This is a genomic window from Gottfriedia sp. NPDC058432, from assembly GCF_042721555.1.
Classification (GTDB): domain Bacteria; phylum Bacillota; class Bacilli; order Bacillales; family Bacillaceae_G; genus Gottfriedia.
In genome coordinates this window covers 339002-391326 of record NZ_JBHXLC010000002.1, presented here as the reverse complement: position 1 = coordinate 391326, position 52325 = coordinate 339002, and the positions used below count along the sequence as shown (strand labels likewise).

Here is a 52325-nt window from a genome sequence, read left to right as displayed (position 1 = left end):
TCAAACTCTCCATAAAAGTTAAGTTTAAATCTTGTATTGCTCAAAAAACTAATAATTGACGTTTACTTCATGTTTTGTTTAGTTTTCAAAGTTCACTTTGTCGCGTCATTTGCGACTTTTTCATATTAACATCTCTTTATCAGTGAGTCAACATTTTTTTATTTTTTATTACTTTGTTTCGTTTTTTGTCGAACCATCTTGGCGACGTATATAAATATAACACCCCATTTAGATTATGACAAGCCCCTTTTTTCATTTTTTTTAAAAAAAGATAAAAAAATTATATATAGTACGGAGGAAGTGTAATACGCTATGTCGAATTAGCCATAAACTATATAGAAAAGGGGTTTAGAAAATGGATCTACAACCAGATATCCTCATAAAATTACTAATATCAGCAATGTTAGGTTCCGTTATCGGGTTAGAAAGAGAGTTAAAACGAAAACCTCTTGGATTAAAGACATGCCTTGTTATTTCAATAATGAGTTGCCTATTAACAATTGTTTCTATTAGTTCAGCATTTTCATTTCATGGAAGTGATTATTTAAATATAACAATGGACCCATTACGTTTACCGGCACAAATAGTATCAGGAATCGGTTTCGTTGGGGCTGGTGTAATTCTCAGAAGAGGTAACGATACAATTGCTGGGTTAACAACAGCTGCTATGATTTGGGGTGCATCGGGTATCGGAATAATTGTTGGGGCTGGCTTTTATGTCGAAGCTTTTGCAGGCGTAGGCTTATTAATAATAAGTGTAGAATTAATTCCCTACTTAATAAACAAGCTTGGTCCTAAAAGATTAAAAGAAAGAGATATAAGTTTGAAGCTTACAGTAATAGGAAGCGAAAATATAAATATTGTCATTGATCAAATAACCGCTCAGGATATTACAGTTAAAAACATTAAAATAAAAGGATTAAATAATGATGAACATTATGTCCAAATGAAATTATTAGTATTTAATAAACGAAGAACGACAGAAATTTATTATGATATTGAACAAATAGAAAACATCCGTGGAATTGAAATAGAAAGTATATAGTAGTGATAAGTTATTGCTTATTGGTAAAAATAAGTGTTACGAAATTGCGATGGGGGTATAAGCTTGAAAGTATTTCGTAACCAACCTATCTATTTTAAATCCTATACACTATTAAAAATTACTGTACTATTATTATCGTTGATTGCTATATTCGGAACAATCATCCATTTCGCAGAACCATTTACTTTTCCGACTGTTTGGGACGGTATGTGGTGGTCAATCGTAACTACATTTACAGTAGGTTACGGTGATTATGTACCTCTCTCTCCAGTTGGACGTTTTTTTGCAGTTATTTTAATTTTACTTGGTACTGGAATTGGTTCTTTTTATATGATTTCATTCACGGCACAAACATTTAGAAACCAAGACGCGGATTTTAGGGGTACACTTACGTTTACAAAAAAGAACCATATTATAATAGTAGGTTGGAATGAACGAGTTAAAAATGTTATTAAACAACTACGTGCATCTTCAAACCAAGTCTATATCGTATTAATTGATGAAAGTTTAGAGTTATTACCTCCTGATTTAGAGAAGGTGCATTTTGTAAAAGGCTCTGCCGCTAATGACTCAGTTTTAGAAAAAGCAAATATAAAATTTGCCAATACAATCTTAATTACAGCTGATCAAAATAAAAATGAGCAAGATGCTGATATGCAAACAATTTTAACAATCATCGCAACAAAAGGTCTTAACGAATCGATTAACTGTATCGCAGAAATCTTAACGAAAAATCAAGTAATTAACGCTAATCGAGCTGGAGCCAACGAAATAATCGAAGCGCATTTGTTGACTTCTTTTGTTATGTCAGGTTCGATTATGCATAGAGGATATTCAGATGTTGTGCTTAAGTTAACAAACCAATTAGAAACCTTTACAGTAAAAATAATGGAAGTTGAACAAAAAATGGTTGGAAAATTTTATTTCGATATTGTAGTTGAAGAATTAAACAACGATAAAATGATTATTGGAATAATTCGTGATAAACAAACAATCATCAGACCCGATAAAAGTATTAAGATTGCAAAAGATGATTTCCTTATCTTACTTACTTAATAATTGTTACGATTAAAAAAGAGCCAATCTAAATGATATGGCTCTTTTTTAATCGACAAAGTTCTAAAACTTGACTCTTTTTTTATAAAAGTTCATCTTCAATTCTCTTTAGAATTTCAAACCCTTTTATTTGATATTTTCTAGGAACTTTTCCATCTTTTTCAATTGGTTCTTGGAACTGGTTTAATGATCCAGTTAAATTCCCCTCTAAACCAACATTATCATCTAGCCCCTCATTATAAATATGTGTTAATAAAAAGGGAGTATCGAATTGTATAACTGCTCCATCCATATCTAACGAACCTGAAGTAACATTAAAAGGTAATCTTAAATATTGATACCCGTCATCATCCTGCATTAATAAATCAAAACTGCCATGATCATATTCCCAGTTTGCTCCAATTACAAATCCATGATTTTTTAATTTCCCCTCAATGTCATTAAGCGGATATATTGCATTTTCTAATTTTGATTTTAAAGGATACATGCTTTCCTCCTCCTTTTTCAATAGTATTTTCTTATTAAGTAAAAACATGAATATTAATTTTAATTTCAATAAAAAAACCGTTGTTAAAGTCAATTTAACAACGGTCCTTTTATCTAATATTATTTTAAACGTTCTTCTAATTGCATTTTTAGTTCTTCAAATCCTGGTTTTCCTAATAATGCAAACATGTTTTTCTTGTAAGCTTCTACACCTGGTTGATCAAAAGGATTTACTCCAAGTAGATATCCGCTCATCGCACAAGCTAATTCAAAGAAGTATACCATGTAACCGAAAGTATACTCATCTAATTTTGGTAATGAAACAATTAGATTTGGTACTCCACCGTCAGCATGAGCTAAGATCGTACCTTCAAAAGCTTTTTTATTAACGAAATCTACAGTTTTACCAGCAAGATAATTTAATCCGTCAGAGTCGTTATCCTCAAGTTCAATTGTTAATTCATGGCGAGGATTTTCAACAGATAAAACTGTTTCAAATAAATCACGTCGACCTTCTTGTACATATTGTCCAAGAGAATGTAAATCCGTTGAGAAGTTTGCTGAAGATGGATAGATCCCTTTTTGGTCTTTCCCTTCACTTTCTCCAAATAATTGCTTCCACCATTCTCCAAAATATTGTAATGATGGTTCGTAGTTAACAAGCATCTCTATTGTTTTACCTTTGTTGTATAAAACATTTCGAACAACTGCGTATTGATATGCTTGATTATCTTCTAATTCTGAAGAGTTGTATTCTTTATATGCATCTTGTGCACCCTTCATCATTTGTTCAATATCAATACCCGCTGCAGCAATCGGTAATAAACCTACTGCAGTTAATACTGAATAGCGTCCACCTACATCGTCAGGAATAACAAATGTTTCATATCCCTTTTCATCGGCAACAGTTTTTAATGCTCCACGTGCTTTATCAGTTGTAGCATAAATACGATGTTTAGCTTCTTCAGCACCATATTTTTCTTCTAATAGCTTTCTAAAAATACGGAATGCAATCGCTGGTTCAGTAGTTGTCCCAGATTTTGAGATAACATTAATTGAAAAATCCTTATCCTTTAAAACTTGAATTAAATCGTGCATATATGTAGAACTAATATTATTTCCTACGAAGAAAACTTGCGGTGCTTTTCTTTCTTCTTTAGAAGCAATATTAAAAAATGAGTGTTGTAACATTTCAATTGCAGCACGTGCACCTAAATAAGATCCACCGATACCAATTACTAAAAGAACGTCTGAATCTGATTTAATTTTCTCTGCTGCTTTTTGAATTCGAGAAAATTCTTCTTTGTCATAGTCATTAGGTAACTCTACCCATCCTAGATAATCGCTACCTGCACCTGTTTTTTCATGAATTGTATGGTGAAATAATTTCACTGCATCCCTTAAATAAGATATTTCATGATCTTGAAAAAACATTTTTGCTTTTGAATAGTCAAATTTAATATGAGAAGTCATACATCAAACCTCCTTAAATAGTTGTAATACCTTTACAATGTACCTAATTAAATAATTGAAAGCAAGTAAATGGAATTATATTTTTGTGAAATTTTTAACAAAAATTAAAAAGACAATTCTCCTTATAATTATTTTTAGTACATAAACAAAAACAAATGAGGAAAGATATGATAGAAGGTCATAAAAAAGGAGGTTAACCTATATGAGTACATTACAACGTATTGCACTTATTTTTACAATTATTGGAGCTATTAACTGGGGTTTAATTGGGTTTTTTCAATTTGATTTAGTTGCAGCAATTTTTGGTGGTGCAGATTCTGCTTTTGCTCGAATTATTTATGGTATCGTTGGTATTTCAGGATTAATTAACCTTGGCTTATTATTCAAACCTTCAGAAGAGCTGGGAACACATCCTGAAACAAATGAAGTAAGATAACTAGCAGACGAAATTAGTCTCTTTTGTATCTGTACTTTTCCAACATTAAAAAGGAAGGGTAAATTCCCTTCCTTTTTAATTCGTCATATTTTCTTTCTTCATCTCAACGCGAAGCCATTCATTTAATTTTTTATGCAGGGTGCTAAATCCATCTGGTTTAAGCTCTCTTAATAGTCTAGCTGCATGTTTTAAGTTCTCGTCACCATTAAATCCTTGATCGATACTTGCTCCTTTTAAAGACAAACTTATTTTTCCTGTCATCTCATCAATAGACAGTACACGTACATTTACTAATTGCCCAACAGAAATATAGTCTCGAATATCTCGAACATATCCATTAATAATTTCGGAAATATGTACTAGTCCTTGTGTTTGGTGATCAAGTGAAATAAAGGCACCATACGTTTGAATCCCTGTTACTTTACCAGTGTAAACTTTTCCAATATTGTAGTTTTGTGCCATTCAAAACACTCCTAATTTTCGTTCAATTCCACTAACTAAATTTTAGCACACACAGACCAACTTTTAAAGTTTGCTTACTACTCATAAATGGCACTTCTTTTCTAAAATCCCTTTACTTATTATAGTCACTTTAAAGGTTGGGCTATTTCAATTATTTTAAATAAATACCTGTCTCTATTAGAATTGACGAAAAACTTATAATTTAAAAGTATTTTAGCCAATTGCATATCATATGGTGACATACAGAGTATTACTGAAATAAAGAATGTATTCCTTCCGTTTGGACATAATAATCCAAAAACTTAAAGGAGAGTTTGGATGATGAATCATTCTGGAACAATGCAGTCGACATATAAGGTTTCTGGACTTGATGTTTATTATGAACTTTACGGATACCATAATAGCAATAAGCAAGATTCAAAAGTATTTGTATTAATTCACGGTTTTTTATCATCTTGCTTCAGTTTCCGAAGACTAATCCCTTTTATCTCAAAAGATCATGTAGTTGTCGTAATTGACCTACCCCCGTTTGGTAAAAGTGGAAAACAGTTAAATTTTAAATATTCGTATGATAACTTTGCGAATGTTGTTATCTCTCTTGTAAATCATTTAAATTTGCAAAACATTTATTTAGTCGGACATTCTATGGGTGGGCAAATTGCTTTATATGTAACGAAAAAAGAACCGGAACTTGTTAAAAAAGTCATTTTATTATGTAGTTCAGGTTATTTAGGAAGGGCCAATCCACATTTAATTATTTCATCTTATTTCCCTTTTTTCTATCTATATATAAAAAGGCATTTAGCTAAACAAGGTATTATGAAATCCCTAATTTCTGTTGTTCATGATCAGAAGTTAATCGATGATGAGATGATAAACGGATACAAGGAACCTTTTTTGCAAGATGAAATTTTTAGAGCATTAACAAAGATGATTCGTGATCGAGAAGGAGATTTAAGTCCTTCAGATCTACAGAATATATCTGTACCTACTCTTTTAATTTGGGGAGAAAAAGATAAAGTAGTTCCACTAGAAGTAGGTGAAAGATTGCATCGTGATTTAAGGTACTCAACTTTATATACTTATCCAGAAGCAGGGCACTTAATTCCTGAAGAAATTCCTGAACATATTTATGAACGGATATCAAATTTTGTATAAGAAAAAGAGTCTCGAATCGGGACTCTTTTTCACATTTTTTATATTTCAAATATCGGTAAAGTAATAATAACCTTCAAGCCTTTACCATCAATATTCATAAATTTTAACTTACCATTGTGTTGGTCAATAATATGCTTTACGATGGCAAGTCCTAGTCCGGTTCCACCTTCGTTTCTAGATCTTGCTTTATCGACTCGATAAAATCTTTCTCCTAAATGCGGAATCTCTTCAGACGGGATCCCCTTTCCTTCGTCTAATATTTCCAATGTGACTTGTTTATCTTGAAATAGTGAAATATAAATTGTTTTACCTAAAGGCGTGTAACGGATTGAGTTATCAAGTAAATTGTGGATTACCTGTTGAAATCGATCTGGGTCAACATTTGCGATAATCGTCTCATCTAAATTTTTTTGAATTTTAATATTACGTTCAATAAGTATCTGGGAATATGTCTCGATTGTATCTTCAATTAGCTGGGCAATTACATTAGGTTCTTGATTAAGTGGAAATTGCTGACCATCTAATGTGGCCAAGTCAAGTAAATCTCTAACTAATCTTTGCATCCGACTAGCCTCTTTTTGAATGATACCAACATATTTTAGTTGTTGTTCTTGTTTTATTACACCATCTAAAATTGCTTCACTATATCCTTTAACATAACTTAATGGCGTTCTTAATTCATGAGAAACATTAGCTAAAAACTCTTTTCTATTTTCATCTTCTTTTTGTAAAGAATCAGACATTGAGTTAAACGCAGTAGCTAGTTTTCCGATTTCATCACCACTAATGTAATGTATACGTTCAGTGTAATCACCATTTGCCATTTTATAAGATATTTGCTCCATTCTTGATAATGGCTTAATCATTTGTTTTATTATACTTCTGCCAATTAAAAGAATAATGAAAGCAAATAACAATGTACTGATCATAAAAATCCATTTTGATTGTTGGATTAATTCAGTAACACTCCTTAAAGGTAAGTGTAAATAAATAATCCCTTCAAGTTTTTCTTTTTTTACAACCGGAACAACGACACCGATTATTTGATGCTTAAATCTTTTTTCAAATCCTGTCTTCGTAATCACTTTTCCTTTTAATAAAGTTTCACGATCATCTTCAGTAATGAAAGATTCGTGGCTTACATTATAGGGGATACATGCACTTAAATCTCTTGGATTACTAATAAATAAAACATTAGCATTTGAAACAGCATCAAATTTTGAAACAAATTCTGAAAAGTCATTTACATTATTCGTATTATGATAATGATTTACTAAACCTTTACCTTCTTGGATTAACGTGGAACGAACGTATGAAACATATAATTGCTTATATGCAAACTGAAACATTAAAAAGAAAAAGATCGTTGTACAGATTACGATTAAACAAATCGTTAACCAAAGCTTTTGTAAAAACGATAATGAATAGATCAACTTCTTCATCCGTTTATCCCAAATTTATACCCTACACCCCAAACGGTAGATATATAATCTGCATCCTGTCCTAATTTAATCCTTAAAGTTTTTATATGTGTATCGACTGTTCTAGCTGTACCGAAATAATCAAAACCCCAAACTTTTTCTAAAATCTGCTCACGGCTAAAAACGTGGTCTTGGTTCTTACAAAAGAAAAGAAGCAAATCATATTCTTTTAAAGTAAGCGATAAAGGTTTGTCCGATACAAAAGCATTCCTAGACTTTTCATTTATTTTAATTTGGCCAATCTGTAAAACTGAGGCATCCGTATTTTTCGTTCTTCTTAAAACCGCATCTACTCTTGCAATTAATTCACCTGGACTGAAGGGCTTTACGATATAATCGTCCGCTCCCATTTTCAATCCATTTACCTTATCCCACTCTTCACCTTTTGCTGTTAAGAAAATTACAGGTACATTTGATGTTTCTCTAATCTTTTTACAAAGGGTCCATCCATCCATTATAGGCATCATTATATCTAAAATTAATAAATCATAGTTTGATTGACTTATTTTTGATAATGCGATTTCACCATTGTTTGCTTCGTCCCAACTATATCCACTATTTTCTAAATACATTCCAACCAATTGGCAAATTTCTTGTTCATCATCAACAATCAATATCTTTCTTTCAATCATGACGAATGCCCTCTCTTAACAATAATTGAAAAGGTCCTCTTCCTACTGCAACTTCTTTTTCAATTTTCATCGTTGTCGTATTTATTTGGTACAACTTGTTTAAATCATAACTAGCTGCATAAGCAGTATGTTTAAAGCCAATAGCCGTATAAGGATTCGATCCAACTTCTATAAACTTAGTTTGATTAACTACATTCGGATTTAACTTATAAATTTGATTTGTACCATGGGCAATCGTAAACAATCCATCTTCATTTTGAAAAAACGAAATAGGCATTAAAGGCGTATGAAGGGACTTATTTTGCTTTCCAGTAGTAGTTGAATATACTTTTACGTACTCATTTTCCTCTTCTCCATTTCCATGTCCCCCTACAAATAGTTCAGATGAATCTTTGTTTAAAATTAAGCCTACCGATGTGTTGGGCACTTTAATTGTTTCAATTTTAAAACTACTTAAGTTAATACCAATCACTTTTTTTTCGTTAAACAAGCTAACATATAATTTATGATGAATCGTATCTTCAACCATAGAAATAGGATTTCTACCTATTTTAATTTTTTTAAGAACCTTACCATTATGATTAAAAAATGTAATGTTATTCTTTTTTCCATTCGTTACAGCAATCATCCGATTACTTTTTAAAGAAATTATATTAGTGATACCAGTACCAGCATTCCAACTATCAACATGGTCCCCTGTGGAAAGATGATAAATATCTATTTTTGGATTTGTTGGATCATATACCGCAATATCTTCTCCATTTTGTAATAATTCTGCTCCACTTACATCTCTATTTAAATTCCAATCTGTTACTTTATGTAAATCATCTAAATTTAGGAACGTTAAACTTCCCACTTTTTTATTTACTGAAATAAGGACATTTTCCGAATCCTTAATATGTGACATATTATTTGATACACAGCCAGCACAAAATAAGAAAAGTAAAATCGTGCTGAAGATCGAAATCTTTCTCAAAATATTCACCCCCATAAAAGCAATATCAGTCTGCCGATCTTGACTTCTAGCTTTTATATAAAAGAGGCTATCCTTCTATTCATCAAAGATAGGATAGCCTTCGTTATTATTTAATTTACGGTAACCTCTTTTTCAGTATGGTCATGTAAATCCTCTTTTTCAACATGAACCTTTACTGTATTTGTTCCTTTTTCTTTAAATGTATACTTAACTTCATATTCGCCAGGTGCAACTTCTTTTGCATCAGTATAGTCATGCTTTCCTTGCTTATCTTTCCATGTTTCAATTCGCACGTTCGCTTTTTCAAGTGGTTTACCATCATTTGTCATAAGATGAATCGTAAAGAGATTTTCTTTATTTGCAACAATCTTTTCAGTGCCCATTAAATGAATCATTACATCGCCATGATGATTATTTCCACTGTGTGTTTCATGTTCACTCTTTCCAGTATTACTATTACTAGTTGAGGTAGTAGCTTGAACTTTAAAATCCTTTTTCGGCATTGAATGTTGATCCCTAGCAGTAACATGGGCAATAACATAATAATCTCCCGGATCAGTAAATTTATATGTAGCCGAATAAATACCATCTGCACCATTTTTTGCATCAAGCATGGCAATACTATCCTCACCATTTTTACCAATTTCAAATTGAACTTCATCTGCGTCAGAAACCGCTTTATTATTTTGACTAACTTCAGCACCAATTGTAATTTCTTTATTTAAACTAATATCGGATGTCGGCAGAAGTATATTTACATCAACAGGTTTTTCAACTACAGGTTCCTTCTTCTTCTCATTAGAACATCCTGCAGTAATCATAATGCTTACAATTAATAGACTTAAAAACTTTTTCATATGTATTACCTCCTAAGATTCTGCTAAAGTAAAATGATCTTATATTTTAGATCGATAAGATTATGTTTTAAATGCGCTTTGTTAAACAGATCTGGATTAGTCTAATGTAGCTAATAAATTCACAAAAACAATCTATCACAAAAATGTGATGAAAATGTGATGTAACTCCAAAAAAAAGAGACCTTCCTTAGTAAGTCCCCATTATGAATTATTTTATTCACGTATTGATTTTTTTTCTTTTGATTCCATTAATTCTGTTATACGCTTTTCTTCTTTCAGCGATGCCTTTTTAATTAAGTAAAAAGTAATAAATGCGCCAATCATAAAAATAATTAATGAAATAACGGCAGGTATATACTCTGTTTTATCTTCAGGAAAATATAAAAACTCCATCATTGTCCCATCACTCCCACTGCCAATTATACAAAGTATTCTAAAATAATCAAAGGAAAATGAGGTATAGGTTAAAAGATTTTCCACTGATAATTAAGTATTGTGTTGTTGATTTCCACTTCGGGATGCTCGCTTTCCATGGAAAGCGAGCACCCTGTAGTGGAAATCAATAGGCACAACTTACTTATCAATGATACATCCAACAATTTAATTAACAAATTCCTCTTTCTACAAAATAAAAAACCAACTGATTTAAAATCAATTGGTTTTTAGTATGAAGATATTCTTTTCTTTAATAATGAAAAATCAATTAAGTCTCCTAAAGTTGCTGGAGCAGGTTTTTTCATATATTGCTTATCTTTTTCTACTAATTTATAAATATGATATGTCGTTAATGCATCATCTAGTGCTTTGTGGTGATTTCCAGTTCCATCTTTTCCATACTCTTTCATTGCGTTCCAAAGGCCAGTTTGATTTTGGTTACCGAAGAAGGTTTTATACTCAAGACATAAATCCCTTACTTCTCCATTAATTGGGAATGAAATATTTGCAGCCTCACAATTATGTTTTAGTACTCTCATATCCATATTGCCCCAAGTAATTACCGTAGTTCGATAGTTATTTGTCGCTTCATTTAATATTTCTCCAAGTTCTTTTAACTGTATACCATGATCAACATTCTCTTGAGAAATATTTAGAAACCTTTTGCATCTTGAGGATAACGTTGGAAACTGTAGCGGTTTAACAAATGAAGAATATGTTTGATTAATCTCATCATTAATGACACTTACAAAACCAACTTCAATGATTTCCGGAAAAAATTTAATTCCTTTTGATTTTCCATCGGGCATTGTAAATTCAAAATCAATAAACAGTAACTGCTCTTTCATTTCCTCACCTCCAGAAAAATAAATTTTCTGATTTTTACTTATTGTCTTATATGATTAACGAATATTCAAGTAAGACAATTTTCCTATTTTCAACTTTATTCCTTATTTTATTAATACAACCAATTTGTGTAAAAAATAACATAAGATACCCATCAAGATGAAAAATCGTGTTAAAATAATATCGTTCGTTTAATTTTTTCTTTAAACGAATTAATAAATAGAAAGTATATAGAGGGCTATTATGAAAAAAATTATTGGATTTATTATTATTATAATAAGCTTTCTTGTCTTTTATTTCACATCTCAGCAAGCTATGATGGCGTATGAGACCTCAAAACATATTCCCAAAAAGAAGGTAGAAGAACTACCTGTTGTTTCTTTATCACAGAACAGTGTTTTTTATGACAGAAATAATAATCCTTTTTACATTCCTGCTTCTGGTGATAATAGAATTAATTTAAAAAGCGGTGATATTCCGCAACTAGTAAAGGATATCTTTATTTCTACCGAAGATCGATATTTTTATTCACATAAGGGTATTGATTTATTTGGAGTTGCTAGGGCATTTATGGTGAATGTTTCGAATAGTGGAATAGAACAGGGAGCTAGTACAATTACACAGCAACTTGCAAGAAATTTATATTTAACTCAAGCGCGTACAGTCGAACGCAAAATAAAAGAGATTCAAATCTCTTTACAACTTGAAAAGCAATATTCTAAAGATCAAATTTTAGAAATGTACATTAATACAATATATTTTGCAAACCGAAACTATGGAATTGAAGCTGCAAGTAAAGCATATTTTAGCAAATCGGCAAAGGATTTGAGTATCGCTCAAACCGCTTTCGTATGTACAATTCCAAATAACCCAACTTTATATGATCCTTTGAAAAACTTTAATAATGCTAAAAAGCGTCAAGAAAGAATTTTAGGTATTCTTAGAGATCAGGGTAAAATCACTGAGCAACAGTATACTGCTGCCATGAAAGAAAAAATCACGCTAAAGAAAGATAGTAAAACACAGGAATATCCTGATTACTATTCTTACGTTGATTCTGAACTAAAAAGCATTTTAGCTGGTAAAAAAGGAAAATTTAATACTAGCAAACTATCAGCAGCACAACAAACTGAATTAAAAAAATTAAAAACTGTTCAAGAAAGAGCATTATATTTACAAAATCAAGGCTTAAAAGTCTATACAAGCTTAAATCCATCGGTACAACAAGTGACTGTCAGCGCAGTTAATCGAGGAACACTTTCAACAAATACGCAGGGCGCTGCAGTTGTAGTAAAAAATGATACACATGAAATTATTGCAATTTCTGGGGGAAGAAACTATGAACCTCACAATCTAAATCGAGCGTTCCAATCGTATAGACAGCCAGGTTCAACAATTAAACCATTACTAGTTTATGCGCCATATATTGAAACCTTTGGTGCTACTCCTGATACAAAAGTAAACGCAGATAACTACTGTAAGGGCACATATTGCCCTAAAAATGATAGTAAGAAAGAATACGGTGATGTAACTTTACGTACTGCTATGCAGAACTCATTCAATACGGCCGCAGTTCGATTATATGAGCAACTTACACCACGTATAGGTTATTCATACTTAGATAAGTATGGTTTTAGAACGATTACAAATGAAGACCGTATAGAGCTTGGTCGTGCACTTGGTGGCTTCAATGTCGGTATGTCACCATTAGAAATGACAGATGCATATTCTACATTCGGAAACAATGGGGTATTCTATGAAAATACCGCGATTAAAAAAATCACGTTAAGAGATGGTACTGTTTTATACGATAATGAACCAAAAGCAGTTCGAGTATACAATCCATCAACGAACGAAACAATGAGAAGCATGTTAAACTCTGTAGTAAAAGATGGTACTGCTAAACATATTTATATGCCGTTAAACTATATAGGTGGTAAAACAGGTACAACTAACGATAATACGAATCTATGGTTCATGGGATTAACTTCAAATTATACAATTGGTACATGGATTGGTAATGATAAACAAAGAATTCCAATTCCAAAAAACTATTCTTATCCACCTACACAACGAATTTGGCAAAACATCGTTGTGAATGGCCATTTATATTAATCTATAAACAAAAAAGTAGCACTTTTGATTATCAAAAGTGCTACTTTTTTTAAAATGGCATTGAAGTTTTTAATTTAGCTAAAACCGTAAATGCACCATATACTACTCCGCTACCTACTAATCCCCAAATGATTAATTGGATCATTATAAATCCAATGACCCCTACAATTGTATAGTTAGATTTTTGCTTAATTAAAAATAAAATATAAAATGCAATTACTGATACTAGTAAAACAATAGCAATATACACTAAAGATTTATTTAAAAAGATAGCGATTAATCCACCTATTAAAAAGACAAAAGAATATTTCTTAGTTGCTAATAAGTCTACTCCTTCATTATCCTTTGAAAATAGAAGTAGAGCAAATTGCCAGATCATATCAGAAATTAATTTGAATCCACTCAAAACTAAATAGAAAAGAAATGCTATACCTAGAAATGTAAGGATTCTAATTTCCTTCTCTGGAAGTAGATCTGTAAGTGGTTGTAGAATACCAGATACTGATAAAAAGTTTATAGTCATTTGAAAGAAGTTTAATGTAATGGCGACCGTAAACATAATAATTGATAAAAGTGCATTAAAGCCTGTGTAATATATATTTTTCATCGAATGTCTCCTTTCTTCTCTATCTCAAGAAATTTCAAATTCATTCAAAAATCCTTAAATAGAGGATGTCTCACTTATCTTCGAATTTTTATATACACAACTTAATTATTTTACCATAAGTTTAAGATAAAATTGATGAGTTTCTACTTTTTCTTTTTAGAAATAATCATTTTAAATTACATTTAATATTTAAGAAACTCGACTCATCCTTTAACCAAGTGTCATTCGTTTGATATCCACGTCCATAAAAAAACTGCTAAATTATAATTGTAATTTAGCAGTTTTTTATGTTAATTTCTTTTATCTTTAATCGCAACTGTACATCTTGAGATACAAACTAACTGCTCATCCTCGGAATAAATTTTTATATCCCAAACCATTGTCGTTTTACCTGTATGTACTGCAGTTCCGATCGCTGTTACGACACCGTCACGAACAGAACGTATATGATTTGCGTTTATTTCAAGGCCAAAAGCGAGTTGATTCTCTTGATCAATCATCGAAAACGTCCCTACACTCGCAACTGTTTCAGCTAAAGCAACTGAAGCACCACCGTGTAAATAACCAAACGGTTGATGTACTTTTTCCGTTACCTCCATTTTCATCACTACTTTGCCTTCTTCAACAGACTCTATCGTCATGCCTAAAGCATGCATTAAGGTCATTTTCTCTTCCATTACTCCTCCGCCTCTCGATTAAAGCTTACGTGCTTTAAACAAAATCTATTTTCGTCATACTTGTTTGAACAAAAGATTATGTTTAACAAATTCTATTTTATTATAAAATTTTACATATTTTAAATTCGAGGTAATGAAAAGATTATCCTTTTATTCGAAATAAATTTACTAGTAACGTTGTAAACCCCTTGCAATTGCAAGGGGCATGTTTTTATAGTACGCCATCAAACCGTTTTTCTGCGTAATTTTTTAAACTATCCATTTGTTTTACTAAATTTCGTTTTGTGAACCAACTGAGTATGAAGCCCGTCATTTTAGCTACTACTGAAGACATTTCCAAGCTACATTCATAATCTAACCGGGTCTGATTTGATTCAACAGAAAAAAATCGATAGACCGCATCTGCTGTATAATTAGTATGCTTTAATCGAATACCCAATTCTTTTGGTGGGCTATAGGAAATGATTTCGCCATCATATTCTTGAATTTCCCCATCTTCTTCTAACTTTTGCTTAAACTTATGACCAACTGGATTTTCTCTATTATAATTTTCATCATACTGATTCTCTATAAAACCTTCCATCCACTTTTTTAAATGCTCATCTGAATCAACAACTTCAAAAACAGCTTCGATTGGTGCATTAATGATTAAGCTATAATTTATTTTTTCCATGATCTATTCTCCAATTTGATTCTTTGATTGTTGCCTAAATACTTGTAACGAGTTTTGTTCATTCAATTCTTTTAGATCTGATTCAGTAAATCTTCCTGATCCCTGTTTTATTATATAAACAGCTAGTTTCTTCTTTCCCCAATGCTCAAATACATCTCCAACAGTTTGATAATATAAATCCAAATGATTGCCTTTTACTGCTGCGCCTTTATCTGCTACTACTCCATATCCATACCCAGGAATAAATAATACCGTTCCGATCGGAAATACGTTCAAGTCAGCTGCAATGGTCGAAAATAAATCTCTCTTTACTTCCACACCTGAATAAGTAATTCCATATGAATGGTCTTTAGGACTTTTTCCTGTCGATTCCCTTCCAGCTGTATATCCAGTTGCTGTAACTGTTATCTTTTTATAATTATCCCAATTCGTATTATGTTCGATGTTTTTTGCCATTGTAATCATTATGCTCTCATTTGTGATCGTTTTATTTTCTTCAGCAAATACTTTATTTATTACGATTGAATCACTAAACCAACCTTTTATTGTAGCGACTTGAATATTTGCAAGAATTTTTAAAGAAGAAAACAAAGCAATAATGAATAAAATAGATAAAATAACTCGTCTAAATAATTTTTTATTTATACCCAATGAATCATTTCACTCCTTTTCATCTTTTCATCTTTCCCTAAAACAAAAAAATTATAAAAAAAAACTTTCTCATACATGAGAAAGTTAGAACATTTGATATCCATTTTTTCTTAATGAAAGGATTACTACACCTGACATAATTGCTCCTACTAGACCAGCTGTTAAAATAACAATATCACCGGTTCCTACTGCCATTAGGTTTGTTTTTAGTGTCTCAAAAGCTACAGTAGTATTAGTAAAATATTTTACCGTACTAATCTTGTCCACAATCATAACAATCAATAGCGGATAGATTACTACCATAAACCAAGTTGTTCGAAAAAGCATATTTGCTAGGAAACCGATTCCAAAAGCTAATACGAAAAATAACAATATTGAAATTAGTAAAACTGGAATACTCATCACCATATAAAAAACACCCCACATTTTTTCTATATACAGTGTAAAACCTTCTTGTCCTATCGTCAATTTTAAAAAAATTCAAACTATTTAAAAATTACTTAATAAAATGATATGTAGTATATTGGAATTGATCTCCTGGGTTCAAACCTTTAACCACATCCATTGGTTTATTCGGAGGATTTTCGATTAAGTATTTAATTAGTAATGAAGATGTTGGATCTTTTACTAGCTCTTCTTCAGAAATAAAACGTGCATCTGATAACTCTTCTTCTTGAATCGAAATCGTTGTATCATTTGCCTGTAATAAGAAAATTAACATATTATCACTAATTTCTTCACGAATAACACCAGTTCTAACACCTATTAAGCCGATTAAGGATGCGTTTATGCCCGTTTCCTCTTTAATCTCTCTCAATACAGCATGGTCAACAGTTTCATCTTGTTTTACAAAACCTGCTGGTAAAGACCATAAACCTTTTAAGCCACTATATTTTTTCTTTACAACTAACCATCTTCCATTAGAGTCTTTCACTAAACCTGCTACTCCTAGCCATACATTACTTCTTTTACTCATCTATTATGACCACCTTTACGATAAAGAAAACTCGTCGATTGGCGAGCCTTTAGGAGAAGACAGAGACGTAGTTGCCTTTATATTTTATACTTAAACTTGGAAACTACGTCAACTCCCTGCTGCCAATTCAATTTTGAATAATGTACAAAGAAAAAGCTCGACTTAAGTCGAGCTAATATGCTTATAGAAAGTTTAATTTACCTTTTTTAAGAACTAACATTGGTCCACCAAGTACGAATAAATAACGGTTATCAATTACTTTTTTCATAAATGAAGCTTTCCAACCAGTTAATTTTTTACCGTAAACTACGCCAATTGCATCATCATGTCCTAATGAACATACTGTACCTTTAATGTCTGGTGTGAATTCTTCTAATTCACCTTTTCCACGAACTAGTACTGCTAAGTTGTGTGCAACATTAAATCCTTGTTGAATTGCAATTTGTGCTGTTGGTGGGTATGGACGGTTACTTGCTTCGTCAATTAATAAAGCAGAGTCACCAACGATAAATACATCGTCATTTCCAGGAACACGCATATCTTTTGTAACTTTTACACGTCCACGCATAGCTTCAAAACCAGCTTGCTCTACTAATGCATTTCCACGTACACCTGCAGCCCAAACAACTGTTGCAGAGTTGATTTTCTCTTCTACATCACCTTTAGCAACGATGATTCCTTCTTCAGTACATTCTTTAATAGCTGTACCAATTTTGAATTCTACGCCTTTTTTCTCTAATTGAGAAACCGCATAGTCAACTAATTCAGGATCGAAACCTGGTAATACCATTGGTGCAGCCTCTACGCAAATAATACGAACTAAATCACGATCGATATCATACTCTTTGCATAATTCTGGAACACGGTTTGCAAGTTCACCAACAAATTCAATACCAGTAAATCCAGCACCACCAACGATAATTGTTAATAACTCATCGCGTTTTTCAACTGGAGTGTTGTAGTATTTAGAGAAGCTGTAATCAATATGCTCACGAATTTGACGAGCAGCATTGATGTTAGCAATTGAAAATGCATGTTCTTTTAATCCTTTAATTCCGAAAGTTTCTGACTCAAAACCAAGTCCAACTACTAAATAATCATAGTCTAATTCGCCGTTAGAAAGAAATACTTTCTTCTCTTCAGGTTTGATTTGAGTAACAGTATCTTGAATAAAGTTAATTTTATCTTGATTAATCACGTCTTTAATATCAAGACGTGTACGGTCATGGTGTAATGTACCTGCTGCATTTTCATGTAACCATGTTGCTTGGTAGTGGTAGCTGTTTTTATTTACTAGTGTAATGTCCGCTTCATTTGCAGATAATGTTTTTTGAAGTCGAGTTGCAGTAATAATTCCACCATACCCAGCTCCAAGGATTACAATCTTAGGCTTATTCATGATATACATACCATCCTTTTAAATTATATTAAGTACCTACAATTTGCTGTAATATCTCTAAATCTATAACTAAGCTCAATAGTGAGCAATCTAAATCATTATAAATTAGTACATAAGTGAGCAAACGATTATATAGGGATATTTGTCTAAATATTTCGTAATAATTGTCACAAAATGTTAACAATTAGCCTATAACAATATTAAAGTTTTTTGTGTAAGATTTCAAGCATAAATCTAATCGGTAGAATTCTCAAAATATTAAACTAAATTAAGTTTTTTTAGATTCACACCTTTGTTTTATTAAAGATTTCTACAATAGTTTAATTACCATTTTTTTATTTTATCGGCATAAAATATGATATTATTCTATTATAGATGACATGCATTTATACATAAGGGGGGCATTCCGTTTATGAAAGACGAAAAAGTATATGATATAACGATTATTGGTGGCGGACCGGTTGGTTTATTCACTGCTTTTTATGGTGGAATGCGACAAGCTAGTGTAAAAATCATTGAAAGTTTACCACAGCTTGGCGGTCAATTATCTGCACTTTACCCTGAAAAATATATTTATGATGTTGCTGGCTTTCCAAAAGTACGCGCTCAAGAGTTAATTAATAACTTAAAAGAGCAAATGAAAAAATTTAATCCTACCGTTTGTTTAGAGCAATCAGTTCAAACAATTACTAAAGGTGAAGATGGAGTATTCCATTTAGTTTGTAATGATGGTTTTGAGCATTATACAAAAGCTATAATCATCACTGCAGGAAATGGTGCATTCCAACCACGTAAACTTGAAATCGCAGGTTCTGAAAAATTCGAAAAAGCAAACCTACATTACTTCGTAGGTGACATGAATAAATTTGCTGGTAAACGAGTTATTGTTTTCGGTGGCGGAGATTCTGCTGTAGACTGGTCATTAATGCTTGAACCCATCGCTGAAAAAGTAACACTAGTTCACCGTCGTGATAAATTTAGAGCTCATGAGCATAGCGTTGAAAACTTAATGAACTCTAAAGTAGAAGTAACAACTCCTTGGATCCCTGTTGCAATCGTTGGTAAAGAACGTATTGAAAAAGTTGTTCTTCAAAATGCAAAATCTGAAGATCGTATTGAAATCGAAGTTGATGATGTAATCGTTAACTATGGTTTTGTTTCTTCTCTAGGACCAATTAAAAACTGGGGTCTAAACATTGAAAAGAATAACATTGTTGTTAACTCACGCATGGAAACAAATATTCCAGGTATTTATGCTGCTGGAGATATTTGTACATATGATGGAAAAGTTAAACTAATTGCTTCCGGGTTTGGTGAAGCACCAACAGCAATCAACCATGCTAAAACATATATTGATCCAACTGCGAAAGTACAACCTGGACATAGTTCTTCAATGTTCTAAAATATAGATTTTAATCATAAGAACTGTCTTTTTATAGGCAGTCTTTTTAAAAAATACTTTGTGATACATTGAACATTCTACAACGCAATTCGTGAACCATTTCACAACCAACTGCTTAAAAAATCATTTCAAATTTATATCTACACTATATAATAGTACACAAATTCAAAAAAGATTCAATAATTTACCCCAAATTTGTAAAAATATTAACAAATGAGAATTTGGCCTAGTTTGTTTGATTGAAAAAATAGGATACAAAAGTATCCTATTTTTGATTAAAAATTTCTTCAGTTAGAAATTCTTATTATTAGCACTCTTCAGGTGTACCAGCATTTGAAGCTGTTCTAAAGCTTGAACCACATCCACATGATGCGATTGCATTTGGATTATCGATTGTAAATCCTCCACCTAGTAACGACTCTTTAAAATCAATAACAACACCTTTTAAAATAGGAGCACTTTCATTATCAATTAAAAACTTAATGCCATAATATTCTAATTCTGTGTCATCATCATTTTTTTGTGGATCGAAACCAAGTCCATATGAAAGTCCAGAACAACCTCCACCTTTTACACCTAAGCGAACAAAAGTATTTTGGTCTTCTTCGTTTTCAATCATTTCTTTAATTTTTAATCCTGCTTGTTCAGTAACTGTAATCATTTATATCACTCCTCTTTGAGTATAGTATATGCCTTCTGTTATTGTAACTGCTGGGCCTTTCATCCATACATCCCCATCAGTAGACCAAGTAATTTGTAAATCTCCACCTTGTAGGTGAACAGTTATTGGTTCATCTCGTTTATATTTACCTTCTTGTATCATAGCGACTGCTGCAGCACATGCCCCTGTTCCACAAGCTTGAGTTACACCTGAACCTCGCTCCCATACAACGAAATTTATCTCATTATGCGGCAAACATTCGATAAATTCAACATTTACGCTTTCCGGAAATAAATCATGTTTTTCAACAATTGGACCTAAAGTTGTTAATGGTGCTTTTTTAATATCACTTACTTCAAAAACAGCATGTGGATTGCCCATCGAAACAGCTGTAAATTCATAGCTTTTTTCTTCAAATAAAAATCTGTCCCTAGCATATTCCTGGTCATCACCAATCATTGGGATTTGTGATCTTTGGAATATTGGTTTACCCATATTTATTGTTACTTGATTAACAATATTATTTTCAACATGTACTGTTGCTTTAACAATTGTACTTATCGTTTCAATCTTAAATGAAGTATTATTTGCAATTCCATGTTCAAATGCATATTTAGCTACACATCTTAGACCATTACCACAATTTTTAGCTTCTGATCCATCATTATTAAATACTCGCATTTTTACATCTGCAACTTCTGATGGACAGATTAATATCATTCCGTCACTACCAATTCCTGTATTAACATTTGAAACTTCAACTGCAATTTTAGACAGCTCTTCTTCTCTTAAATTTTCTTCAAACATATTGACATAAATATAGTTATTTCCTAGCCCATGCATTTTTGTATAACGAAAAGAATTCATTTTCATGACTCCTTACTTTTTTTATTACTACAAGTATAAAATTTAAATGAATTGAGCACAATAAGAACATCCCCCGTTTCTCGATATAGAAACATTTTAAGAGCTTCACTTAGGTGAATGCTCATTTTTTTTTGCACTAATTTTGCTAAATAATTAAAAATAGTGTACGTAATAAAAATAATATTGGTTAATGTAATCAATCTAAAGAATAGTAATTTTTTCCTATTAGTGAAATATTTAATTTAGTGAATGAATGAGGGATGTAAAAGGGATTATGTGGAAAACTAAAATATTGTTGAAATAGCTCGAAAAATAGAAAAAGCACTGTTAATTATTAACAGTGCTTCTTATATCAACATATTTTCTTCTAAGAAAATATAAATATTATCTACTAGCTCGGTTGCCGTTTCTCCAGTTACTACTTCCCCTTCAACTAGTGCAAAAAGTGATAGACTACATTTTCCACAATATCCAAGGCAGCCATATTCTAGTATGTCTAGATTTGGATCACGTTCAAGCTGTTCTAAAGCTTTTTGTGCACCGTCTGCTAGGTTTTTTATACAAAATTCGACTAATGGTCTCACTATTTTTCACTCCTTGCTCCTCATAAAGTTACTCTTTTTTTTTTAAAACGTCAATCCTTTTGAGAATAAATGGAATGAGCTTTATTTTACCGAGTTAGGCGTTGTTATTTTAACATAAAATATATATAATATAATTGTCGAAAAATAGAAAAATTTTTTCATTCAACGCTAATAAAACAAAAGGGGAACATCAACTATGAAAAACCTCGTATTACTAGGTGCCGGATATGGAAATATTCGTGCTTTGTCACGTCTATTAACATCTGATTTACCTGAGGATGTTCATATCACATTGATTGATCGAAATTCTTTTCATTGCTTTAAAACTGAGTATTATGCATTAGTTGCAGGTACGGTTCCAGAGCAACATATTAGAATACCAATACCAACTCATGAGAAATTAAAGGTGGTATATGGAGATATTACTACAATTGATACGGCAAACAAGAAAGTAGAATTAAGCAATGGAAAATCAGTTTCTTATGATGATTTGATTATCGGTTTAGGTTGTGAGGATAAATACCATAATGTACCTGGTGCACCAGAACATACCTATAGTATTCAAACAATTGAAAAAACAAGAAACGCTTATGAAAATGTAAACAGTCTACCTCCTAATTCAGTAATCGGTGTTGTAGGTGCTGGTTTAAGTGGTGTAGAAGTAGCTAGTGAATTAAGAGAAAGTAGAAGCGATTTACAAATTTTACTTTTTGATCGTGGAAGCCGAATTTTATCAATGTTTCCAGAAAAACTTAGTTATTATGTACAAAACTGGTTTATTGAGCACGATGTAAAAATTGTTAGCAATTCAAACATTACAAAAGTTGAGAAAAATACTTTATTTAACCATGATGATGAAATTCATTGTGACGCTGTTATTTGGACAGCGGGAATTCAACCAGTTGAAGTTGTCCGCAATTTAGACGTAGAAAAAGACAATACAGGAAGAATCGTTGTAACTAAATATCATCACATGCCAAACGACGAGCATGTTTATGTAGTGGGAGATTGTGCATCATTACCATATGCACCTTCTGCACAGCTTGCTGAAGCTCAAGCAGAACAAATCGTTATGATTTTACAAAAGAAATGGAAAGGTGAAGACCTTCCAGAAGAAATGCCTAAAATAAAATTAAAAGGTATTATGGGCTCATTAGGTAAAAAACATGGTTTTGGACTATTCAATGAACGCCCACTAATCGGACGTGTTCCAAGATTAATTAAGTCTGGAATCTTATGGATGTATAAATACCATAACGGTTGATGATTAAATTATCTTTTTAGCTATACTTATATGCAAAAAAGCCCCTTAACTTAATTGTTAAAGGGCCTTTTTTTATTCTGTTTTGTCAGATTTAATAACTTCTTTTACACTTTCAACCATTCCTAAAAGCTTTGTAGCGTCTGTCGGAATAACAAGTTTTGATGCATGACCATAAGCTACTTTTTCTAAAGCTTCCATTGAACGCAATTGAACCATTTCTTTAGTTGGCTCTGCATTTCTCCAAACATCTAACACAACTTGTTCCCCTTTAGCTTTCGCTTCGGCAAGTTTAATGATTGCTTCCGCTTCCCCTTCAGCGCGTAAAACTTGAGAATCTTTATCTCCTCGAGCTTTTTCAACTTGGCTTAAACGTTCCCCTTCTGCTTCAAGAATTTTTGATTGCTTTTCTCCTTCCGCTTTCAGGATTTTTGATTCTTTTTCACCTTGTGCATTTAATACTTTTTCACGACGTGTACGTTCTGCTTGCATTTGTCGCTCCATCGCATTTTGTATATCAACAGGTGGAATAATATTTCGGATCTCTACACGATTAACCTTCATGCCCCATTTATCAGTTGCTTGGTCAAGAATTGCACGGAGTTTATTATTAACTGTATCACGACTTGTTAAAGTTTCATCTAAATCTAATTCCCCTATTAAGTTACGTAATGTAGTAGCAGTCAAATTGGAAATCGCAGACAGTGGATTAGCAATTTCGTACTCATGACGTACAACATCAGTTACTTGATAAAAGACAACAGAGTCTACTTGGATACTAACATTATCTTTTGTAATCATCGATTGTGGTGGAAAATCTACTACAGTCTCACGCAATGTTTTTTTACTAGCTACACGTTCAACAAATGGCATTACAACGTGGATTCCACTCTCTAATTTACGATGGAATTTCCCTAATCGTTCGACAAGATATACTTCAGATTGTCTAACAATACGAATACTTGATAACAAAAGTAACACAACGAATAAAACAATAATACCAATAATAATTGGACCAACCATAGAACTTACATCAGACATAACACTTCTCCTCAATTAGTTATTTTTCACGTATAAAGTTGCACCTTCTATTTTTGTTACAATTACCTTTTCATTTAATAATAAAGGTTCTGTTGAACGGATTGTCCATTCATCTCCATAAACTTTAGCTGTTCCTACTGTATCATCCTCTAATTCAACAGAAGCTACAACGAGCTCTTTACCAATTAATGCATATACTCCATTTTCAATCGTTTTTTGCTGGTGGATTCTTTTTGCAAATTTCTTTGTACTAAGCCATAAAATTAGTGCACTAATAACAAAAACGATAAAAGTAAAGGTGTTGGATCCTGTTAAATAATTTACAACTGATGCTAGAATGCTCGCAATACCAATCCATAAGAATACAAAGGTTAATGAAAACATTTCGATGATAATTAATAAAACTCCAATTACAAATAAACTAATTGCAACCATTCCACCCCTCCTCCCAATTCTATATATATGCCAAAAATTGCAATTTATTTGTTTTACAATTCTATTCTATCATGTAAATCTTCAGCATTTTACATAAAATAGTGAATTTTATTAAAACATTTTAATTTTTTTGGAAAAGAATCAATTACAATAAGCACCCAACAAAAAGCAATTTATAATCAATTAATACCTCTTACATTTTTGTAAGGGGTTCAGTGTGTAGACAAAGTCCAAAAAACTTGAGTTTCAGACTGATTGCAAGCGCTTGTCTTTCGAGGCGCGAAGTCTGGTGAGGAGCGGAGTTACCCTAGACGGTAATGAGCACCGCAGACAGGCGAAGCAACGAAGAAAGCGAGCGTTTGTCAACAGTCTGAACCACTTACATTTTTGTAAGGGGTTTTCAGATTGTTGAAATATAAAATGGTCAATAGGAAAAACGGCCATTAAATGAACATTTATTTAATGATGAATTATTTTTTTTGGATGATCTATTAATGGTTTTAAATGTTAGTATATTTGAGCTATTTGATTCCAATAACACTAGTAATGATTTATTTCAAAAGTTAAAAATATTAAGAGCTAATTTTTGGAAAAACAAATTCAATTTTTTATTTAAATAATGTTCGAAATTAATTGGCCTACAAGCTGACTAATATACAACAGTTAAGTTACTCTAAGTAAAGGCTATTTGATTAGGATTTATTGCAGACTTTTTTTGATGAATAAGTTGATTGGAACGAAAGGGGTGCTCGACTCCTATGGGGTATGCGGGAAGGCTGAGACCCCGCAGGCTTGCCGAGGAGGCTAAAGAATCTCGCCCCATGGAAAGCGAGCATCTTGTAGTGGAAATCAACATCACTCTACTCCTTTTACGAAAATTTGGAATTTAATTGACGGGTTTTTTTCAACAGCGTAAAAACCCCTTAAATTCATGTAAGGGGTTTTAATTCATTATAGTTCAATAGCGTTATAAACATCTTTTAATTTTGGATTACCTTCACCAACAACATTTCCATTTACTAGTACTACCGGATAGAAAAACTCATCATTTCTAACTCGTTCAGCGAAATCTTCTTTTTCATTATTTTCTACATTAAATATATCAATGTATTGAAAATCAAAGGCTAAGTCAGGATATTTTCTTTGAAGTGCAGCTTGAAGCCATTCAAAAGTTTCAATTGATGATGGCATTCCTACACAACTTGCACATATTACTTCAGCTCCAAAAACTTCCACTAAAATTTTATTACTCATTTTCTCCTCCTAGCATACAATAAGAGTGTGTCCAAAAATAATTTCAAACACACAAAGTACTCTGTAATAGATTTTTTCCTCTTAACTGATTATAATAAAATTAGTGAAAGGAGTCGATATGAATGGACATGAAAGAACAAGTACAAGAAGTTTTAGATAAATTAAGACCGTTTTTACTACGCGATGGTGGAGACGTTGATTTAGTTGATATTGAGGATGGAATTGTTAAACTTCGCCTTTTAGGTGCATGTGGTAGCTGCCCAAGTTCAACTATTACATTAAAAGCTGGTATTGAGCGAGCTTTATTAGAAGAAGTACCTGGTGTAATTGAGGTAGAGCAAGTATTCTAATATATTTTCAATACTAAAAGAGAGGGTATAAAACCCTCTCTTTTATTTTAGCCATTTAATTTCTCTAATCCCTAACTTAGCAGTTGGTAATCCGATTAAATCATAAAACCCACCTAAAAAAGCTTCAAACTCACTAGTGTTTTCAAGATAATTAACTAACTTACGTTCATACCTTTTCCGATCCGCATCGCTCCTTGCCAAATAATATCCTTCGATTGTTTCAAAGTAATGTACTGGAAAAAGAAGTCTTGCAAATAACAAACGCCACGCAAAAGTAGATAATGGACTTTTCTTTTCATAACCATAAAAGAATGAAAGGATTTTCTTTTGATAATTTTCATGATTCTCTAAATATTCATCCCTAACCCATTCAGCAAGGTCTCTGCTTGGATGATCATAAATCCATTCAATCGGTACTTTTGCAAAATGAATTTCTTTCTGTCTTCGTTCAGTCATTTTTTGATGACAAATTGTTGCTGCATCAACAACTTGAGGAGTATCATCTAATTCAGTGTCTACAACATATTGAATCGCATTTTCAGTCATTCCGAGATAATAGGGAAAAGATTCAATAAATATTTGTTCGAAAAAATTTTCAGGATGGCTATTCACTTTACTTTGCCAAAATCTTTCTAATTGCTCTAAACGTTTTTCCCATAAATTCTTCCATTTCCCAATCCTATTTAATCTTTTCAATTCATCTGAATATTTTTTCCCTCTTAAATGAAAAATTGCTAGTTCTTCACCTTTATTATTACTGCGTTCATTTTGTCTGTTACTCTTAAATAAAGAATAATTATTTCCATCAATCTTACTCACATAGTACCCTTGAACATTTTGAACAAAGGTTGCGACCGATTGATCTCCAGTTGAGCTCATAAAATCACTTAAACTCTTCATTTCTTGCAAATCATCTTCTTTTAAATTTCCAATAGGAGCAAGAAAATACACCCTATTCCGCTGCCAAAACATGTAATATGACTGGACTTGAAGTAATTCAGCTGGTTGAATTTGATAATGAGTAAACATGTCTTGAATGATGTTTTGGTTGCGAATAAACATCATCACTCACATCCTTCTTATAACTACTTATTAATATATATGTCACAAATCCAAAAACCTGTACCCTACTTTTTCACTTTCCATATATAAACCCGAATGGCCATACACAAAAAAGGAGAGAATGACGTAGTATATACGAAAAGTGGAGGCGGGTTGGTCAGCCCCGACAAGCATAAGACAAAGGCCAAGAAAAGTTGCTTTTTTTGACTTATGACCTCGAGGGGCTATCCGCCGGAACTAGACATCACGAAATGTGGAGGCAGGTTGGTCAGCCTCTACAAGCATTTTACGCAGGGGGTTAATCTCCTGAACTGTACTTTCCAAAAATATGAAGGCAAGTAGATTAGCAAATAAGACATAAGTAATAAATTTTTTACTATGTTTTAGCTTTTTTTATAAAGGGGAATTATGTTCGATATCGAATCATATATAATTAATCCTCTTATTTCTTAAAAATAATTTATAGTAAAAGTTTTACTTATTTTATGAAATCTCCATTTTAGTTATTTTTATAGTAATTAAATCAATCGATAAGGAAAAGGTGATGAAATGGAATATTTAAATCACGATTTAGAAAAGACTGCATTATCGTTATTAGAAAAAAGAGGTGTTACGCTCGATGACATTGCGGATTTAGTTTTCTTTTTACAGAATAAATATCATGAAAATTTATCTTTGGATGAGTGTAAACACAATGTACAGAGGGTCTTGACAAAACGTGAGATACAAAACGCCATCATTACTGGTATTGAATTAGATATTTTGGCAGAGCAAGATAAACTACAGGAGCCTTTGTTGGCTATTATCAAAAAAGATGAAGGCCTTTATGGAATTGATGAAATAATTGCCTTATCAATTGTAAATGTATATGGTTCAATTGGATTCACGAATTACGGTTACATCGATAAATTAAAACCTGGAATTTTAGAACGATTAAATGATAAATCAACAGGCTTAGTAAATACATTTTTAGATGATATTGTTGGAGCGATTGCAGCTGCTGCATCTAGCCGACTTGCGCATCGTGCCGCACATAAAAAGGCTGATCAAATTAAAGCTGAAGATGAATAAAAAAGAGTGGTCTCATAAGTGAATCTACATTTGAGACCTCTTTTTCATTTGAAATAACACAAATACCCCACAAGTAAATTAATTACTTGTGGGGTTTTTTCTAGTCTAGATAGTTTCCTTAAATATATTTAATCCACTCTTCTAATGAGTCAACTGAATAAGTTGGCTGTGTTTCGTAATTTGACAACATATCTTTAGTCGTAACACCAGTATGAACAATTAATGTGTCAACACCAGTATTAATCCCAGCCATGATGTCTGTATCATAATAATCACCAATCATTAATGTGTCCTCTTTTGCAACACCAAGAACTTTTAATGCTTGCTCCATAATAATTGATTCAGGTTTTCCAATGAAAATTGGTTTTACTGTAGTAGATACGGCTATAACAGATGTTAGTGAACCATTACCAGGTAATAAACCTCGTTCAGTCGGTATCGCTATATCGCCATTAGTAGAAATAAATGTCGCGCCATTTCTTACAGCTATACAAGCCTTTGCTAATTTCTCATAATTAATACTTCGATCTAAACCACTAATTACAAAATCAGGGTTTTCATCTTTAATTGTTAAGCCAACTTCTTCTAAGGCATACTGTAAGCCCTCTTCACCTATCATATAAACAGTAGCATCTGCCTTTTGTTCTTTTATGTAATTTGCTGTGGCATTACTTGTTGTAAAGACCTGTTCTTTTGTAGTTGGTATATTAAAGGAATTAAGTTTATCAGCAACTTGTTCTGGTCTACGTGTAGAATTATTTGTTACAAATAGATATGGAATATTTTTTTCCTTTAGAGCCTTAATAAAAAGACTAGCTTCCTCAATTTGCTCCTCACCACGATACATAGTTCCATCTAGATCGATTAAGTATCCTTTATATTGTTTCATATTGCCACTCCTTACTAGTCAAGCTGTCCCACTCGGTAAGACATGAAAACAGCATTAGTATCAATTTTTTCATAGAAAAATTAAGATTATTTTTCCTCATCACTACTAAAAGCATTAATTACTCCTAGTTCTTTATCAAGAAAAGCTTGAACCGAAACCGGAAATTCCTTATATGCTTCTATATTTTCGCTTAATGTCGTCACTATTTTTTCTGTAATTGAAGATGTGTAATCCTGTAATAAATGTTTTCGAATTGGAATTAATTTTTTTATTGATTCCCCAATTGATGCAGTTATAACTTTTTCATCCATTAGAATATCAACAATATCATCATAACTTCCTGGGTCCCTCATTATAAAGCCATCAATCATTGTATTTCCAATATCTAACATACTGTCTATCAAAAGATGTGTCATTCTTTCCAAAGCTAGTTCTTCTAGCTTATTTTTTGGATGGCTGTTTGACGCATAAAATTCAAGCATTGAATTTAATATTTCAATTCGATCTAATATGTTTTGACGATTTACAAAGTACATATGTACACTTCCTTCTCAATTCTATCTTCTACATTTTATGGACTTATATTTATTTTATAGCTAAATTCGAAAAAAATCGACAAATGAAAGCGTTTCTTAACGATTTTTGTTATATTATATAGGTGAATATTTTTCTGGGGGTTGGACTTTTGGAGCGTGAATTAGCACTTGAGATTGTAAGAGTTACTGAAGCAGCTGCCCTTGCCTCTGCGCATTGGATGGGACGCGGTAAGAAAAATGAAGCTGATGACGCTGCTACTTCTGCAATGCGTTCGATGTTTGATTCAGTGAATATGGCGGGTACTGTAGTAATTGGTGAAGGTGAACTCGATGAGGCACCAATGCTTTATATAGGTGAGAAATTGGGAACTGGTAATGGACCAGAGGTAGACATTGCAGTCGATCCTCTTGAGGGAACAAATATCCTTGCAAAAGGCCATGCAAATGCAATGGCAGTAATCGCAATTTCTGATAAAGGTAACTTACTACATGCACCTGACATGTATATGGAAAAAATAGCTGTAGGTCCTCGTGCTGCAGGTAAAATATCATTAGATGATCCGATTGAAAAAACAATAGATATTATTGCTGAAGCAAACAATAAACGTGTACAAGATTTAACGGTAATTATTCAAGAACGTCCTCGTCATGAGGAAATCATTGAACGAATTCGTGAAAAAGGTGCTCGAGTTAAATTATTCGGTGATGGAGATGTTGGTGCTGTTATAGCTACAGCATTACCTCAAACAGGAATCGATCTCTTTGTAGGTACTGGAGGCGCACCAGAAGGGGTTATAGCCGCTGCAGCGATAAAAGCCCTTGGCGGTGACATGCAAGCTCGATTAGTACCAATGAATAAAGAAGAAGAACTACGTTGTATGGATATGGGTCTTAATAACCCAAGACAATTATTAACATTAAATGATTTAGTAAAAGGTGACGATGCAATTTTTGCAGCTACAGGTGTTACTTCAGGTGAATTACTTGAAGGTGTTACTTTCTTAGGTGGAGACTTAGTCGAAACTCATTCAATTGTAATGAGAAGTAAAACAAAAACTGTGCGACATATTAAAGCTCATCACCATTTAGGATACAAGCCAAATCTTATTTTAGTATAATGGAGGAATAAAAAAATGTCAGAACGTTTTTTCTTATATGATGACACTATTCAAGCAAAGACTCGCTTTGTAAGCTTTATGGGAGAAGAGCAAAGACATGATCTTGCTTTAGTATACTCTGATCGTCATTATGGCAAAGTTATGATTATGGATATGCAAAGTAATCGATTTGCAATTATTGGTTCGGATGATTTAAAAGAAGAAGGTTACTTAGAATTTGCTTTCGGAATATCTGAAGAAAAGGCTGCTGAATTATTAGATTTCCTTAGTGAAATTATTTTCTAATTTTTCGTTCCTGTGGATAAATAATTTATTTTTACTAAATAATCTGAAAAAAAGTGGATAACTAAAGAGTTGTCCACTTTTTTGTGTGATTAAGTCTTTAGTTATTCACATTCTTGTTGAAAGATTCAAACTTATCCACAAGGTTTTTATTGTTTCAAAAAATCAAAAAACATTTTATCCACAAAATTTGTTTATGATAAAGATCAGACAACTTTCTGGTGATCCCCTTTACAAACAAAAAAATGATAGGTTCCCCTATCATTTCGGTATATAAACAAAGTTATATAAACTTGATTTCAGACTGATTGCAAGCGTTTGGCGGGCAGTCTGAAAAAATGGGGTTACCCATCATTTAATTTTTTACTTTCTTAACTACAAAATATTTACATCCAAAATTACAGTACTCATAAATATATTCACGTAATGTACTTATTTTTGAATCATATGGAACATTTTTTTGAGAATCATCAAAAAATCCTCTAAGTCTTAGTTGCTCATAGCCCCAATCCCCAACAATGTAATCATACTTTGAAAGGATTTCTGCATATCTCGCTTTAAAGGCTTCTTCATTGAATCCTTCACGGTAATCTTCAACTACTTCATAGCAAATATTCTGTATGCAAACCAATTTGTATTCTCCTTCCTTTTACTCCCATAAATATGTAACCAATATTTTGGCATACTAATTTTACAATGATTATTAAAAGGTGGTATTTAATATGCGTAAATATTTAGTTTGTTTATTAACCTTATTTTTATTAACAGGATGTTCATTCGGTCCAAGTCATTCGAGACAGTTCGATTATGAGGACGTAACATATAAAAATGAACATCGATCAAATCCAACACCTAAACAATTGAATACAAAGCCGATGGATTTAGGCGATGTAAATGCTAAAATGTCAAATAACTCTTACAAAGATTATGGCTTTTCTAGACTACAAAAGCAAGATGTTTTAGGTAAAGATGGTGAATATACATTAACAATTGATAAACAAGAAGTATCAAAATTCATTTCTTATTTAGTTGTAAAGCTTCCTGATATAGACGATGCTGCTACACTAGTTACAGACCAAGAGGTATTGATTGCTTATCGATCTGATGGTGATAAAAAACTAGCTAGAAAGCAAGTTGAAAAAACAGCACAATCAGCGCTTCCTAGTTACTATCATATCTTTACTTCAAATTCGATAAAAAATATTAATAATATTGAGGACCTAAATAAATATGGTCAACTTAATGATGGTCAATTAGAGCAACAAATACAAGATTTAGCTCAAGGTTTTGATGTGGATAAACAAAGCATGCATTTTGATCAGATTTCAAAATAAAAAATAAAAGCACTAGCATGGGCTAGTGCTTTTTGCTTTTTTATTATGCTTGCTTAGCAGCTTCAACTTGTTCGTCAGCATGGTATGATGAACGAACTAGAGGACCAGCCTCACAGTGTGAGAATCCTTTTCCTAATGCAACTTCTTTTAGCGCTGCAAACTCGTCAGGAGTATAGTATTTTTTTACAGATAAATGAGTTTTCGTTGGTTGTAAATATTGACCTAATGTAATGATATTTACACCTGCTGCACGTAAATCATCCATAGCTTCGTAAATTTGCTCATTTGTTTCACCTAAACCAAGCATGATGCTTGATTTTGTAGGGATGCTAGGGTTAATTTCTTTTGCTCTACGTAAAAATTCTAGTGATCTTTCATACGTAGCTCTTGCACGAACACGTGGTGTTAATTCTCTTACTGTTTCAATATTATGGTTCATAATATCTGGTTTTGCATCCATTAGCATTTTAAGGTTTTCAAATTTCCCACCCATATCAGACGGTAAAACTTCAATAGTAGTAAATGGATTTGCTTTTCTAACTTCTCTAACAGTTTCTGCAAATACAGCTGCTCCACCGTCTCTTAAGTCATCACGAGCAACCGCTGTAATTACTACGTGCTTTAAGTTCATTTGTGTTACTGATTCAGCAACACGAACTGGTTCTTGTAGATCAAGCTCAGTTGGTAAACCAGTTTTAACTGCACAAAAACGACATGCACGAGTACAAACCGCACCTAAAATCATAAATGTAGCTGTTTTTCTTACTGCCCAACATTCATGGATATTTGGACAACGAGCTTCTTCACAAACAGTGTGAAGATTTTTTGAGCGCATCATTTTCTTTAATTCTGTGTAAGATTCATTTGTGTTTAATTTTATTTTTAGCCATTCAGGCTTTCTTAAATATTCTTCCTTTTTTGATGCCATTTGAAATTCCTCCAACGTTTATCGTTTACGACATATTTCATTTTTTTCTTCCAATAGTTTATATATTACTACATTTTTCACGGATATGAAAAACTTTCGTTTGATTATCCCTATAATTTCCATTTATGAAAGTTGCTTCTTTAACCAAACTATATATGTAAATCAATTTAAAGGATGATGGTTTTGAAAAAAATAATTGTACTCTTTAGTATGGTGGTTATGTTCATTGTGCCATCATTTACAAATGCAGAAGAAATTGATCAAGCTCAGCTTAATAAAGAACGAATGGCCTTATATAAAAAAGGTGAAACACTAACCTTTATTCCTTGGTATTACTTTGCTGCGATCGATACCTATGAACGCAATGTCCGCAGTGTAAGAAACGATATACCAAAGCGCGAAAATGGTGTCCTCTCAATTTATATCAAGCCAGAGGATTGGAGCGGGCTTTCAAATCCGGTTAAGAAAGACACATACGCCCCTACAATCCATTTATTTAGCGGAATTGGTTTAGATGGAAATAGTGATGGAAAAGCTTCACTAGAAGATGATGAGGATATTCTATACACTTTCATTCATCGATTACATTTCTATGGGCCATCCAGGCAATATATCCGAATGATGCTATGGGATTACTACCAAAGAGCAATAACTGTTGATATTATCGATGAATATGCCCGTTTATATCAGTATTACGGAAAGTTAAATATAGAAGGTAATGCGTTCCCATTACCAATTCACAGTACACATAGTTATCGAAGTACATGGGGTGCCCCTCGAAGCTTTGGCGGACGAAGAGTTCATGAAGGTACTGATATATTTGCAAATTATGGTACTCCTGTAAGGTCCACATGCTATGGAATTATTGAAACAAAGGGCTGGAATCGCATTGGAGGATGGAGAATCGGAATTCGAGACTTAAATAATAATTATCATTACTACGCTCATCTAGGGGGCTTTAACAAAGACATTCAAAGAGGGCAAGTAGTAGAGCCAGGAACACTCATCGGTTATGTTGGAAGTACTGGTTACGGACCTCCAGGGACATCTGGAAAATTCCCTCCGCATTTACACTATGGTATATACAAAGACAATGGTTACGCAGAGTGGTCTTTTGATCCTTATCCAAGATTAAGTCTTTGGGAGCGTCAAGATAGAAACAAATAAAAAAACTCGTCGATTTCCGAGTTTTTAGGCGAAGCCAAAGGAGTAGTTGAGTAATGTAAAATAAAAAAGCAGACTAATTTATACTGGTGTACTAAGTTAGTCTGCTCTATTTTTAAATTTATTTTTTTCCGTTTGTTGTTGATGGAGTTTGTGGTATGGTTTGTTGAGTATTTGGAGTAAATGGAATATAACTAGGAACTTCTCCATCGATGATTTCAGTAGCAATTGGGACTTGTACTTTCACCTTTGTTGATTTCGTACTAAACGGGATAATTACATTCATATTTACTTCTACATTCATAATAATTTCGACTACAGAATTATCAAACCCAAATGGCTTAACTTCCTGTGTAACATTTGCCACTGCATCACCGACTACAGAAAAACGAACTGGTATAGTAGGTCCAAGTTTTCCTAGTAATACTGTATTTGTAACGACTCCAATCGGTACTTTTAAATAAAGTCCATCATGATCTGCCTTCATTTTGTTCATTTCTGATTTTGATAAAGATAAAAATGATATATCTCCATTTTCAACTCTACGTATATTTTCTTCAACGTGCTGAGTAGTGGAACCAATTATTTTATTAATTAAGTATGTATTTGTACTAATTACTGCTTTCCCATTTTCATCGACATCCCGAATGATAATATCCTGACTCTTTAATTCCTTAGAGGCTGATTCATATGCTTCGTTTATGACTAGGGATGCAATTCGTCTTGTTTGTTTCTCAGAATATTTCAAAATGGTCGGGGTGAAAATTTTATCAATTTGCCAAAAAGCATAAAAGGAAAAAAATAGTAAAACAATACTAATAACTACATATTTATTTGGAAATATATTACGAATTGATTCTGTTATTTGAGTTGAACCAGTTTTATATCCGCCAAAAGATTTTCTTTTTGAAACAAAAAATTTATTTTTTGGAACACGTCTGTACTTAAATCTTTTCATCGTATCCATGCCCCCTTACTAATGGGTATGCATGTCATTGCTTGTTCATTCTTAATGGATTTGTACAAAAACAATAAAAAAGATGCCTCAGTAATTTCTGTCATTTATTAATAAATGCTTTGTTTTATTGTTTGATCACACTCGATAATCTCTAATTTTAACTCATTATAAAGATTCACTTCATAAGGAGTACTTACCTTTCTTCCGTTTTCTTCAAATATCCGTACAACTGGACGATCTGTAGAAACATCATTTTGCCTGAAAACAATTCCGCGTCTACCATCACTCAATTTTACGTATAATCCCGTTGGATAAATGGTTAGTAGATCATTAAAAATGCTGACTAATCTAGCATCAAATAATTTATCACTTCCACTATTTAATAATGTTAATCCTTCATGCGGAAGCATTGCTTGTCGATAAACTCGATTTGAAGTTACAGCATCAAAAAAGTCGGCAATCCCAATAATCTTTGAAAAAAGATGCATTTCCTCACCAAATATTCCTTTTGGATACCCGCTCCCATTGATCCTCTCATGATGCTGTAATGCACAGTCTGCAATTACCGGATGAATAGTAGGTACTTGTCGTAGTATATCGTATCCAGCAATGGTATGTTGTTTAATGTACGAATATTCTTCTTCAGTTAAACGGTCGCGTTTATTTAAAATCTTTTTTGGTATGACCATCTTCCCAATATCATGTAAAAGTGCACCTAATCCAAGTAAATTAAGCTGGATTTTACTTAAATCTAAAATCGTTCCAATTCCTATAGAATACATAGCTACATTCAGTGAATGTCTAAAGATACACTCGTCATATAGTATTAAGTCAGCTAATAAAGATAAAACATCATTCTGTTGCCATAATTCATTATGCAGTGACTTTATAATTTCTTTAAGCCTAGATTCGTTTTTTTCTAAAGATAGACATCTTAAATATAAATCTTCGCTAATTAATTTAACAAAAGCATCTTCTATTTTTTTCGTGATTTCAATGCGAAGTTTATTTGATACTTTCTCTTCCGTTAAACGTTCTGATAATTGAGCATGTACTAAAACAAATGGAGCAGCTAATTTATGTATTTGCTTAATCATCTCTTCTGTTAAAGGAATATTTGCATTTACGATCATTTTTCCATGTTCAGTATAAACCGGCATTCCTAAGATCGTACCTGGAACAAGTGTTGATGCTTCAACAACTCTCATTGTTTTCTCCTTCAACAATTTTTTAATTAAATATATGGTTCTTCATTACAGTTAATACATTGTAATAATCGATTTTTTAGGGCATTCGTTTACAAATGAAGCCACTAAAAAAATTTAGTGGCTTATTTTATATCATCTTTAATAATGCGTCTTTTCCAATCATTCCTTTTTGAATACCTAATTTTTCTGCTTCAACAGTGATAGACTCTAAAGGCGCATTTAATAATTCTTCTATTGTTTTTACACCAACTGCTCGGCCTGCAATAATTTGACGGTCGCGCAATTTTTCATTTAATAAAGCTACATCTAATGCTCCGCACATAATATATCCCTTATCATTCATAACGACTAATAATGTAGTTTTTGGAAGTAAAACCGTAACAGCATTAAATGTATGATTATCTATTTTAATTGGGCTTAAATTGATCAAGTTCAACGCTCCTTTCTCATTCTAAAATATGAGAAAAAAACAAAAGTGAAACCTGTCTAAACTTGATAAATTTTAGACACTTTTTAAAGCCCCAAATAACACGTCACGAATAAATTCAGGCATAAAAAATCTTTTATGACTAGCATCACGAATTGTAGGAATTAAATGGCCAAACGTAAATAAATCCAAAGTTCCGATCGTATACATTCGGCTTAAATCTAACATTTCTCCATTAATAAATAATTCTTCTTGATAAAAATGTCTTTTCTTATCCCTTTTAACAAAAGTGATTCCATCGTAAACCATTTTTCCAATTACTTTACCTCTAAATCCAAAACCTTTCATCTTCAAATGAGTCAACTCTTTATCTTCACAACGATTTAAAACATCTAGTAATTCCTTACCAGACAAATTAACAACACAAGGATTAATAGGATGTGGGCATATTCGATGAATGTCACCCTTTGTAACAAGTCCATGCGATAAGCCATCAAGTAAAATACCCGAATTTAATATACTGATATCTGATTTTGTCCATTGGCGAAGTGCATTCGCTAATAATTTCAGCAATGGACTATCTTTAAACCAATTCACATGCATGTCACTCGGTAGATGTGTCACTGGTTCACTTAAAATTTCTTCACTTAATCTCATTAAATTAGCCAGCATGAGTTTCGTCACTTCATCTTGGTAATCTTTAGGGACTGTATGAACTTCAGTAACTGAAGCTTCAGTATTCATTATACTTTTCGTCTCTTTATTTACAGTAATTAAAACCTCGCCTAAATAGTTACCGTGTTTACCTGTTCCACAAAGTAAAGTTTCACCAGCATACTCCCCATTTGGAAATAGATGGTGAGTATGTGCGCCTAAGATAATATCGACTCCTGAAAATTGTTCAGCAATTCTCTGATCGTCTCTCATACCTAAATGAGAAAGTATTATGACAATGTCAGATTGCGCTTTGACAATTGGAAGGATGCTATTTAACATGTCAAACGGATCTTTTATACTCCATCCTAAAGTTTCATAAAACACAGGATAAGCGACTGTTAATCCAATTACTCCTAGCTTTACTCCATTTTTTTCATATATTTCAAAAGGCTTGCTGATACTCTCGCTACCTTCATCTGTAATGGCTAAATTACCAACTAATACATCAAACTTTGCATCTTCGTAAAGATTTAACAACTCACCTTTAGATAAGGTAATTCCTTCATTATTACCTATTGTAATTGCATCAAACTTTGCATCATTTAAAAGTTTCACATTACCCTTTCCTAAAGTGGCCTCAGAGATTGGATGAAATCGATCAACGAAATCACCAATATCAAAAGTAAGTGTGGCCTCCCCTTTTCCTTTGGCTAATTCTCTTTTAGACTTCAACAAACCGACAATTGTTGGCCACGTTTCGAAGTGGCTGTGAATGTCATTTGTATGGAACAACCGAATATTTATAGATTGATTTGTTTCCATTGTTCCACCATCCTTTTTTTAAATATTTTCTATAATTAATTTTATGCCATAAAATAACACGACTAACCTTAAAATTAATGCGATTGTTTCAGTTTTTAATTTTTGATTAATATACGCTCCAATTTTCCCACCAAACCATGCGCCAGGAATAAGTAAAAGAATGTAATAGAAATTTACTTCTCCTAATGTGATGTATGAAATTGAGCTTCCAAGTGTCGTAAACATAACGACAAACATTGAAGTCGCTACAGCTAACTGAGGTGGAAAACCGAATAAAAACGCCATCATTGGTACTAACAATATTCCTCCACCAATTCCAAATAAACCTGAGATGATCCCGATACAAATAGACAATGAAATCGCCAATGGAAGACTATAGCTATATGTATATGCCTCGCCTTCATCATTTGTAAATGTTCGTATAATACCCTTATGTAATTCCTTTGATTTTCTATTTAATTTTGCAGAAACAAATAGAAAGACTGATATACAGATTAAAAATATCCCAAAAAATAAAGTAAACCGCTCAGTATTTAAAAGCGAATTGATGTAAGTACCTAGTAAGCTACCAGGAACACTACCTATTAAAAATAAAATGCCACTCTTATAATCGATTCGTTTTTGCTTATGATACGAAAGGGTGGATGAAAGCGAAGAAAACACAATTGTAATCAGTGAAGTTCCAACTGCAACATGAATTGGCACAGTCGAAAAAGCGGATAAAAAGTGATCAATATTAAGTAGCATTGGAACAATAATAATTCCTCCGCCTAAACCAATCAATGATCCGACTGTTCCTGCAGCGAGTCCTATACTGATGAGTATAAGAATTTGTAGAATGATATCCAACCTAAATTTCTCTCCTTTATAAATACACTAAACATCTATCTTCTCTATATTTTAAATAATAGTTTAACACAAAAAAACTCGGATTTCCCCGAGTATGAATAATACCATTTATAAACACTGGCTACTGTTTTAATATACTTAAATTTGCAATCCAAGGTCCTACGTCAGTTTTATATCTTTTTGCCATCACTCTTGTAATTTGAGCTATATGGGTTAGATCATGTACGACAAAAGTAGATAGTAATTCTCTTAATTTAACTGTTCCAAGATCTGGATGAACCCCTTCTAATTCTAGGTGTAAATTAGGGTCAACCAATGATTGTAATTTTGTAATATTTTCTGCTCTTAAATTTTTGAATTCTAGTAATCTTTCTTCTACTGATTTTTCATGTTTTTCATTTAAATGCGAAAAACGATCGAATGGCGGGAAATGGTTGTTTCCTTCTTTGTTAAGTATGCTGTTCAATCTTGGAATCCAATTTGTTTTTTCACACTCAATTAGATGGTCGATTACTTCAGAAGCATTCCATGTTCCTTCACCTTCATTGCTACTTAGCCAAGATTCAGATAAACCTGACAAAAGGGACTCTAATGATTTGGGTGTTCTTTCTAAAACTTCAATCGCTTCTTTAAGGTTAAAATTCATAAAAAAACTCCTCCCACACTAAAATATAAATTCCTATAACAACATCTCGTGACCTTTCAAGTTAAATTTTACCATAAAAAAGATAACTAAATTAAAATCATGCTTATTTTTCCTAATAGAAAAAAACATGGCAAGATTGCCATGCTTTTAAGTAGAAAAGTCCCTAAAAAATGATAAAGTTAACGTTTATTCCATCTTCTCCAACTCTGCTTTGACTTTTTCTAATGTCAAACCATTATATTTTAATTTCGGACTTGGAGCATTCGTCATTGACGGATTTTTTAACTTGTAATTTTTTTCAATAAATGCAAAGTCTGTCAGATCAACATTGCCATCAAAATTAATATCTGCAGCACGCTTATTCGTACCCCAATATGTTTGCATATAAATTGCGTCCATAACGTCAACGACTTGGTCACCGTTCACATCACCGGCTTCTAATTGCACTTCACCATAAATATTGTTCCATTCGCCACGATACTGATCGCCTGCTTGTTTAAATAATGTAAATGGTCTGCTATATTTAAAATGCCCTGGAACATGAATAGTGAACATCATTTCTTTATTTGTGACAGGCAATTTAATTGTTGCTTTTGGCCACAGGTATGTCCCGTAAGCTGATGAATTTATAGGATAAGAAGTGATAGAACCATTGTATAATTTGTTTTTAGCATCAGTAACAAATGCAGTCGCACCTATATTTGTATAATCCCTCATGTGTAAATTTCTTCCATCATACGTGTAATGTAACCCTTCAGCAATTGGAGAAAATGTTAATTGTGAGAATGATGGTTTCACATAAGATTCCACCGATAAACTAGGAATAGAGATTTCCGCTTTATCTGTATTCACATAAGTAGAAGCAAGATTTTGCAATTGTAAAATCCCTTCATAATAATCTTCATTCTTTACTTTTACCTTAACGTCTACCATTGGAGTTGTTCCAGTTATACCATCTGTGTTATTTATTGCTAGATGGATCGAATGTTTATTCAGTTCTCCATTACTAGTTAATTCTTTATGTTCTGACTGTACGTTAGCTTTTTTCAGTAATTCTGGACGTACTGTTACATTTTCTATTTCAAAATTTTTATTTAAATAATCAAAAGTAAATGTTTGATCATTTACTTTTTTTACATTATTTGCTGTTAGTGTATAAGTAACTGTATCTCCCATCGTTGGGTTAACCTGATCTGGCTTAGCATCTACATATTGCGTGCCTTTCTTTACAAAATAGGTTACGTGTGCGTTCGGATAATCAACTGCACTTGATACACCTACACCAAAGAAACGAACTGGAAGAATTGGCACCGTATCATCAATTGGCATATTCGCATTAAACGTACCATCTGGATTTAAAGGAACAAAACCATTTGCAGTATTTGCTGTTTTGTCTGGTTTTAGTAAATCTCTATTATAATAAAACGCTACTTTATTTGCAGATTGATCTCTAGTAAAACCATATTCATTCATCGTTTTAATATTTTCTTCGTCAATTGATCCCGAAACTAATACTGATTTTTGTCCATCTTCATATTCGTAAACACCATGAGGAAGAGAAGTGATATTAAATTTTGGCGCCGTATTATCTACAAATAAGTAAGTGTCAGAACTAAATGTATTCCCTTGATCGTCCGTTGCAATTGCCCTAAATTTATAGTTTCCATGCTTAACAAATTCTGAAAAATGATCAAACTGAGATGACATATATTCAGCATCAGAAGAAAACGGCTTACTTTGATCACCTGTAAATGGTGTACTAAAGCCTAAGTTTGCAGAATTATAATTTGTACTTGGATTTAAAGAATTTCCACTAATATATCCTGAATGTCCCAAGATTTTGTTAGTTTTTGGATCCAAATATAAGAAATCAATTCGTTTAACATGTCCTTTTAATTTAAAGTTTACAAAAAAACCGCTTACTGAAAATATACTTTGATCAAAAGTGGCGTTTGCAGCAACTGCATGCGATCCTAAAATGTCGAATGCTTCAAATTTGTTTTCTTCATATGTTACACCAAACGGTATTTGGTACACTTCAGATGGGTTATTCCTGTTAGTATAGATTACATACCCTTCATAGATACCTGTTTCTGCTGTTTTTGGAATCGATAAAAACACGGATTGTTTTTTACTACTATTACCATTTACTTTTATAGAATTTTCGGTTAGAATCTTCACTCCGTTTTTCTCTGCGTCTTTTGATCCTCTTAAATCTGTTTGATATTGTACTTTCACATCAAATGTTTTAGCTTTTTCCCCGTTGTTACTAATCTTGACAGAACGTGAATCTGAAATGTCTTCACCTGTTAAAACTGCTCGACCGAAGCTAAGGCCACCAGTTTCTTCATTAATTGCCTTCGTTTCTCCTTTTTCAATCATATTTGTTTTATCTTTAACTGTAATTTCTATAGTTGAATGAACCGCTTCATATGGATCGACACGTCCTGCGCCTTGCTCAAAAACACTATATGGTTTGCTTAATGAATCTGCAGTATTCATTAAAACACTTTTAACATCGGACGGTTGCAAATTAGGATTTTCTTCTAGTAAAAGAGCAGAAATACCAGTAACAACAGGAGCTGCCATTGATGTGCCCGATAAACGTGCATAAGCATACTCATAGTCGTCCCCTTTATCACCATTTACCACATCGGAAGGAACAGTTGACATCATGGACACACCTGGTGCAACGACTTCTGGTTTTATATCATAATTTGTCCTACTTGGTCCTCGAGAACTAAACGAAGCCAAATTATCCCCTTGTGATTTTAATTCCTTCATCTCTCCAAAAGTAAAGTTATTTTGTCCAGTATCTACCTTTGACTTTAACGCTAGACCGTCTGCATTACTTAATGAAAACGTTGGGATGTAATTTTGACCTTCTGCTAAATAGACAGGAATATGACCTTCTGCCGCATTATCATTAAACAAAAGCACAGCAGCTGCACCATTATTTTTTGCTTCTGTAATTTTATTAGCTAGTGGAATACCCTTCCCACGGCTTATTAAAGCAATTTTACCTTTTACATCGATTCCTGCAAAATCAGCTGTTGCACCCATGCCAGCATATACAACAGGAAGTGATTTTCCTTTCAGATTCTTGATATCATCTTTATAACCTAACGCAATTGCACGTAAATCTGCCGTGACTGTGTCTAGTGTCCCTTTATAGCTTGCTATGGAAACTGGTACATCACTTGCACCTACAGTAATTGCTAATGCTGAAGCACCCGGTGTACCTAATGAATACATTCCATCCCCAGAATTACCTGCAGATAAAACTGCCGTTACTCCATTTAATACAGCATTATTTACCGCTATACTTAAAGGATCCATTGGATTATTTGTAGCGGAGCCCAATGACATATTAATAACGTCCATCCCATCCTCAGTAGCTTTATCAATTGCAGCAATAATTCCATTAGTCGGACCTGATCCATATGGACCTAATACTCGATATGCATATAAATCAGCACCCGGGGCAATACCTGTTGTAGCATATTTACTGTTATTTTCACCTCGACCGCCAATCGTACCCGAAACGTGCGTACCGTGTTCAGTATAATATGTAGTTCCACTTGAGCTTTTTTCTGCCTTTCCTGACTTCTTCCAATCTTCGTATGTCGTTTCCATTGGATCATTATCATTATCAATAAAGTCGTATCCACCTTTAAAGGCTGCTTTTAAATCCGGATGGTTATAATCCATACCAGTATCTAAAATTCCTACTTTAATTCCTTTACCTGTATGACCTTCAGCATGTAACTTGTCCACTTGTAAATACGAGCGCTCATCAGCCATTCCTAACCCCATTTGTTCTGGAGCAATATCTTTAGCCTGAACTGGTGGTTCTGCCTTTATTTCTACATCGCTATAAACAGCTTTAACAGCTTCCGATTTTAATAAATTTTTAACTTGATTTGCAGGAAGTTTCATTGAAATACCATTAAATGTTGTTTTAAACGTGCGATTTACTTTGTATGTAGATGCCTTCTTAGTTCCTTTTGCTGGTAATACTTTTGCTAAATCATTTTTAAAAGAGGCATGTGAGTCATCTACTAGTTTATCTGCTTCTTTTTCGTCTAAAACTTTCCCTTCAGTTGCTGCTTCTAATACTGCAGCTGTTGAAGTAGGTTGTTTAAATTCAACAATGACGGAAATTTCTTCTGAACTATTTTTGTCTATATTTGGCGCTAAATGTAATCCTGTTTCATTAATTGATTGTAGATTTACTAGGGCTTTCTTTTGTTCAGGAGTTAAATTATTAAGTAACTGCTCAGTTTGATTCAAACTACCAGATGAATTTTCTTGTTGGGAATTATTGATAATAACTTGTTGAGTTGACGTTGTTGCATGGACTTTAGAAGAAGTACTCAAATATGAAGCTAGTAAACTACTAGAAGCTAAACTTACTCCTAGTGCAACGGTTGAAACTTTTTTTAATTTCCTTTTCATCCTTTCAAACCACTCCTCAATGATCATAATAATGTTGAAGAAAATTGAATGGTTTAATTTGAAAATGGGGGTTACTAATTACTTCTTTTGAAGCTTAGTAGTTTCTAATTGAAATTTTTTCCATTCAATTTTCATATAATTTGAATTATATAGATTATTAATGTATTACTCAATCGTGTTAAGGCGTGTTATTTTAAGGTCAAAATGCTAATAATATACTATCATTTCAATCACTTTTAACAGAACTCGACATGATTCTTTCAATTATTAACACGACTAAAAGAACCAATGAAAAAAACTAATGCATCCAAAGGTTCTATACCTATTCTTAAATTTCATATAAAATTTAACCTCAAAAAACCCTGTTACCAATTGGCAACAGGGTTTATCTTTATTCAATGGATTAACCAATTGAACCTTCCATTTCGAATTTAATCAGACGGTTCATTTCAACTGCGTATTCCATTGGTAATTCTTTTGTAAATGGCTCAATGAAGCCCATTACGATCATTTCTGTAGCTTCTTGCTCAGAAATACCACGGCTCATTAAGTAGAATAATTGCTCTTCAGATACTTTCGAAACTTTCGCTTCGTGCTCAAGAGAAATATTGTCGTTTAAGATTTCGTTGTATGGAATTGTATCAGAAGTTGATGCATTATCCATAATTAACGTATCACACTCGATATTTGAACGTGATCCAGCTGCTTTACGACCGAAGTGTACGATACCACGATACGTTACTTTACCACCATGTTTAGAAATAGATTTCGAAACAATTGTAGATGAAGTATTTGGAGCTAAGTGAATCATTTTAGCACCAGCATCTTGGTGTTGTCCTTTACCAGCGATTGCAATAGAAAGTGTAAGGCCACGAGCACCTTCACCTTTAAGGATAACTGCTGGGTATTTCATTGTTAATTTTGAACCAATGTTTCCATCGATCCATTCCATTGTTGCGTTCGCTTCACAAACAGCACGTTTCGTAACTAGGTTGAATACGTTATTCGCCCAGTTCTGAATTGTTGTATATCGGCAGTATGCATCCTTCTTAATGATGATTTCTACTACTGCAGAGTGAAGTGAGTTTGTTGTATATACAGGAGCTGTACATCCTTCAACGTAATGTACGTGTGCACCTTCATCAGCAATAATTAATGTACGCTCAAATTGACCCATATTTTCTGAGTTAATACGGAAATATGCTTGTAATGGCGTGTCAACTTTAACACCTTTTGGTACGTAAATGAATGATCCACCAGACCAAACTGCAGAGTTTAATGCAGAGAATTTGTTATCTGTTGGTGGAATTACTTTACCAAAGTGTTCTTTGAAGATGTCTTCGTGTTCACGTAATGCAGTATCTGTATCAGTAAATAAGATTCCAAGATCAGTTAAATCTTGTTTCATACTGTGGTAAACTACCTCAGATTCATACTGTGCAGATACACCAGCTAAATACTTTTGTTCAGCTTCAGGAATACCTAATTTATCAAAAGTATTTTTGATTTCTTCAGGTACTTCATCCCAAGACTTTTCTGTTTTCTCTGACGGCTTTACATAATAAGTAATTTCATCAAAGCGTAAATCAGACATGTCTCCACCCCATTGAGGCATTGGCATATCATAAAAATGTTGTAAAGATTTTAAACGGAAATCTAACATCCATTGTGGTTCATTTTTCATGCGTGAAATTTCTTCAACGATTTCTTTTGTTAATCCACGTTCAGAACGGAAAATCGATACGTCACGATCATGAAAACCATATTTATAATCACTAATATCTGGCAAATTAGTAGACATTTATCTTGCTCCCTTCTAATAGAAGAGGAGGATTAAAGCTCAGAAGTTATTCTGATTTTAAGCCCTTCTCCATCGCTTTCCATGCAAGTGTTGCACATTTAATTCGTGCTGGAAACTTTGAAACACCTTGAAGTGCTTCAATATCATCTAAATCGATTGATTCATCGTATTCTTTTCCAAGCATCATATCTGAAAATATTTGAGCAAGCTGTAGGGCTTCCTCTATTTTTTTACCTTTAATTGCGTGAGTCATCATTGAAGCTGACGCCATTGAAATCGAACATCCTTCACCGTCAAAACGAGCATCTGATACAATTCCATCATCAACTTTTAAACGAAGTTCAATGCGATCACCACAAGTAGGGTTATTCATGTTTACAGTTAAATCGTTTTCTGATATTGCCCCTACCCCTTTGTTACGAGGGTTTTTATAATGGTCCATTATCACGCGACGATATAAAGCATCTAAATCAATGTTTCGATTAATAGACATCGCTGAAATACTCCTTCGTTTTAACTAATCCTCTTACAAAAGCATCTACATCTTCTTTTGTATTATACAGATAAAAACTTGCACGAGCAGTAGCAGATACCTTTAACCATCTCATTAATGGCTGAGCACAGTGATGGCCAGCTCGAACAGCAATTCCTTCTACATCTAATACAGTTGCAACATCATGTGGATGCACATCTTCCACATTAAACGTTACTAGCCCTGCACGATGCTTCGGACCATAGATTGTTACTCCTTTTACAGTAGATAACTGTTCAAGTGCATAATCCGCAATCTCATGTTCATGCTTTTCGATATTATCCATACCGATTTCAGTTAAGAAATCAATAGCAGCGCCTAAACCAACTGCACCAGCAATGATTGGAGTTCCACCTTCAAATTTCCATGGAAGTTCTTTCCAAGTAGAATCTTGTAAGTCAACGAAATCAATCATTTCCCCACCAAATTCAATAGGTTCCATGTTTTCAAGAAGATGTTTTTTACCATAAAGTACACCAATACCCGTAGGAGCACACATTTTATGACCTGAAAATGCGTAAAAATCACAATCTAAGTCTTGAACGTCGACCTTCATATGTGGAGTACTTTGTGCACCATCAACAAGCATGATTGCTCCATTTTGATGAGCAATTGCTGCAATCTCTTTAACAGGGTTAATTGAACCAAGTACATTTGAAACGTACATAATCGCAACTATTTTTGTATTTGAGTTAATTGTAGCTTTTGCTTGCTCAACGCTGATTGAACCATCTTCTTCTAATGGTAAATATTTTAATGTTGCGCCAGTAGCTTTAGCAACTTGTTGCCAAGGAATAATATTACTGTGATGTTCCATATAAGAAATCACAATTTCATCTCCAGCTTTTAAGTTCGTTCTTCCGTAGCTAGCAGCAACTGTATTAATTGCAGTAGTTGTGCCTCTAGTAAAAATAATTTCTTCAATTGATGATGCATTAATAAATTTACGAACTTTATCACGAGCTCCCTCGTATGCATCAGTAGCTTTTGTTCCTAGGGTGTGTACACCTCTATGAACGTTAGAATTATATTCTTTATAGTAGTTAGCAACAGCTTCTATTACTTGAACAGGTTTTTGTGAAGTTGCAGCACTATCCAGATATACTAAAGGATGTCCATTTACTTCTTGATTTAATATCGGAAAGGCTTCACGGATTGCTTTAACATCCATTACTTAACCTTCCTCTCAATTACATCAACAAGCATTTTTTTAACTTCTTCAATTGGTAATTCCGAAACTACAGGTGCTAAGAATCCGTGAATAACTAAGCGCTCTGCTTCTTTCTTCGGAATACCGCGACTCATTAAGTAGTACAGCTGAGTTGGATCTACTTTACCAACTGAAGCAGCGTGACCTGCCATAACATCATTTTCATCAATTAATAGAATTGGGTTCGCATCTCCACGAGCTTTTTCACTAAGCATTAATACACGTGAAGTTTGTTGTGCATTAGACTTAGAAGCGCCGTGTTCAATTTTCCCAATACCATTAAAGATTGAAGTAGCAGAATCTATTGATACACCATGTTTTAAGATCCAACCTTCAGATCCTTTACCAAAGTGAATAATGCTTGTTGTAAAGTTTTGAGTTTGCTCACCACGGCCTACAGTAACCATTTTCATGTCGCCGAAAGAGCCGTCTCCAATTAGGTTTGTAACATTTTCGAAAACTGAGTTTCCATCGTTCATTAGACCAAGTGCCCACTCAATTTTGCTATCGCGACCAGCATGACCACGACGAACAACATAAGCAGTTACACCTTTTGCTAACGTATCAACAGCACCATAACGAACTTTTGCATTATCTAATGTAATTACTTCTGTAATAACGTTTACAACAGCCGCATCTAAATCAGCAGATGTAGAAACATAGTTTTCAACATAAGTAACTTCACTGTTTGCATCTGCAACAACAAGTACGTGGTTATATGCAGGTACGTTTTCGCCATCTACAACAAAAATAGATTGGATTGGTTTTTCTAATACTACATTTTTAGGAATGTATAAGAAAGCTCCACCATTTACTAATGCTGCATGTAATGCGATTAATTTATTTTCATCGACTTTTACAGCCTCTGTCATAAAATATTTTTTCACAAGATCTTCGTGATCTTTAATCGCCGTGTGTAAATCTACGAATACTACACCTTTTTCTTTTGCTTCAGAAGAAAGAGAGTGATATACAGCAGATCCATTATATTGTACATAAACTGATTGATCAGTGTCTTCATTTATTAAAGATGTTACTGACTCTGGTAATTGATCTTTTGTAGGAACATTTCCAGTTGTAACATTAAATTCTTTTCCAAAGAAATCCCATTTAGAGATATTTGTTTTATCTGGCTTTGGAAGAGAAAGTGATTCAGCTTTTGCTAGTGCATTTAAACGGAACTCTGTGAAATATGCAGGTTCATTTAGCAGTGCAGAAAGCTGCTTAACTGTTTCTTGACTAAATGGAATTGTAGTACCAGTTGTCATGAGAATCCCTCCTATCCGATTAAGCTTCTTGCCCAACAGTCTCGTCTTCGATACCTAATTCTTGTTTAATCCAGTCATATCCTTCAGCTTCTAAACGTGCAGCTAATTCAGGACCACCTGATTTTACAATACGACCTTGCATCATTACGTGAACGAAGTCAGGAGTAATGTAGTTTAATAAGCGTTGGTAGTGAGTGATGATTAAGCAACCAAACTCTTCTCCACGCATTTCGTTAACACCTTTAGAAACTACTTTTAATGCATCGATATCTAAACCTGAGTCAATTTCGTCAAGAATAGCAATTTTAGGTTGGATCATCATCATTTGAAGAATCTCATTACGTTTTTTCTCTCCACCTGAGAATCCTTCATTTAAGTAACGTTGAGCCATTTCTGGATCCATTTCTAAGAATTCCATGTTTTTATCTAATGTACGGATAAATTTCATTAATGAAATTTCATCGCCTTCTTCGCGACGTGCATTCATTGCAGAACGTAAGAAATCTGCGTTTGTTACACCACTAATTTCACTTGGGTATTGCATAGCTAGGAAAAGACCAGCTTGAGCTCGCTCATCAACTTCCATTTCTAAAACATCGTTGCCATCAAGCTCGATACTACCACCGATTACTTCATATTTAGGATGACCCATAATAGCAGAAGATAAAGTTGATTTACCTGTACCATTTGGTCCCATGATTGCGTGAATTTCTCCACCTTTTACTTCAAGGTTTACACCTTTTAAAATTTGCTTTCCTTCAATTGCTACTTGAAGGTCTTTTATTTTTAATGTAGAAGCTCCCATTTTACACCCTCCATAATATTACATAAAAATTCTATAAAATAGAAAATGGCTATTTTAAGTTCATTCTCATTTTATTCTCATTCTAATCTTAAAGCAATTAAAAAGTATTTTCAAGCCGTGCCCTATTTTACCAAAAAAGTTTTATTACGTGTAACTTTTTTTCACAAAAAAAGAATAAATAGAGATACTATATATATAGGAAATAAAATATCTAATATCACAACTAAAAAAGAGGGGAATTTAATGTCTAAAACAACTAAGCTTTCACCAGATCAACAAAAATTTGCGATTACTCAACTACAAACATATTTCTTACAAGAAAGAGACGAAGAATTAAGTGAATTAAGTTCGATGTTGCTATTAGACTTTATTTCACAAAAACTTGGACCTATGTTTTACAATAAGGGAGTTGAAGACTCACAAAGATTTATGTCCGAACGGGTTGAAGATCTATATGCTTTATTATTAAAAGAACAGATTGAAGATTAAGTTGTTTTAGTAAACTTCTTTTCTTTTAGTTTTTAACGACCTTTAGCACACACTTTATTTTTCGTACATACTCAATTTTAGATTATTCAATATTTATATAGTTGTTCAAATTATTCTTGTATTGTTAAAACAAATAAATGTTTTAATGCAGACTCTTCCATTATTTACGAAAAAACTAGATTTCATTAATCAAATTATCAAAAAAAGAACCTTTTACTATAATGAAGGTTCTTTTTAACTTTCTAATAAGGAATTTGACCAATTAAATAAAGTTGTATCTTGTTCATCAAAAAAAGATTATGATAAAAGATTAATTTAATATCCTTTACTTAGAGTAAAATAACGGTTTATTAGTCAGTTTGTAATTCAAGTAAGATCGAACATTTTTAACTTCAAAAAAACAATTAATATAGTTTGTTGATATATTAAATTTATTGAAATACATTTACTTCTAAAATCATTAATAGTTCCTCAAAACATCAATAACCCTTACATATTTCAACACTCTAAAGAAAAAAGGCTTTGTTCAATTAAATAAATTTACTCCCTTAACTATATTACAAAAACATTAATTCATCCCTCGTATATATTCTCAAATGCGATTTTAAAACATGAGAAAAACGAATTTTTTATTGATAAACCTGCACAGGTATAAAGACTTCAGGCATACCAGCAGCATATGCAGCTACTTCATATTCTTTAAAGATTAATTTAATGCCCGCATGGTCAAATGCCCATAATCTATTTTTGTCACTTAAATCAATTTCGTTAGGAGATTTTATTAATACATATCCTTTATATTTCTTTTGTAATTGCTGATAAGCATATTCTTGTACGGATTTTGTATTTTCGTTTATTAACTTAGATAGTGGAACTACTTCACCTGTTTTCACGTCAAAATTAAATGTAGTTCCCATTGTCATCCCATGTGCTCCACCTGTATATGAATACTCATTATAAATAACACTTAATTTATCAAGATTATTGTATAGTATTTTATAAGTAAAAACATATTCATAAGGTCTCCACGGCCCTTGGCTAGCATCCCATTTTGCCTTAGCTTCTTTCTCGTCTTCTAATAGCTTCAAACGATTACTATTCGCTAAATCAGCACCTTGTTTTAAAATACCATTGATCTTTTGTTGTGCGGTTGAATTAGAAGCTCCACTTATTTGTGGATACTTAATCGGTGCATCATTTAGTTTTTGTTCAGTAATTTTAATATGACGCGGTAATGGGTTTTCATTGATTCGAGCTTTAGTTTCCGCATTAACAAATTTAATAGAGCCCAAATTAATACTGCTAGTCATTATGATTAATAAGAAATAATATAGAAACTTTTTCACTAGACTCCTCCTATTTTCTTTATCAAAAAATAGTATGAGTATCTTTTAAATTATTTATGAAATATTTTATGAGAGTCTAAATACTTACAATCAATTAACAGACTGTTCTCAAGTCATTTTGTTAACTAGTTTAAATAAGTTCATTGCTATTTCATAAGTGTTTGGTTTC

The 52325-nt window shown here is 32.8% G+C and carries 55 protein-coding genes (1 of these 55 cut by a window edge); 14 read left to right on the top strand and 41 right to left on the bottom strand.

Features of this window, described 5'->3' with window-relative positions; genetic code table 11:
* Positions 1–355: 355 nt before the first annotated feature.
* Together ACFWM3_RS04140 and ACFWM3_RS04135 are read left to right on the top strand one after the other, a co-directional pair.
* Complete coding sequence (locus tag ACFWM3_RS04140) at positions 356–1045, top strand: MgtC/SapB family protein (protein WP_056468630.1); 690 nt, start codon at positions 356–358, stop codon at positions 1043–1045.
* 63 nt (positions 1046–1108) lie between these two features.
* On the top strand, positions 1109–2101 hold the full coding sequence (locus tag ACFWM3_RS04135) for a potassium channel family protein (protein WP_056468633.1): 993 nt from the start codon (positions 1109–1111) through the stop codon (positions 2099–2101).
* Between the two features lie 82 nt (positions 2102–2183).
* On the opposite strand, the gene ACFWM3_RS04130 is transcribed toward ACFWM3_RS04135, so the two are convergent.
* A complete protein-coding gene (locus ACFWM3_RS04130; protein WP_056468636.1) occupies positions 2184–2588 on the bottom strand; it encodes a YugN family protein in 405 nt (134 codons plus the stop codon).
* A gap of 119 nt (positions 2589–2707) precedes the next feature.
* Positions 2708–4060, bottom strand: a complete 1353-nt coding sequence (locus ACFWM3_RS04125) for a glucose-6-phosphate isomerase (protein ID WP_390310361.1) — start codon at positions 4058–4060, stop codon at positions 2708–2710.
* A gap of 202 nt (positions 4061–4262) precedes the next feature.
* On the opposite strand from ACFWM3_RS04125, the gene ACFWM3_RS04120 reads away from it, so the two are divergent.
* Positions 4263–4496: a DUF378 domain-containing protein gene (locus tag ACFWM3_RS04120; protein ID WP_056468643.1), complete on the top strand. Its 234-nt coding sequence runs from the start codon at positions 4263–4265 to the stop codon at positions 4494–4496.
* A gap of 75 nt (positions 4497–4571) precedes the next feature.
* Here the strand turns inward: ACFWM3_RS04120 and ACFWM3_RS04115 are convergent, their stop codons facing one another.
* Positions 4572–4958 (bottom strand): CvfD/Ygs/GSP13 family RNA-binding post-transcriptional regulator, encoded by a 387-nt coding sequence (locus ACFWM3_RS04115; RefSeq protein ID WP_056468646.1) that lies wholly within the window; start codon positions 4956–4958, stop codon positions 4572–4574.
* 321 nt (positions 4959–5279) lie between these two features.
* Between ACFWM3_RS04115 and ACFWM3_RS04110 the strand changes: the two genes are divergently transcribed.
* Positions 5280–6116: an alpha/beta fold hydrolase gene (locus ACFWM3_RS04110; RefSeq protein WP_390310387.1), complete on the top strand. Its 837-nt coding sequence runs from the start codon at positions 5280–5282 to the stop codon at positions 6114–6116.
* A 38-nt stretch (positions 6117–6154) separates the two neighbouring features.
* Here the strand turns inward: ACFWM3_RS04110 and ACFWM3_RS04105 are convergent, their stop codons facing one another.
* From ACFWM3_RS04105 to kapD, 6 genes are all read right to left on the bottom strand, one after another.
* Complete coding sequence (locus ACFWM3_RS04105) at positions 6155–7558, bottom strand: sensor histidine kinase (protein WP_390310360.1); 1404 nt, start codon at positions 7556–7558, stop codon at positions 6155–6157.
* On the bottom strand, positions 7555–8229 hold the full coding sequence (locus tag ACFWM3_RS04100; RefSeq protein WP_056468652.1) for a response regulator transcription factor: 675 nt from the start codon (positions 8227–8229) through the stop codon (positions 7555–7557). The genes ACFWM3_RS04105 and ACFWM3_RS04100 overlap by 4 nt, the downstream gene beginning before the upstream one ends.
* A complete protein-coding gene (locus tag ACFWM3_RS04095; RefSeq protein ID WP_390310358.1) occupies positions 8222–9205 on the bottom strand; it encodes a YncE family protein in 984 nt (327 codons plus the stop codon). Before ACFWM3_RS04095 ends, ACFWM3_RS04100 begins: the two co-directional genes overlap by 8 nt.
* 110 nt (positions 9206–9315) lie before the next feature.
* Positions 9316–10062, bottom strand: a complete 747-nt coding sequence (locus ACFWM3_RS04090; protein ID WP_390310357.1) for a FixH family protein — start codon at positions 10060–10062, stop codon at positions 9316–9318.
* A gap of 213 nt (positions 10063–10275) precedes the next feature.
* The gene (locus tag ACFWM3_RS04085; protein ID WP_056468660.1) at positions 10276–10458 is read right to left on the bottom strand and encodes a hypothetical protein; all 183 of its coding nucleotides are present in this window, start codon (positions 10456–10458) and stop codon (positions 10276–10278) included.
* Between the two features lie 266 nt (positions 10459–10724).
* Positions 10725–11345 (bottom strand): 3'-5' exonuclease KapD, encoded by a 621-nt coding sequence (gene kapD, locus ACFWM3_RS04080; protein WP_056468662.1) that lies wholly within the window; start codon positions 11343–11345, stop codon positions 10725–10727.
* 241 nt (positions 11346–11586) lie between these two features.
* Here kapD and ACFWM3_RS04075 point away from each other — a divergent pair, with 241 nt between their 5' ends.
* A complete protein-coding gene (locus tag ACFWM3_RS04075) occupies positions 11587–13458 on the top strand; it encodes a transglycosylase domain-containing protein (RefSeq protein ID WP_056468665.1) in 1872 nt (623 codons plus the stop codon).
* 49 nt (positions 13459–13507) lie between these two features.
* Here ACFWM3_RS04075 and ACFWM3_RS04070 read toward each other — a convergent pair whose 3' ends face one another.
* From ACFWM3_RS04070 to ACFWM3_RS04040, 7 genes are all read right to left on the bottom strand, one after another.
* Positions 13508–14065, bottom strand: coding sequence for a DUF5366 family protein (locus tag ACFWM3_RS04070; RefSeq protein WP_056468668.1), 558 nt, complete (start codon positions 14063–14065; stop codon positions 13508–13510).
* A 290-nt stretch (positions 14066–14355) separates the two neighbouring features.
* Complete coding sequence (locus tag ACFWM3_RS04065; RefSeq protein ID WP_286131624.1) at positions 14356–14742, bottom strand: PaaI family thioesterase; 387 nt, start codon at positions 14740–14742, stop codon at positions 14356–14358.
* Positions 14743–14953: 211 nt separating this feature from the next.
* Positions 14954–15415: an SRPBCC family protein gene (locus ACFWM3_RS04060; RefSeq protein WP_390310354.1), complete on the bottom strand. Its 462-nt coding sequence runs from the start codon at positions 15413–15415 to the stop codon at positions 14954–14956.
* 3 nt (positions 15416–15418) lie between these two features.
* Entirely contained in the window at positions 15419–16066 is a 648-nt protein-coding gene (locus ACFWM3_RS04055) for a 3D domain-containing protein (RefSeq protein WP_056468674.1), read from the bottom strand.
* Between the two features lie 84 nt (positions 16067–16150).
* Complete coding sequence (locus ACFWM3_RS04050) at positions 16151–16468, bottom strand: YuiB family protein (RefSeq protein ID WP_056469021.1); 318 nt, start codon at positions 16466–16468, stop codon at positions 16151–16153.
* Positions 16469–16562: 94 nt separating this feature from the next.
* Positions 16563–17042 (bottom strand): NUDIX domain-containing protein, encoded by a 480-nt coding sequence (locus tag ACFWM3_RS04045; RefSeq protein WP_390310352.1) that lies wholly within the window; start codon positions 17040–17042, stop codon positions 16563–16565.
* 181 nt (positions 17043–17223) lie between these two features.
* Positions 17224–18441: an NAD(P)/FAD-dependent oxidoreductase gene (locus tag ACFWM3_RS04040; protein WP_056468680.1), complete on the bottom strand. Its 1218-nt coding sequence runs from the start codon at positions 18439–18441 to the stop codon at positions 17224–17226.
* Between the two features lie 412 nt (positions 18442–18853).
* Between ACFWM3_RS04040 and ACFWM3_RS04035 the strand changes: the two genes are divergently transcribed.
* Positions 18854–19843 carry an NAD(P)/FAD-dependent oxidoreductase gene (locus ACFWM3_RS04035; RefSeq protein ID WP_390310350.1) on the top strand — a complete coding sequence of 330 codons (990 nt, stop codon included), beginning with the start codon at positions 18854–18856 and terminating at the stop codon, positions 19841–19843.
* Between the two features lie 307 nt (positions 19844–20150).
* Here the strand turns inward: ACFWM3_RS04035 and ACFWM3_RS04030 are convergent, their stop codons facing one another.
* The 3 genes from ACFWM3_RS04030 to ACFWM3_RS04020 form a co-directional block, all read right to left on the bottom strand.
* A complete protein-coding gene (locus tag ACFWM3_RS04030; protein WP_056468693.1) occupies positions 20151–20504 on the bottom strand; it encodes a HesB/IscA family protein in 354 nt (117 codons plus the stop codon).
* Complete coding sequence (gene dapF, locus ACFWM3_RS04025; RefSeq protein ID WP_390310348.1) at positions 20505–21371, bottom strand: diaminopimelate epimerase; 867 nt, start codon at positions 21369–21371, stop codon at positions 20505–20507.
* A 347-nt stretch (positions 21372–21718) separates the two neighbouring features.
* Positions 21719–21955 carry a YuzB family protein gene (locus ACFWM3_RS04020; RefSeq protein ID WP_056468696.1) on the bottom strand — a complete coding sequence of 79 codons (237 nt, stop codon included), beginning with the start codon at positions 21953–21955 and terminating at the stop codon, positions 21719–21721.
* Between the two features lie 196 nt (positions 21956–22151).
* On the opposite strand from ACFWM3_RS04020, the gene ACFWM3_RS04015 reads away from it, so the two are divergent.
* The gene (locus tag ACFWM3_RS04015; protein ID WP_056468701.1) at positions 22152–23219 is read left to right on the top strand and encodes an NAD(P)/FAD-dependent oxidoreductase; all 1068 of its coding nucleotides are present in this window, start codon (positions 22152–22154) and stop codon (positions 23217–23219) included.
* A 72-nt stretch (positions 23220–23291) separates the two neighbouring features.
* On the opposite strand, the gene ACFWM3_RS04010 is transcribed toward ACFWM3_RS04015, so the two are convergent.
* The 3 genes from ACFWM3_RS04010 to ACFWM3_RS04000 form a co-directional block, all read right to left on the bottom strand.
* Positions 23292–24257: an SPFH domain-containing protein gene (locus tag ACFWM3_RS04010; protein WP_390310346.1), complete on the bottom strand. Its 966-nt coding sequence runs from the start codon at positions 24255–24257 to the stop codon at positions 23292–23294.
* Positions 24258–24272: 15 nt separating this feature from the next.
* Positions 24273–24692, bottom strand: a complete 420-nt coding sequence (locus ACFWM3_RS04005; protein WP_056468704.1) for an NfeD family protein — start codon at positions 24690–24692, stop codon at positions 24273–24275.
* Between the two features lie 951 nt (positions 24693–25643).
* Positions 25644–25946: a DUF1462 family protein gene (locus ACFWM3_RS04000; RefSeq protein ID WP_049819759.1), complete on the bottom strand. Its 303-nt coding sequence runs from the start codon at positions 25944–25946 to the stop codon at positions 25644–25646.
* A gap of 122 nt (positions 25947–26068) precedes the next feature.
* On the opposite strand from ACFWM3_RS04000, the gene ACFWM3_RS03995 reads away from it, so the two are divergent.
* Positions 26069–26296 (top strand): NifU family protein, encoded by a 228-nt coding sequence (locus ACFWM3_RS03995; protein WP_025671774.1) that lies wholly within the window; start codon positions 26069–26071, stop codon positions 26294–26296.
* Positions 26297–26338: 42 nt separating this feature from the next.
* Here ACFWM3_RS03995 and yutH read toward each other — a convergent pair whose 3' ends face one another.
* Positions 26339–27337: a spore coat putative kinase YutH gene (gene yutH / locus ACFWM3_RS03990; protein ID WP_390310385.1), complete on the bottom strand. Its 999-nt coding sequence runs from the start codon at positions 27335–27337 to the stop codon at positions 26339–26341.
* A 570-nt stretch (positions 27338–27907) separates the two neighbouring features.
* On the opposite strand from yutH, the gene ACFWM3_RS03985 reads away from it, so the two are divergent.
* A complete protein-coding gene (locus tag ACFWM3_RS03985) occupies positions 27908–28429 on the top strand; it encodes a phosphatidylglycerophosphatase A family protein (protein ID WP_056468706.1) in 522 nt (173 codons plus the stop codon).
* 118 nt (positions 28430–28547) lie between these two features.
* On the opposite strand, the gene ACFWM3_RS03980 is transcribed toward ACFWM3_RS03985, so the two are convergent.
* Positions 28548–29318, bottom strand: a complete 771-nt coding sequence (locus ACFWM3_RS03980) for a TIGR01457 family HAD-type hydrolase (RefSeq protein ID WP_056468709.1) — start codon at positions 29316–29318, stop codon at positions 28548–28550.
* Between the two features lie 86 nt (positions 29319–29404).
* Entirely contained in the window at positions 29405–29854 is a 450-nt protein-coding gene (locus ACFWM3_RS03975; protein ID WP_056468712.1) for a DUF86 domain-containing protein, read from the bottom strand.
* Between the two features lie 149 nt (positions 29855–30003).
* Here ACFWM3_RS03975 and glpX point away from each other — a divergent pair, with 149 nt between their 5' ends.
* The gene (glpX, locus tag ACFWM3_RS03970; protein WP_056468716.1) at positions 30004–30972 is read left to right on the top strand and encodes a class II fructose-bisphosphatase; all 969 of its coding nucleotides are present in this window, start codon (positions 30004–30006) and stop codon (positions 30970–30972) included.
* Between the two features lie 15 nt (positions 30973–30987).
* Positions 30988–31257 carry a DUF3055 domain-containing protein gene (locus ACFWM3_RS03965; RefSeq protein WP_025672291.1) on the top strand — a complete coding sequence of 90 codons (270 nt, stop codon included), beginning with the start codon at positions 30988–30990 and terminating at the stop codon, positions 31255–31257.
* A 352-nt stretch (positions 31258–31609) separates the two neighbouring features.
* On the opposite strand, the gene ACFWM3_RS03960 is transcribed toward ACFWM3_RS03965, so the two are convergent.
* Positions 31610–31885 carry a YutD family protein gene (locus ACFWM3_RS03960; RefSeq protein ID WP_056468720.1) on the bottom strand — a complete coding sequence of 92 codons (276 nt, stop codon included), beginning with the start codon at positions 31883–31885 and terminating at the stop codon, positions 31610–31612.
* A gap of 91 nt (positions 31886–31976) precedes the next feature.
* Between ACFWM3_RS03960 and ACFWM3_RS03955 the strand changes: the two genes are divergently transcribed.
* Positions 31977–32588, top strand: a complete 612-nt coding sequence (locus ACFWM3_RS03955) for a YhcN/YlaJ family sporulation lipoprotein (protein ID WP_056468723.1) — start codon at positions 31977–31979, stop codon at positions 32586–32588.
* A gap of 43 nt (positions 32589–32631) precedes the next feature.
* On the opposite strand, the gene lipA is transcribed toward ACFWM3_RS03955, so the two are convergent.
* On the bottom strand, positions 32632–33516 hold the full coding sequence (lipA, locus tag ACFWM3_RS03950) for a lipoyl synthase (RefSeq protein ID WP_056468726.1): 885 nt from the start codon (positions 33514–33516) through the stop codon (positions 32632–32634).
* A gap of 177 nt (positions 33517–33693) precedes the next feature.
* On the opposite strand from lipA, the gene ACFWM3_RS03945 reads away from it, so the two are divergent.
* Positions 33694–34683, top strand: coding sequence for a M23 family metallopeptidase (locus ACFWM3_RS03945; RefSeq protein ID WP_056468729.1), 990 nt, complete (start codon positions 33694–33696; stop codon positions 34681–34683).
* Between the two features lie 118 nt (positions 34684–34801).
* On the opposite strand, the gene yunB is transcribed toward ACFWM3_RS03945, so the two are convergent.
* The 12 genes from yunB to sufC form a co-directional block, all read right to left on the bottom strand.
* Positions 34802–35638 carry a sporulation protein YunB gene (yunB, locus tag ACFWM3_RS03940; protein WP_390310342.1) on the bottom strand — a complete coding sequence of 279 codons (837 nt, stop codon included), beginning with the start codon at positions 35636–35638 and terminating at the stop codon, positions 34802–34804.
* 107 nt (positions 35639–35745) lie between these two features.
* Positions 35746–36846, bottom strand: a complete 1101-nt coding sequence (locus ACFWM3_RS03935; RefSeq protein ID WP_390310341.1) for an HD-GYP domain-containing protein — start codon at positions 36844–36846, stop codon at positions 35746–35748.
* Positions 36847–36973: 127 nt separating this feature from the next.
* Entirely contained in the window at positions 36974–37276 is a 303-nt protein-coding gene (locus ACFWM3_RS03930; protein WP_056468738.1) for a YunC family protein, read from the bottom strand.
* Positions 37277–37348: 72 nt separating this feature from the next.
* Positions 37349–38752 (bottom strand): bifunctional metallophosphatase/5'-nucleotidase, encoded by a 1404-nt coding sequence (locus ACFWM3_RS03925; RefSeq protein ID WP_390310340.1) that lies wholly within the window; start codon positions 38750–38752, stop codon positions 37349–37351.
* A gap of 18 nt (positions 38753–38770) precedes the next feature.
* Positions 38771–39592, bottom strand: coding sequence for a sulfite exporter TauE/SafE family protein (locus ACFWM3_RS03920; protein WP_056469030.1), 822 nt, complete (start codon positions 39590–39592; stop codon positions 38771–38773).
* A gap of 130 nt (positions 39593–39722) precedes the next feature.
* Positions 39723–40247 carry a DinB family protein gene (locus ACFWM3_RS03915; protein WP_056468744.1) on the bottom strand — a complete coding sequence of 175 codons (525 nt, stop codon included), beginning with the start codon at positions 40245–40247 and terminating at the stop codon, positions 39723–39725.
* A gap of 186 nt (positions 40248–40433) precedes the next feature.
* A complete protein-coding gene (locus tag ACFWM3_RS03910; protein WP_390310338.1) occupies positions 40434–44705 on the bottom strand; it encodes a S8 family serine peptidase in 4272 nt (1423 codons plus the stop codon).
* A 403-nt stretch (positions 44706–45108) separates the two neighbouring features.
* Complete coding sequence (sufB, locus tag ACFWM3_RS03905) at positions 45109–46506, bottom strand: Fe-S cluster assembly protein SufB (protein ID WP_172446139.1); 1398 nt, start codon at positions 46504–46506, stop codon at positions 45109–45111.
* Between the two features lie 46 nt (positions 46507–46552).
* Positions 46553–46999, bottom strand: coding sequence for a Fe-S cluster assembly sulfur transfer protein SufU (sufU, locus tag ACFWM3_RS03900; protein WP_390310336.1), 447 nt, complete (start codon positions 46997–46999; stop codon positions 46553–46555).
* Positions 46989–48209, bottom strand: coding sequence for a cysteine desulfurase (locus tag ACFWM3_RS03895; protein ID WP_390310334.1), 1221 nt, complete (start codon positions 48207–48209; stop codon positions 46989–46991). Before ACFWM3_RS03895 ends, sufU begins: the two co-directional genes overlap by 11 nt.
* Complete coding sequence (gene sufD / locus ACFWM3_RS03890; RefSeq protein ID WP_056468756.1) at positions 48209–49516, bottom strand: Fe-S cluster assembly protein SufD; 1308 nt, start codon at positions 49514–49516, stop codon at positions 48209–48211. Before sufD ends, ACFWM3_RS03895 begins: the two co-directional genes overlap by 1 nt.
* Before the next feature lie 19 nt (positions 49517–49535).
* Positions 49536–50321, bottom strand: a complete 786-nt coding sequence (gene sufC, locus ACFWM3_RS03885) for a Fe-S cluster assembly ATPase SufC (RefSeq protein ID WP_056468759.1) — start codon at positions 50319–50321, stop codon at positions 49536–49538.
* Positions 50322–50564: 243 nt separating this feature from the next.
* Between sufC and ACFWM3_RS03880 the strand changes: the two genes are divergently transcribed.
* The gene (locus tag ACFWM3_RS03880) at positions 50565–50810 is read left to right on the top strand and encodes a DUF2164 family protein (protein ID WP_056468762.1); all 246 of its coding nucleotides are present in this window, start codon (positions 50565–50567) and stop codon (positions 50808–50810) included.
* 629 nt (positions 50811–51439) lie between these two features.
* Here the strand turns inward: ACFWM3_RS03880 and ACFWM3_RS03875 are convergent.
* Positions 51440–52156, bottom strand: a complete 717-nt coding sequence (locus ACFWM3_RS03875) for a DUF3298 and DUF4163 domain-containing protein (protein ID WP_390310331.1) — start codon at positions 52154–52156, stop codon at positions 51440–51442.
* A 108-nt stretch (positions 52157–52264) separates the two neighbouring features.
* A protein-coding gene (locus ACFWM3_RS03870) for a serine hydrolase domain-containing protein (protein WP_390310329.1) crosses the window boundary here: on the bottom strand, positions 52265–52325 show its final stretch. The gene runs 1043 nt beyond the window's last position; only the last 61 of its 1104 coding nucleotides appear in the window; the start codon falls outside the window, past its right edge; it ends in the stop codon at positions 52265–52267.

Bases quoted from the DNA above. Each gene is read 5' to 3' on its own strand.
- sufU (WP_390310336.1), bottom strand. From the start codon at position 46,999: ATGTCTATTAATCGAAACATTGATTTAGATGCTTTATATCGTCGCGTG.
- ACFWM3_RS04030 (WP_056468693.1), bottom strand. From the start codon at position 20,504: ATGATTACAGTTACTGAACAAGCAGGATTAAAAATTAAAGAAATGATT.
- ACFWM3_RS03945 (WP_056468729.1), top strand. From the start codon at position 33,694: ATGGTTTTGAAAAAAATAATTGTACTCTTTAGTATGGTGGTTATGTTC.
- ACFWM3_RS04005 (WP_056468704.1), bottom strand. From the start codon at position 24,692: ATGGTTGCAATTAGTTTATTTGTAATTGGAGTTTTATTAATTATCATC.
- ACFWM3_RS03880 (WP_056468762.1), top strand. From the start codon at position 50,565: ATGTCTAAAACAACTAAGCTTTCACCAGATCAACAAAAATTTGCGATT.
- ACFWM3_RS04035 (WP_390310350.1), top strand. From the start codon at position 18,854: ATGAAAGACGAAAAAGTATATGATATAACGATTATTGGTGGCGGACCG.
- ACFWM3_RS03995 (WP_025671774.1), top strand. From the start codon at position 26,069: ATGGACATGAAAGAACAAGTACAAGAAGTTTTAGATAAATTAAGACCG.
- ACFWM3_RS04120 (WP_056468643.1), top strand. From the start codon at position 4,263: ATGAGTACATTACAACGTATTGCACTTATTTTTACAATTATTGGAGCT.
- ACFWM3_RS04105 (WP_390310360.1), bottom strand. From the start codon at position 7,558: ATGAAGAAGTTGATCTATTCATTATCGTTTTTACAAAAGCTTTGGTTA.
- ACFWM3_RS03980 (WP_056468709.1), bottom strand. From the start codon at position 29,318: ATGAAACAATATAAAGGATACTTAATCGATCTAGATGGAACTATGTAT.
- sufD (WP_056468756.1), bottom strand. From the start codon at position 49,516: ATGACAACTGGTACTACAATTCCATTTAGTCAAGAAACAGTTAAGCAG.
- ACFWM3_RS04060 (WP_390310354.1), bottom strand. From the start codon at position 15,415: ATGGAAAAAATAAATTATAGCTTAATCATTAATGCACCAATCGAAGCT.
- ACFWM3_RS04045 (WP_390310352.1), bottom strand. From the start codon at position 17,042: ATGAGTAAAAGAAGTAATGTATGGCTAGGAGTAGCAGGTTTAGTGAAA.
- ACFWM3_RS04140 (WP_056468630.1), top strand. From the start codon at position 356: ATGGATCTACAACCAGATATCCTCATAAAATTACTAATATCAGCAATG.
- ACFWM3_RS04090 (WP_390310357.1), bottom strand. From the start codon at position 10,062: ATGAAAAAGTTTTTAAGTCTATTAATTGTAAGCATTATGATTACTGCA.
- kapD (WP_056468662.1), bottom strand. From the start codon at position 11,345: ATGAAAGAGCAGTTACTGTTTATTGATTTTGAATTTACAATGCCCGAT.
- ACFWM3_RS04100 (WP_056468652.1), bottom strand. From the start codon at position 8,229: ATGATTGAAAGAAAGATATTGATTGTTGATGATGAACAAGAAATTTGC.
- yunB (WP_390310342.1), bottom strand. From the start codon at position 35,638: ATGAAAAGATTTAAGTACAGACGTGTTCCAAAAAATAAATTTTTTGTT.
- ACFWM3_RS04085 (WP_056468660.1), bottom strand. From the start codon at position 10,458: ATGATGGAGTTTTTATATTTTCCTGAAGATAAAACAGAGTATATACCT.
- ACFWM3_RS03925 (WP_390310340.1), bottom strand. From the start codon at position 38,752: ATGGAAACAAATCAATCTATAAATATTCGGTTGTTCCATACAAATGAC.
- ACFWM3_RS03965 (WP_025672291.1), top strand. From the start codon at position 30,988: ATGTCAGAACGTTTTTTCTTATATGATGACACTATTCAAGCAAAGACT.
- ACFWM3_RS03895 (WP_390310334.1), bottom strand. From the start codon at position 48,209: ATGGATGTTAAAGCAATCCGTGAAGCCTTTCCGATATTAAATCAAGAA.
- ACFWM3_RS03975 (WP_056468712.1), bottom strand. From the start codon at position 29,854: ATGTACTTTGTAAATCGTCAAAACATATTAGATCGAATTGAAATATTA.
- ACFWM3_RS04130 (WP_056468636.1), bottom strand. From the start codon at position 2,588: ATGTATCCTTTAAAATCAAAATTAGAAAATGCAATATATCCGCTTAAT.
- ACFWM3_RS03910 (WP_390310338.1), bottom strand. From the start codon at position 44,705: ATGAAAAGGAAATTAAAAAAAGTTTCAACCGTTGCACTAGGAGTAAGT.
- ACFWM3_RS04125 (WP_390310361.1), bottom strand. From the start codon at position 4,060: ATGACTTCTCATATTAAATTTGACTATTCAAAAGCAAAAATGTTTTTT.
- ACFWM3_RS04010 (WP_390310346.1), bottom strand. From the start codon at position 24,257: ATGTCTGATGTAAGTTCTATGGTTGGTCCAATTATTATTGGTATTATT.
- ACFWM3_RS04110 (WP_390310387.1), top strand. From the start codon at position 5,280: ATGAATCATTCTGGAACAATGCAGTCGACATATAAGGTTTCTGGACTT.
- sufB (WP_172446139.1), bottom strand. From the start codon at position 46,506: ATGTCTACTAATTTGCCAGATATTAGTGATTATAAATATGGTTTTCAT.
- ACFWM3_RS04075 (WP_056468665.1), top strand. From the start codon at position 11,587: ATGAAAAAAATTATTGGATTTATTATTATTATAATAAGCTTTCTTGTC.
- ACFWM3_RS04070 (WP_056468668.1), bottom strand. From the start codon at position 14,065: ATGAAAAATATATATTACACAGGCTTTAATGCACTTTTATCAATTATT.
- ACFWM3_RS04000 (WP_049819759.1), bottom strand. From the start codon at position 25,946: ATGAGTAATAAAATTTTAGTGGAAGTTTTTGGAGCTGAAGTAATATGT.
- ACFWM3_RS04115 (WP_056468646.1), bottom strand. From the start codon at position 4,958: ATGGCACAAAACTACAATATTGGAAAAGTTTACACTGGTAAAGTAACA.
- ACFWM3_RS03985 (WP_056468706.1), top strand. From the start codon at position 27,908: ATGGAATATTTAAATCACGATTTAGAAAAGACTGCATTATCGTTATTA.
- ACFWM3_RS04065 (WP_286131624.1), bottom strand. From the start codon at position 14,742: ATGGAAGAGAAAATGACCTTAATGCATGCTTTAGGCATGACGATAGAG.
- dapF (WP_390310348.1), bottom strand. From the start codon at position 21,371: ATGAATTCTTTTCGTTATACAAAAATGCATGGGCTAGGAAATAACTAT.
- ACFWM3_RS03955 (WP_056468723.1), top strand. From the start codon at position 31,977: ATGCGTAAATATTTAGTTTGTTTATTAACCTTATTTTTATTAACAGGA.
- ACFWM3_RS04015 (WP_056468701.1), top strand. From the start codon at position 22,152: ATGAAAAACCTCGTATTACTAGGTGCCGGATATGGAAATATTCGTGCT.
- ACFWM3_RS04050 (WP_056469021.1), bottom strand. From the start codon at position 16,468: ATGAGTATTCCAGTTTTACTAATTTCAATATTGTTATTTTTCGTATTA.
- ACFWM3_RS04040 (WP_056468680.1), bottom strand. From the start codon at position 18,441: ATGAATAAGCCTAAGATTGTAATCCTTGGAGCTGGGTATGGTGGAATT.
- sufC (WP_056468759.1), bottom strand. From the start codon at position 50,321: ATGGGAGCTTCTACATTAAAAATAAAAGACCTTCAAGTAGCAATTGAA.
- ACFWM3_RS03935 (WP_390310341.1), bottom strand. From the start codon at position 36,846: ATGAGAGTTGTTGAAGCATCAACACTTGTTCCAGGTACGATCTTAGGA.
- ACFWM3_RS03915 (WP_056468744.1), bottom strand. From the start codon at position 40,247: ATGAATTTTAACCTTAAAGAAGCGATTGAAGTTTTAGAAAGAACACCC.
- lipA (WP_056468726.1), bottom strand. From the start codon at position 33,516: ATGGCATCAAAAAAGGAAGAATATTTAAGAAAGCCTGAATGGCTAAAA.